39 protein-coding genes (2 of these 39 cut by a window edge) are annotated in these 57,671 nt (G+C 60.8%); 19 read left to right on the top strand and 20 right to left on the bottom strand.

What is annotated here, in order from left to right:
• The 4 genes from ACR0LW_RS11530 to cuyA all read right to left on the bottom strand — a co-directional run.
• On the bottom strand, positions 1-657 hold the 5' portion of the coding sequence (locus tag ACR0LW_RS11530; protein WP_170517472.1) for an ABC transporter permease subunit. 885 nt of this gene lie to the left of the window's left edge; 657 of the gene's 1,542 nt are visible here — the first part of the coding sequence; its start codon is at positions 655-657; its stop codon lies off the left edge, out of view.
• Positions 654-1,709 (bottom strand): quaternary amine ABC transporter ATP-binding protein, encoded by a 1,056-nt coding sequence (locus ACR0LW_RS11525; protein ID WP_480882726.1) that lies wholly within the window; start codon positions 1,707-1,709, stop codon positions 654-656. Before ACR0LW_RS11525 ends, ACR0LW_RS11530 begins: the two co-directional genes overlap by 4 nt.
• 71 nt (positions 1,710-1,780) lie before the next feature.
• Complete coding sequence (locus tag ACR0LW_RS11520) at positions 1,781-2,740, bottom strand: ABC transporter substrate-binding protein (RefSeq protein WP_480882725.1); 960 nt, start codon at positions 2,738-2,740, stop codon at positions 1,781-1,783.
• A 43-nt stretch (positions 2,741-2,783) separates the two neighbouring features.
• A complete protein-coding gene (cuyA, locus tag ACR0LW_RS11515; protein WP_480872216.1) occupies positions 2,784-3,797 on the bottom strand; it encodes a D-cysteate sulfo-lyase in 1,014 nt (337 codons plus the stop codon).
• Positions 3,798-3,993: 196 nt separating this feature from the next.
• Between cuyA and ACR0LW_RS11510 the strand changes: the two genes are divergently transcribed.
• The 7 genes from ACR0LW_RS11510 to ACR0LW_RS11480 all read left to right on the top strand — a co-directional run bounded on the left by ACR0LW_RS11510 (position 3,994) and on the right by ACR0LW_RS11480 (position 12,129).
• Positions 3,994-4,902: a LysR family transcriptional regulator gene (locus ACR0LW_RS11510; protein ID WP_170451788.1), complete on the top strand. Its 909-nt coding sequence runs from the start codon at positions 3,994-3,996 to the stop codon at positions 4,900-4,902.
• A 201-nt stretch (positions 4,903-5,103) separates the two neighbouring features.
• Positions 5,104-6,843 carry a peroxidase family protein gene (locus ACR0LW_RS11505; RefSeq protein WP_480882724.1) on the top strand — a complete coding sequence of 580 codons (1,740 nt, stop codon included), beginning with the start codon at positions 5,104-5,106 and terminating at the stop codon, positions 6,841-6,843.
• A 3-nt stretch (positions 6,844-6,846) separates the two neighbouring features.
• Entirely contained in the window at positions 6,847-7,719 is an 873-nt protein-coding gene (locus tag ACR0LW_RS11500; protein ID WP_480882723.1) for a hypothetical protein, read from the top strand.
• A complete protein-coding gene (locus ACR0LW_RS11495) occupies positions 7,716-9,068 on the top strand; it encodes an NADH:flavin oxidoreductase (RefSeq protein WP_170734422.1) in 1,353 nt (450 codons plus the stop codon). The genes ACR0LW_RS11500 and ACR0LW_RS11495 overlap by 4 nt, the downstream gene beginning before the upstream one ends.
• Positions 9,065-10,600 carry a c-type cytochrome gene (locus ACR0LW_RS11490; RefSeq protein ID WP_480882722.1) on the top strand — a complete coding sequence of 512 codons (1,536 nt, stop codon included), beginning with the start codon at positions 9,065-9,067 and terminating at the stop codon, positions 10,598-10,600. Before ACR0LW_RS11495 ends, ACR0LW_RS11490 begins: the two co-directional genes overlap by 4 nt.
• Positions 10,601-10,617: 17 nt before the next feature.
• A complete protein-coding gene (locus tag ACR0LW_RS11485; RefSeq protein WP_170451779.1) occupies positions 10,618-11,040 on the top strand; it encodes a hypothetical protein in 423 nt (140 codons plus the stop codon).
• A gap of 18 nt (positions 11,041-11,058) precedes the next feature.
• Complete coding sequence (locus ACR0LW_RS11480; RefSeq protein ID WP_480882721.1) at positions 11,059-12,129, top strand: hypothetical protein; 1,071 nt, start codon at positions 11,059-11,061, stop codon at positions 12,127-12,129.
• Between the two features lie 78 nt (positions 12,130-12,207).
• On the opposite strand, the gene ACR0LW_RS11475 is transcribed toward ACR0LW_RS11480, so the two are convergent.
• The 10 genes from ACR0LW_RS11475 to ACR0LW_RS11430 all read right to left on the bottom strand — a co-directional run bounded on the left by ACR0LW_RS11475 (position 12,208) and on the right by ACR0LW_RS11430 (position 37,103).
• Entirely contained in the window at positions 12,208-15,669 is a 3,462-nt protein-coding gene (locus ACR0LW_RS11475; protein WP_480882720.1) for an RHS repeat domain-containing protein, read from the bottom strand.
• Positions 15,669-19,511 carry a hypothetical protein gene (locus ACR0LW_RS11470; protein WP_480882719.1) on the bottom strand — a complete coding sequence of 1,281 codons (3,843 nt, stop codon included), beginning with the start codon at positions 19,509-19,511 and terminating at the stop codon, positions 15,669-15,671. Before ACR0LW_RS11470 ends, ACR0LW_RS11475 begins: the two co-directional genes overlap by 1 nt.
• 3 nt (positions 19,512-19,514) lie before the next feature.
• Complete coding sequence (locus ACR0LW_RS11465; RefSeq protein WP_170517500.1) at positions 19,515-20,561, bottom strand: hypothetical protein; 1,047 nt, start codon at positions 20,559-20,561, stop codon at positions 19,515-19,517.
• Complete coding sequence (locus tag ACR0LW_RS11460) at positions 20,558-22,660, bottom strand: hypothetical protein (protein ID WP_480882718.1); 2,103 nt, start codon at positions 22,658-22,660, stop codon at positions 20,558-20,560. The genes ACR0LW_RS11465 and ACR0LW_RS11460 overlap by 4 nt, the downstream gene beginning before the upstream one ends.
• A 2-nt stretch (positions 22,661-22,662) precedes the next feature.
• A complete protein-coding gene (locus tag ACR0LW_RS11455) occupies positions 22,663-32,433 on the bottom strand; it encodes a DUF6603 domain-containing protein (RefSeq protein WP_480882717.1) in 9,771 nt (3,256 codons plus the stop codon).
• Positions 32,430-33,575, bottom strand: a complete 1,146-nt coding sequence (locus tag ACR0LW_RS11450) for a hypothetical protein (RefSeq protein WP_480882716.1) — start codon at positions 33,573-33,575, stop codon at positions 32,430-32,432. The genes ACR0LW_RS11455 and ACR0LW_RS11450 overlap by 4 nt, the downstream gene beginning before the upstream one ends.
• 92 nt (positions 33,576-33,667) lie before the next feature.
• Positions 33,668-33,862, bottom strand: a complete 195-nt coding sequence (locus tag ACR0LW_RS11445) for a hypothetical protein (RefSeq protein ID WP_170451767.1) — start codon at positions 33,860-33,862, stop codon at positions 33,668-33,670.
• 238 nt (positions 33,863-34,100) lie between these two features.
• The gene (locus tag ACR0LW_RS11440) at positions 34,101-35,138 is read right to left on the bottom strand and encodes a TRAP transporter substrate-binding protein (protein WP_480581870.1); all 1,038 of its coding nucleotides are present in this window, start codon (positions 35,136-35,138) and stop codon (positions 34,101-34,103) included.
• Positions 35,139-35,205: 67 nt separating this feature from the next.
• Positions 35,206-36,534 carry a TRAP transporter large permease gene (locus ACR0LW_RS11435; protein ID WP_480882715.1) on the bottom strand — a complete coding sequence of 443 codons (1,329 nt, stop codon included), beginning with the start codon at positions 36,532-36,534 and terminating at the stop codon, positions 35,206-35,208.
• Positions 36,531-37,103, bottom strand: a complete 573-nt coding sequence (locus ACR0LW_RS11430; RefSeq protein ID WP_480882714.1) for a TRAP transporter small permease subunit — start codon at positions 37,101-37,103, stop codon at positions 36,531-36,533. The genes ACR0LW_RS11435 and ACR0LW_RS11430 overlap by 4 nt, the downstream gene beginning before the upstream one ends.
• Before the next feature lie 358 nt (positions 37,104-37,461).
• Between ACR0LW_RS11430 and ACR0LW_RS11425 the strand changes: the two genes are divergently transcribed.
• From ACR0LW_RS11425 to ACR0LW_RS11410, 4 genes are read left to right on the top strand one after another with little or no spacing between them, the layout of a single operon-like run.
• Complete coding sequence (locus ACR0LW_RS11425) at positions 37,462-38,715, top strand: MFS transporter (protein ID WP_170451763.1); 1,254 nt, start codon at positions 37,462-37,464, stop codon at positions 38,713-38,715.
• 30 nt (positions 38,716-38,745) lie between these two features.
• Positions 38,746-39,372, top strand: coding sequence for an HD domain-containing protein (locus ACR0LW_RS11420; protein ID WP_480882713.1), 627 nt, complete (start codon positions 38,746-38,748; stop codon positions 39,370-39,372).
• A gap of 23 nt (positions 39,373-39,395) precedes the next feature.
• Positions 39,396-40,538, top strand: a complete 1,143-nt coding sequence (locus ACR0LW_RS11415; RefSeq protein WP_480882712.1) for an aromatic ring-hydroxylating oxygenase subunit alpha — start codon at positions 39,396-39,398, stop codon at positions 40,536-40,538.
• Entirely contained in the window at positions 40,535-43,018 is a 2,484-nt protein-coding gene (locus ACR0LW_RS11410; RefSeq protein WP_480882711.1) for a CoA transferase, read from the top strand. Before ACR0LW_RS11415 ends, ACR0LW_RS11410 begins: the two co-directional genes overlap by 4 nt.
• 82 nt (positions 43,019-43,100) lie before the next feature.
• On the opposite strand, the gene ACR0LW_RS11405 is transcribed toward ACR0LW_RS11410, so the two are convergent.
• The 3 genes from ACR0LW_RS11405 to ACR0LW_RS11395 form a co-directional block, all read right to left on the bottom strand.
• The gene (locus tag ACR0LW_RS11405; protein WP_480882710.1) at positions 43,101-43,922 is read right to left on the bottom strand and encodes an enoyl-CoA hydratase/isomerase family protein; all 822 of its coding nucleotides are present in this window, start codon (positions 43,920-43,922) and stop codon (positions 43,101-43,103) included.
• Positions 43,923-43,925: 3 nt separating this feature from the next.
• A complete protein-coding gene (locus ACR0LW_RS11400; RefSeq protein WP_480882709.1) occupies positions 43,926-45,980 on the bottom strand; it encodes an acetate--CoA ligase family protein in 2,055 nt (684 codons plus the stop codon).
• Positions 45,981-46,074: 94 nt separating this feature from the next.
• Positions 46,075-47,250, bottom strand: a complete 1,176-nt coding sequence (locus tag ACR0LW_RS11395) for a TauD/TfdA family dioxygenase (RefSeq protein ID WP_480882708.1) — start codon at positions 47,248-47,250, stop codon at positions 46,075-46,077.
• A 103-nt stretch (positions 47,251-47,353) separates the two neighbouring features.
• Between ACR0LW_RS11395 and ACR0LW_RS11390 the strand changes: the two genes are divergently transcribed.
• From ACR0LW_RS11390 to ACR0LW_RS11365, 6 genes are all read left to right on the top strand, one after another.
• A complete protein-coding gene (locus ACR0LW_RS11390) occupies positions 47,354-48,307 on the top strand; it encodes a GlxA family transcriptional regulator (RefSeq protein WP_480882707.1) in 954 nt (317 codons plus the stop codon).
• A 196-nt stretch (positions 48,308-48,503) separates the two neighbouring features.
• Positions 48,504-48,761, top strand: a complete 258-nt coding sequence (locus ACR0LW_RS11385) for a YjhX family toxin (protein ID WP_170517540.1) — start codon at positions 48,504-48,506, stop codon at positions 48,759-48,761.
• Between the two features lie 9 nt (positions 48,762-48,770).
• On the top strand, positions 48,771-49,292 hold the full coding sequence (locus ACR0LW_RS11380; protein WP_480882706.1) for a GNAT family N-acetyltransferase: 522 nt from the start codon (positions 48,771-48,773) through the stop codon (positions 49,290-49,292).
• Positions 49,293-49,350: 58 nt separating this feature from the next.
• Positions 49,351-49,815, top strand: a complete 465-nt coding sequence (locus tag ACR0LW_RS11375) for a GNAT family N-acetyltransferase (RefSeq protein WP_170451743.1) — start codon at positions 49,351-49,353, stop codon at positions 49,813-49,815.
• A gap of 177 nt (positions 49,816-49,992) precedes the next feature.
• Positions 49,993-50,910, top strand: a complete 918-nt coding sequence (locus ACR0LW_RS11370) for a DMT family transporter (RefSeq protein WP_480582227.1) — start codon at positions 49,993-49,995, stop codon at positions 50,908-50,910.
• Between the two features lie 11 nt (positions 50,911-50,921).
• The gene (locus tag ACR0LW_RS11365) at positions 50,922-52,058 is read left to right on the top strand and encodes an aromatic ring-hydroxylating oxygenase subunit alpha (protein WP_480882705.1); all 1,137 of its coding nucleotides are present in this window, start codon (positions 50,922-50,924) and stop codon (positions 52,056-52,058) included.
• Between the two features lie 30 nt (positions 52,059-52,088).
• On the opposite strand, the gene ACR0LW_RS11360 is transcribed toward ACR0LW_RS11365, so the two are convergent.
• Together ACR0LW_RS11360 and ACR0LW_RS11355 are read right to left on the bottom strand one after the other, a co-directional pair.
• A complete protein-coding gene (locus ACR0LW_RS11360; RefSeq protein ID WP_480882704.1) occupies positions 52,089-53,363 on the bottom strand; it encodes a Tm-1-like ATP-binding domain-containing protein in 1,275 nt (424 codons plus the stop codon).
• Positions 53,364-53,381: 18 nt separating this feature from the next.
• Complete coding sequence (locus ACR0LW_RS11355) at positions 53,382-54,866, bottom strand: aldehyde dehydrogenase (protein ID WP_480882703.1); 1,485 nt, start codon at positions 54,864-54,866, stop codon at positions 53,382-53,384.
• A gap of 160 nt (positions 54,867-55,026) precedes the next feature.
• Between ACR0LW_RS11355 and ACR0LW_RS11350 the strand changes: the two genes are divergently transcribed.
• Positions 55,027-55,839 (top strand): IclR family transcriptional regulator, encoded by an 813-nt coding sequence (locus ACR0LW_RS11350; RefSeq protein ID WP_480882702.1) that lies wholly within the window; start codon positions 55,027-55,029, stop codon positions 55,837-55,839.
• On the top strand, positions 55,839-57,191 hold the full coding sequence (locus ACR0LW_RS11345; protein ID WP_480882701.1) for an aminotransferase class III-fold pyridoxal phosphate-dependent enzyme: 1,353 nt from the start codon (positions 55,839-55,841) through the stop codon (positions 57,189-57,191). Before ACR0LW_RS11350 ends, ACR0LW_RS11345 begins: the two co-directional genes overlap by 1 nt.
• A gap of 12 nt (positions 57,192-57,203) precedes the next feature.
• Here ACR0LW_RS11345 and hpaR read toward each other — a convergent pair whose 3' ends face one another.
• A protein-coding gene (hpaR, locus tag ACR0LW_RS11340; RefSeq protein ID WP_480581826.1) for a homoprotocatechuate degradation operon regulator HpaR crosses the window boundary here: on the bottom strand, positions 57,204-57,671 show its 3' portion. It continues 9 nt past the right edge of the window; the window shows 468 of its 477 coding nt (coding positions 10-477); its start codon lies off the right edge, out of view; its stop codon occupies positions 57,204-57,206.

The following is a 57,671-nucleotide window of genomic DNA, read 5'->3' as shown; positions in this document are numbered from 1 at the left end:
CACGATCAGAACCATGAACACCGCGCTGAACACGATCTGGGATACAGGCATCCCGGATCGGATCGACCGGTCCGACAGCCATTCGGAAAACCGAGCTTCGAGCGCCCAGTTGGCCATCACCGACTGCGCCGCCTTGGCGATGATCAGGATGACAAGGCCGGTCAGGGCGATGGTTGGGCCTTGCTCTGCCAGCGCCTCGGCCTCGGCGCGAATGCCGCCGATGTTCGCCTCTAGCCCATCCACCGCGCGCTGGAACGCGTCCACCCGGTCCGAGCCCGCCTCGATTGCCGCCGCAAGCTGTTGTTTGCGTAACTCTAAGGTGCCCTCGATAGACGCGATACGGGCCATCGCGTCCGAGGCGAGATCTCCGAACAGGCCACGGGCGATCTGGACAAAGCCTATCGCCTCGATGATCAGAAAGCACAGCGCCCAGGACCACAAGCCGCGCGCACCAAACCAGATCGGCCCGAAGAGGCCCGCGAAAAAGTTGAAGGTCGGCGTAAACCGTGCCGAGGCACCGACCTTGTCGAAATTGGCGATGTAATAGTCGGGATGCGTGCGAACAAAGGTGCGAATGTTCTCTTTGCGCTCTTCCGCATAGGCCAGCGCGGCCTCGCTTTCGGTGTCTTCCAGCGGATTGATATTTTCGTCCCTCATGACACCTCGGTCCCTTCGATAACGGTACGCAGCAGGTCGGCGCGGGTGATGACGCCAACGTCGGCACCCGCGTCGGCCACGACGATGGGATTGTCATCATCAATGGCCAGATTGATCAGATTGCTAAGCGTCTCATCACTGCTGACGCGGTGCAGATCTGCGGGCAGGGGGCCGTTCCGGGACGTCCAGTCTTCAATCGGGCGCATGACGACCTTGGCATGCACCACTTTCAGGCGCGATATCCCGGCGACAAAGTCGGCGACGTAATCATCTTCGGGGTGCATGACGATATCTTCGGCCGTGCCCATCTGCACAACCTTGCCGTCGCGCATGATGGCGATACGATCCCCGATCCGAACGGCTTCGTCCAGATCATGCGTGATGAAAACCGTTGTCTTTTTGAGGATTTTCGACAGTCGGATGAATTCATCCTGCAATTGCCGCCGGATCAGCGGGTCAAGGGCCGAAAACGGTTCGTCCATCAGCAAAACATCCGGATTGGCCGCCAGCGCCCGTGCAAGGCCGACACGTTGCTGCATCCCGCCGGACAGTTCATGGGCGAATTTGGACCCCCAGGCACCCAGCTCGACGATGTCCAGTATCGCCGCCGCCTGACGCATCCGTTCATTCTTGGCGACCTGCCTGATCTCCAGCGGCATCGCCACGTTGTCCAGAACCGAGCGGTGCGGCATCAGCGCGAAGTTCTGGAACACCATGCCGATCTTCTGGTTGCGAAAGTGCTGCAGGTCTTTCGTGCCCAACGCCATCACATCGGTGCCTTCGATCTCGATCTTGCCCGCGGTGGGTTCCAGCAAACGGTTGAAATGGCGCACAAGGGTCGACTTGCCGCTGCCCGACAGGCCCATGATGCAAAAGATTTCACCCCGGTTCACCGACAGGCTGACATCCGCAACACCGACAACGCAGTTATACTCGGCCAGTACCTCGGCCTTGCTCAGGTTGCGCTCGCGAACAGCTTGCAGTGCGGCCTGTGGTTTGGCCCCGAAAATCTTCCAAACATTCGAAATCTCGATGACGGTTTCTGCGTTCATTTTTGCGCCACTGTTTGAAGAGATCAGGTCCGGGACCGGCCGAAACCGGTACCGGCAGTTCAGTTGGGCGGTTACAGCCCCAGCATAGTGTCGACGCGGTCTGAGTTCTCATTGACCCAGTCCTTCGCAACATCAGCCGGTTCGCGACCATTGGCGCTGATTTCAAAGGCCAGACCGCTGACATCATCGGCGGTCAAGGCAAAGTTGGCAAAAAACTCGGCAATGGCGGGCGAGCGGTCCGCCAGCGAGTTCGACCATGCAATCTGAACCTGCTTCAGGGCGTCTTTCGTTGCCACATTGGATTTTTCGTACCAGTCGGCATCGTCGGACGGTTGGATCATCACGTATTTAGCAGGGTCATAGGTGGGTTCCGTCAGCATCTCGACATCAAACATGAACCACACCGCATGCGGTTTGTAGCAATAGAACGCATATCCTTCGCCCTTGGCGATCGAGTCCTTGATGCGTGCGGTCTTGACGCTTTCTTCGGCCCGGATCGGTTCGATGAAGTCCAATAGGCCATAGTCGCGCACCTTGACCTCGTTGACATTTGCCGACGCCCAGCCGGGCGCGCCAATCCACATCTCGCCCTTGCCATTGCCATCACTGTCCATCAGCGCGGCCACATCCGGGCGACCCAGATCTGCGATGTCGGTAATGTTGTTGGCCTGACCGAAATCCTTGGACACGCAGAACCCCTGGTTCCCTTCGTATGGATTTGATGACAGCGTCACTGTGCCTGCCTCATCCACATATTTCTTGGTAAAGCTCTCCTGGTTCGGCAGCCAGACGTCCGGATGAACATCGATGTCACCCTTGCCCTGATCCATCGCCTGAAAGATCGTGGCGTTATTGCCGGGAACATATTCGACCGTCCCGCCAATGCGGGTGGCGACGATCTCGCCCAGCACATAGGCGATGGCCTGAGCACCAGTCCAGGACGGCACGCCGATCTTGACGTCTTCGGCATAAGCGGTCGCCCCAAACGTGGTCAGCAGCGCCGCGCCGATGAGGGTTTTTTTCAGTGACATAGTGATCTCTCCTTGTTGGTCGCTTTTTGTTTTGTTCTTGTTTTTATGGTGTGTAACCGGGCAGTCCGAAGGCATCGGAATACCCAAACAGGGCCGCGCTTCCACCAGTGTGCAGAAACACGACATTGCTCATGCCGTCGAAATAACCCTTGCGGATCTGATCGATCAGCCCGTCGAGGCCCTTGCCTGAATACACCGGATCGAACAGCAGCCCTTCGGTGTGGGCCAACAGCTTGACCGCCCGGATCATCCCGTCGGTCGGCAGCCCATAGCCGGGGCCCACATAATCGCAATTCGCGCGCACTTCTGAGCGGGCGATCTGCGCGTCCAGTTCCAGATGCGCTGCGGTTTTGGTCGCCAGTTCAAACACCATCTGTTCCTGCTTGTCCTGCGGAGCCCGAACGCCAATGCCCAGAAGATGCGTGGTGCTTTTGATTGCCGCCAGCCCGGCCACAAGCCCGGCCTGGGTCCCGGAACTGCCGGTCGCATGAACCAGCGCATCAATCGACAATCCCATTCTGGCGGCCTGTTCGGTCAATTCACGGGCGCAATTGACATAGCCAAGCGCGCCGATGGCGTTCGAGCCCCCTCCGGGAATGATGTAAGGCTTCTTGCCCTCGCTCCGCAGGTGATCGGCCAACCTGTCCATTTCGGAATTCATGTCTGCACCGCCGTCGCGTTTGGACACCGAGGCCCCGTGCAGGCGGTCCAGCAGCACGTTTCCGTTCATGATGTAGTTCTGATCCTCGGACCCGGTGCGATCTTCCAGCAGTATGTGACATTCCAACCCCAGTTTGGCCGCCGCAGCAGCAGTCTGGCGGGCGTGATTGGATTGCGTAGCGCCCTGGGTAATGATCGTGTCCGCGCCCTTTTCAACGGCGTCCGCCATCAAAAATTCAAGCTTCCGGGTCTTGTTTCCGCCGGTCGACAGGCCGGTACAATCGTCCCGTTTGACCCAAAGGCGCGGGCCGCCCAGCACCTCGCTAAGCCTGTCCATCGGTTCCAGAGGTGTCGGAAGATGCCCGAAGGAAATCCGTGGAAACCGGGCCAGACTGATCGACAGCTCCTTGCACAGGCTAAAGGTTAGGTCTGCGGTTTCGCCCGCAGTATTCTCCGAGATTTCTGCCGACTCTGCCATGCTCTGAGGTCCTTACCATTGGGATTTCTCAAAGCGTTTCCTATCAAATCGAAGAAAAACAGTGCTTTTTTGTACGGCTACTCATACTTTTGCTTTGGCTAGGGGTGCGCTTTTTATGGATACACAATGGTTAGAGGACATTCTTGTTCTGCTGGAAGAGGGCAATCTAAGCCGGGCTGCCGCGCGCCGACATATCACCCAGCCCGCGTTTTCCAGGCGTATCCGGTCCTTCGAAGACTGGCTGGGCGTCACCATACTGGACCGCAAAACCAACCGGGTCGAGATCAGCGCCGCGCTGATTTCAAACGAACCCGAGATACGTGCGCTTCTGGTCCAGCTTCGCGAGCTACGCACAAAAATTGCCCATCATGACCCCAAGGCGACCACCGTCAGGATCGCGGCACAACATGCGCAGGTGTTTTCCCGGTTCCCGGACATGGCGCTGAAGGCCCGGTCGCACCTGCCGGGCGTCAGGTTCCGTCTGCATGCCGCTAACCTAAGCGACTGCGTCAGCATGTTCCTGCGCAAGGATGCCAGCATGCTGCTGTGCTACGAGTCCGATCTGGCCGAGCCGTTGGAGTTCGGGTCGGGCGTATTGCGCGGAATATGGGGGCGGGATTATCTGATCCCTGTAGTGGGCGGGGCCCTTCGGTTTGCGGTGAAAGACGTGGGCGACATTTCCGACACTGCGCCGGCAATCGTCTATCCGGACAACAGCTATTTCGGGCAGGTTCTGCGCCGAAAGGAACGCCGGTTCGGGACGGCTGGGTACAGCACCAACCCGATTTGTGAGACGGCGTTTTCGACCGGTATTCTCGAGATGGTCCGCAAGGGCCTTGGGGTCGGTTGGCTGCCCTTCAGCATGGTGCACAGCGAATTGCAAAGCGGCGAGGTGATCTCGCTGGCGAATGCGTTGGGGCGTGAGCCCATGGACATCGCGATCTACGCGGACCGCACGGAATCAGCGGCCGCCGAATTGTTCGGGGTCTGGAGCAACCAGGGGTCGAAGGCGCGACACCGCTGACCGCCAATCAAAGTGCGGAATCCCCCAACTGTCAAAGTCACGGATTTTGTGATATGCACAAACAATAGTTTGATTATTGTTATCCCACTGTCTTTAAGGACATTTTCGATGTTCGAAAGAATTCTGGACTCTCTGCTCGGCAGATTTGCCTCTATTTCTCAAAGATTTAGAGTTTGGCACGCTTGGCCGTTTTTGCCTGCGTTGGCGATTATTCTGGGCCACCGTGTCAACCTGCGGCACAACAACCTGATCGATACCGAAACCGCGCCGTTGGATGGCGAACGGCCCGAGGGTTTCGACATTATCGGATGGCGTACCGCGGACGGGCAGTTTAATGACCTGGCGCAGCCGCGCATGGGGGCGACGGGCACCCGGTTCGGGCGCAATGTCGCGCTCAAGGACACCTATCCGCCCAGCGACGCGGATCTGATGGATCCAAGCCCCAGACTGGTCAGCGAAAAGCTTCTCAAACGGCATGAATTTGTACCCGTTCCACATCTGAACGTGCTGGCGGCTGCCTGGATTCAGTTCATGGTGCATGACTGGCTCAGCCACGGCCCCAACGATCCGGATGCCGAGCCGTTGGACGTGCCGCTACCCGAAGGTGACGACTGGCCGGGCGGCAAGATGACCGTACGGCGCACGATGCCCGACAAACAGGTGACGGATGCTGATGCCAACCGTCCACCTACCTTCCGCAATGTCGAAACCAGCTGGTGGGATGGATCGCAAATCTATGGCTCGACCGAGGAACGTCTGCGTTACGTCCGCACCGCCAAACTGAAGGGCCGGCCCAAATCGGCCGAAATTGCTTTGGACGATGGTCTTTTACCCGTCGACAAAAAGGCCAAGCGTGAAGGTCAGGAACTGGCAGGTGTCAACGGCAACTGGTGGGCCGGGCTGTCGGTGCTGCACACTCTGTTCGCGCGCGAGCATAATTCCATCGTGGCGCGGTTGCGCATCGATCATCCGGATGAAAGCGAAGACTGGCTGTTTCACAAGGCGCGACTGGTGAATTCGGCGCTGATGGCCAAGATCCACACGGTTGAATGGACGCCCGCGCTGATGGACAGCCCCGAAGGCCGCATGGCGATGCGTGGCAACTACTGGGGCCTGATGGGCGAAACCGTGTTCAACGCGGTGGGCCGGGTCTCGGACAGCGAGGTGATGTCGGGCATTCCGGGCTCCCCGCAGGATCATCACGGCAGCCCCTATGCAATGACCGAGGAGTTCGGCTCGGTCTACCGGCTGCACTCTTTGATGCCGGACGCATATGAATTCCGCAGCCATTCCGACAACGCGCATCTGCACAGCGCCGGGCTGACCGAAGTATCAGGGCCGGGCGCGCGCAAGCTCTATGACAATCTGAGTTTCGACGACGTGCTGTATTCTCTGGCGACCGAAAATCCCGGCGCGTTGGTGTTGAACAACTTCCCCGAAACGCTGCGCCGTCTGGACAAGAAGGTTGAGGCGAATGTGTTCCTCGACCTCGCCGCCGTTGATGTCCTGCGTGACCGCGAGCGGGGCGTGCCGCGCTATGCCGATTTCCGGGCCGCCATCGGCGCGACGCGGCCTGAAACCTTTGAAGACATCACCGATGACCCCGATTGGCAGTCCGCTCTGCAAGAGGTCTATGGCACCGTCGAAAAGGTCGATCTGCTGGTCGGGACATTGGCCGAGGCGAAGTCGAAAAACCAGCCGCCGCGCTTTGGCTTTTCGGACACGGCGTTTCGTATTTTCATCCTCATGGCCTCGCGCAGGCTGAAAAGCGACCGCTTCTATACCGATGATTTTCGACCGGAAATCTATACCGAGGCCGGGTTTCGATGGGTGGCCGAAAACGGGTTTGCCGATGTGGTGCGTCGTCATTGCCCTGACCTTGCCGAAGCTCTGGTCGATGCCCGCAACCCGTTTTTCCCCTGGCGGATCGCGGGGGGCTGAGGCATGGCCCGTCACATTCGCATCCCGCTGCTTGCCGATCTGATCCTGACCGATGACGCGGATGAGATCGGACAGCTTGCCGACCACGCCGCGCTGGATCGCGGGTTTCGCCCGCGGGGGCCGCTGATCAACCGGATACTGGCACACCGCGTCAGATCGGCGTTGTCGCTTGGTGGCAATCCGCTGCCCAGCGCGATGATGCGGGACGAGCCAGAGAGGCGTCGGATGTCTCAGGACATCGCCGATAGGTTCGCGCCGGGCAATTGGGATACCGACACGCTTAATCAGATGGTGGGCTATGTAAGGGGCGATCTGAGCAGGCCCGTGGGTGAGCTTGCGCAGCAGATCACAGGGCGAGTGTTCGACCCGACCTATGCGGCAAGCGCCGAAACCTGGGATGCGGCCAAAGCGATCGAGACGCATCTGCAATCGTTTAACCCCATACGGCGCGTCCTTGCCTTTCTGTCCGGCGCATTGCGGGACGCTCAAGGTGTGTTGGGTCAGGCCGCGAAGGGCGACAAGGGCGCTGTCCACGGCACTGGAATCGCGGTGCATAATCTGGCGCTCAGCCTCGAACGGTTGCAAGCGGCATGGGCCGATCAGCGGCTGCGCGCCCACCTTACCCCGGAACAGGCGGCTTTGCGCGTGATTGCCGCGCCGCGCACTGTGATGCGGGCCGGAAAGCGCCATGGCGACACGATCGGCGGGCGCGTGCGGCCAGTCACCTTGGTCGCCATGAACACGCGCAGGGCGGCGGGCGCAGGCATGGATGCCGATCTGGCCTTTCTGGGATCAAGCTGGAGCCGCTGCCCGGCCCAGCACTGGGTCATGGCGTTGCTGGCAGAAATCTGGAAACAGGCGGGAGAAACCGGATGAGCGACGATATCATCTTCACTCCGCTCAAGTTCCGCAACCTTGAGGTCAAGAACCGGGTCTTCCGGTCGAATATCTCGGGCCGCTTCGACGCCGAAAACGGGGCGCTGACGCAGACGCGGATCAACTGGGAATGCAAATTCGCGCGCGGCGGGGTGGGGGCCGTGATCTCATCTTATGTGCCCGTGCGCATGGATGGCCGCATCATCGCCGGGTACGCCACCATTCACACGGATGAGTTCATTCCCCTGTGGCAGAAATTAGGTGAGGCGGTCCGCGCCAACGGATCGAAATACATCCTTCAGCTGTCGCATTCCGGTCGCCAGATGGATTTGCCCGGCATCCACAATCAGCACCGCCCGACCCCAAGCCCCACCAACGCGTACGAAACCCTGCACGGCTTCCCAACCCGCGCCATGAGCACGCATGAAGTGGGCGAAATGGTCGAAGATTTCGCCCAGGCCGCATGGCGCGCGCGTGAGGCCGGGCTGGACGGGATCGAATTGCACGCCGCCAACGGCTATCTGTTCACCCAGTTCCTGAGTTCCGCGATCAACGACCGCACGGACCATTACGGCGGCTCCCTGCGCAACCGCGCGCGGTTCCTGCTTGAGGTGATCGACGCCATTCGCGCCAAGGTTGGGCGCGAGTTCCACTTGCAAGTCAAACTCTCTGCCGTGGACCACAACAACGTCCTGCCGTGGGAAGGCAAGGGCAACACCCTGTCCGACACGGTGCAGGTCGCGCAATGGTGCGAGGCTGCGGGGGTGGATGCCCTACACGTCTCGACCGGCTCGCTGTTTCCGCATCCAATGAACCCACCGGGGGACCTGCCGCTTGAGGTTCTGGCCGTTACTTACGACGCGATGATTGCATCGGGCGTCAACGGGTTCAGAAACTACCTGTTCTTCCGCTTCCCCCTGCTGCGCCCGCTATTCCTGCGGCTTTGGTTCCGGCTGAAAAAAGGCCGCGAGGATGAAGGCATCAGCCTGGAAGAATGCCGCGCCATCAAGCAGGCGGTGACCATTCCTGTGATCAACACCGGCGGCTATCAGAACGCGCGGGTTGTGCGTGATGCCATCACCTCGGGCGGCTGCGACGGGGTGTCCATCGCGCGGGCTCTGGTTGCCAATAATGATCTGGTCAAGCATTGGGCCGCAGGTGAAGATGAGCCGCCAAAGCCCTGCACACGCTGCAATAAATGCCTGTGCAATGCGCCGAAACATCCGATGGGTTGTTATGAGGAGGACAGGTTCGAAAGCCGTGATGCGATGATCGAAGAACTGATGTCGATCTATGAAACCAAGCCGATCCTTCAAATCCCGACCCCTGACAGGGAGGCGGCAGAATGAGGAACCAGCCTGTCACCTTTGTTGAAGAGGCTCTGGTAAAACGCCGCCGCCGACGGTTGCCGCTGACCATTCTTGTGGGCCTGATGGCTTTGGTCGGGTTGCTTGCTTTGGTCGTCGCGCTTTGGTTGCTGTTGGCCTTGCTGCGCGGCGGGCCCGAGCATTTCAAGACTGATGAGCAGCATTTCCTGCACGGCTCTATCGGTTCGGAAACCTCCAGCGGATTGCCGTATGAGGTCTGGCAGGCGCTGCCCTATCTCTTCCCCGAAGCCTTTGAGGGCAAGACGACCTACGAGGCGTTTGGGTTCCTGTATCAGGAGGATGAGAAAGGTCGCACTGACTTGCCAATTGGCATTTCCCGCCGCGATCAGTTGGGCATCACCTTGGTCTGGTTCAACTGCGCCGTCTGTCACGCTGGCACCTATCGTGAAACGGCTGAGGCCGAGGCGGTGATTGTGCCCGGAATGCCCTCGAACAACCTGCAATTTCATGCGTTTATCGAGTTCCTGCTGGACGCCTCGACCAGTCCGAAACTGGCCGCCGAACCGCTGTTCGACGCCATCGAACAAAGCGGCAATGGCCTTGGACCCGTCAAGCGGCTGTTCTGGCGAATTGCAGTTGTCCCCCGCATTCGCGAGGAATTGCTGGCGACCCGCGCCGCTTTGCAACCCCTGCTGGCGCGCCAACCGGATTGGGGCACTGGGCGCGTGGACACGTTCAACCCCTACAAGGTGCTGGAATTCGACATGAACGGGGATGCGCTGACCCCGCAAGAGGTTATTGGCGCATCTGATTTTCCCTCCATCTTTCTGCAAGGCCCGCGCGAAGGCATGCAACTGCACTGGGATGGCAACAACCCCTCGCTGGCCGAACGCAACCTGTCGGCGGCGCTTGGGGCCGGGGTGACAGCGGAAACCGCGGATCATGGCGGGATCGAGCGCGTTGCAGCATGGCTCAGCGATCTGCCGCCGCCTGCGAACCCGATACAGGTGGATGCCGAGGCCGCCGAACGGGGGGGCAACCTTTATGCGACCTTCTGTCTGGAGTGCCACGGGCGTTGGGCCGGGACAGAGTATGAGTTCTCGGGCGACAAGCTGGGAACCGTTCAGCCAATCGCGTCCATTGGGACGGATCGCGCGCGGCTGGATAGCTACACAAACGAGTTCCAGCAGCGTCAGGTAGCAGAACTGTTTGCGGATACGCCCTACGCGTTTCGGCAGTTCCGCAAAACCGACGGCTACGCAAATATGCCGCTGGATGGGCTTTGGGTGCGCGGCCCGTATCTGCATAACGGATCGGTGCCGACGTTGGCGGACTTACTCAGCGCCCCTGAAGATCGCCCCAAAAAATTCCAGCGCAATTCGGATGTGGTCGACCCGGTGAATGGCGGGTTCCTGTCACCCCCGTGCGAGGATGAAGGTGTCTACTGCTTCGACACATCCCAGCCGGGCAATTCCAACGCAGGCCACGTCTACGGCACGCATCTAAGCCCGAACCAAAAAGCCGATTTGCTTGAATACCTGAAAACCTTCTGAACAAGGAGATGAGTAACATGACCGATACGTTATCCATCGGCTGGACCCGCGCCCAGGCCGACAACCGGATCAAATCTCATCGCCGTCTGTTCGGATTTGTGCTGGCGCTTCAGATCGTCATAGGCGGGCTTTTCCTGTTTTGCCCGGCGTTTTCGCTGGGTGTTGTGGGCCTGCCTGCGGGGGCCGAGAACCCCTGGCCCTCGGTCTGGGGGGCGACGCTGATCTTTGTGACCGTCATGCAAATCCCCGGCGCGTTGGACCCGGTGCGTCAGCGTTATCCCAATGTCATTGCCGTGTTGGGGCGGGCTCTGATGGTGGCAACCTTCGTTGCGCATGGGGGGCCGTTCCTGTGGTTCGCTGCCTTTGACGCCGTATTTGGCGTGCTTATTTTCCTTAGTTTTCGCCGATTGGTGATTGCCGAACTGATGACCAGACCGTGACCGTTTTCTTTCCCGACGGTGGGCGATTGGGTAAATCTTGTGTTTGAGTGGTTTCATACCCTGCCGCCTGCCGGTCAGGCGACGGTCGTATCCGCCCTTGTCAGCGCGCTGGTCGCTGTCTTTGTCGCCTTTCTTAGCCCATTTACCGCGCGCCGGTTGGAAGGGGTGAAGGCCGAATTAAATGCCGATCTGGAACAGCTCAAGGCCACGCTGGCTCAGGACGCGGCGCTTAATGACGCGCGAACCTCCTATGAGTTCGATGCGCGCAAAAGGTTGTATGATGTGGTTGAACCTCTGTTCTTCCATCTGTTCGAGGCCGCCGAAGGCGGGTACTACCGAGTCGCCAGCTTGGTACTTACGCAGCGGCAGGGCCATCTGGGCGAAGCAGAAGGAAGCTGGCTGGCAAAAGAGAGTTATTACCTTCGCTCAACGATCTATCATCTCTTCTTGCCGCTTGCTATATTCAAACCGGTACAGAGGTCTACGACTTTCGTCGACTTCGAACTGGATCAAAATATCCGTGCTCGATACTTCTTGTTGAAGATTTCTTACACTGCGTTCCTTGACGATTTCAACCTTGCCCAGCTTGAGCCTTCTTTAACGTATTCTCCAAACGCGCCGGATTGGAAAGACAAAATCCTAGAGAATCCGGCGCGGTACAAGCGGCAGGGACTGGTCCTCGGACAATTGGATCGTTTGATAGACAAAATGATTGTGGATGAGGATGAGTCGCCACGGCCTATCGATTATCGGGAGTTTGAAGATCTTTGCCAGAACGACTCGGATTTCAGGAGTTTGATGGCCGAAGTCGAGGAACTTTTTTGCGATTTTGACTTTTTGAACCGACCTGTTCTGGCAAGAGTCCTGCTGATGCATGCTTACTCTATGCGCCTCTTGCTATACACATATTCGCGGGGATCAAATTGCGCTGATCTGGGTGCCGTGTTGCAAACTTTCCTTTATTCGCGTGAGGAGTCTGGCGTCTTAGACTGGGGATCATCTGACTTTGGTGAAGTTTCATCTTCGGTGGCCAGCTATTTCATAGATCATTTGTCAAGGATATCTCCAGATGAATACGATATAAGTTAATCATGCGCGGGAATGCCCGCTGCGTGTCACTACCCGTTCCTTTAGCGGTCGGATCACTTATGCCTCGTCGGCTGAACCTCAGGGGCTTGGGTCGAACCGATTGAAGGCGCGGGCGGCCAGATAGGCCGAACGGCGCATCACCTGATCCAGCGTCACAGTAGTTTCCCCCGAGCGGGGCGAGATTTCGGCAACGTCAAAGGGCCGGTTTGCAGGATCAAGTACGGCGATAAGGGCAACCCTGTCCTGTGCTGCCTCGCCAGCGGCGCGTGTTAGATCGACCGTGTCGAAATGGGCTATACCGGTCTTGCGGCTGAACAGTGGGTCTTCGGGGTTCGCCCTGCGCAGGAAGCGAAGGTGAAGACCGGGATCTGGTATCGCAAAATCGCGCTGGGCGTTCGTTCCGGTCACGCCCGCAGAAATTGCGTTGCGTAGATTGTCGCTGACCTCAATATCGTCAAGCCCAAGGCCGCGCGCGAAACTCAGGTAGAACAAGTTTACCTGAATATCTGCTGCGGGTAAGGGGGTTACGTGCCGATGATGTACCTGCACAAAAGCGCTGAAGCTATTTGATGCGGTTGCCAGGTTAAGGCTGCGCGCGGCTGCGAAATTGACTTCGTTTGCGTTCAGAAGCACCTCGATCGGCGGGGTGTCGACGAACAGAATATCCGGGCTGTTGTGCGTGACCAGTGGGCGGTTGCTGGGATTGGACGGGTCCGTTCGCGGGGCCCAGGCCGGGTCTGGCAGATCGCCGCGCCCGGTGTCGAACTCAAAGGTCCGGATATAGCTGCGCCCGACCGAGTGCGGGGTGTCTGACACGTCGCGCTCCCAAACGCCCAAAGACACAAGCGCGGCGCGCAGATACCGCCGGTCGCCGGACCGGAACAGAGACAGGTCTTCGACCAGCGTCTGGGGCAAGCCGTCCATGATAGGCCGCCAGGTCCAGCTCGGATGCGCCCCGGACTGGTCGATCTGTCCTTCGAAAACACCAACCCGCGTGCCGACCCAGACCACATCCGGGTTGTCTGGGTCCACAAGCACCGCATGGGCCGAGGCAGGGGTGCCGCTGGTGCCGGTTGCCACGTCCGGCTCGGTTAAATGCAGCCCGGTTGGATACCATCGCCCGTCGCCGTTATACCACCACAGCGTATCGAAGTTCGGATCCGTGATCAGTTCGCCATCCCCGTCGCGGCGCGTCCGACCCGAGGTTGTGACATACAGCGTTGTATCTGTGTGTCTTGCGATGGCAGTCCATGAGGTTCCGGAAAAGTAGGGAAGGTAGTCCAGAAACGGATCAGGCTCATCGCCTTCGGCCTTTTTGTTGCTGGGCCGGTTGCCGCTGATGATGGCGGCCCTGCGTCCGGTCCAGCTGGGGTTGTTTCCCTCGAACGTGAATATCCGAACCGTGCGTTCGCACAGCACCGCGATGCTGGTGCCTTCAAAATCGGGCGGTTCGCCCTCGACCAGTGCATCCAATGCGACGACCTTGTCGCTTAGGGTTTCAAAACGGAGCTGGTCGCGAAAGACGCGGTTCCGCGAATCCCGGCCTGGCTCGGTGGTGCTGCGGGCCGAATGGGGATCGGTGGCAGATGGAAGTGTCACCCAACTCATCCAATCCGTTCTCAGGCGATGCCCGTACCAGTCGTTGGTCATCCAGATCCGGTCGGTCCCTATGAACACCCGTGCTGTGTCGTCTGTTTCCCCCGGCAGGACCAGCGGGTTGGAGTAGAAACTTGCCCGGCCGTTTTCTGCCTTTTCGGAATCCCATTTTCGATTCCATGCATGCCGGACAGCGGGTCCGCGTGGTTGGCGGGCGGGGATGAAATCCCAGTCTGCATTGAAGGTCTGCTTGACCACCATATGCGGTCGCGTTGGGTGATAGGCGCATCCACCCCCGTCGCTGCCATAAATCTGGTCCCAGAAACTGCCGCCAATGCGTTCAATAAACCCATTGTCCTGCAAGCCCGCGATCAGGTGGCCGTCAAGCGTTGGGTGGGATTGTATGTAGCCCGGTTCCAACGTCGGCAGACCGACATTGCGCGACGTCCCCGAGCCGCCCGCCGTGAGTGGCCGGGTAAAGACGCCGCCATCGCATGAAACCCAAAGCGTGTTATTCGCCGGACGCAGGGCGTGAACATCTGCGTGGATGCCACGGCCGGCAAAGGTCGGGTCGGTATCGGCTGTCGTCTGGTTGGCGGCGGTGAACCCGGCGGACAGATCGTTTGCCGCAGCGGTGCCCGTGATTGGCAGACGGAAAATCAGCGCATTGCTGTTCATTCCCTGACCGCCGATAAAGACGACATCGTCGCCCGAACCATTGTCCACAACCGTGATGCACTGGTCATAATGCGATTGGTCACTTTCGATCACATAATCGGTCCCGTCCTGAGTGACCGAGGACGTATAGACACCCACGGGCCAGTCATCGATCGACACCGCTGCGACGGGCGTTCCGGACACTCCGGCAGGGGTGTGTGACAGATCGATCAGCCACCCCTGGCCAAGGCCTCTCTTGTCTGTGACGTTGGATTCTTTCAGCCCGGCAACATAGATGCGCCTTGCTTCATTAGGGGAGGCCGCAAGGCTAAGGCGTGTGCCGGTGTCGTGGTCCGGCAGCGCGATGCGTTGGAACGTGCCGGTCGGCCCTCCGGTCGAAAGCCAGATGCCATCCAGATCCTCGTCAGCGCCCATCAGCGCGACAAACAGGCCCTGATCGGTCCAAAGCAGATCGGTGCAGGCCCCATCGTCATCTTCGGTGAACTCACCATCCGTGAAGTCGACAAATGTCCAGCTTTGGTCTTCGACAAAACGGCCTTGCCGCATGAACAGACCACGGGACGTTGCGGCCAGAAGGGTCGCCTCATCTGCCGGGTCGGGGGTGAGAGGGGTTCCGGGTTCGCGGGCCAGACGATAGATTCCTGCGCCGATAAGCTCCTCGCCGCCTTCGCGTTGCCACGGGTTGACCCCGACCAGCGAAATCGCCTGATCGACCGTTCCATTCAGACGCAGTACCCCGATCCCCGCATGTTTGCCCCCGGGACCGAGTGAGAAATATGGGTTAAGCTCGCCGGTTCCCACATAGACCGCGTCCAAGGCGGGGTCGTCGGCACCTCCGCCGTCTTCTCCCCACTCGACCAGCAATGCGCCGACGGTCAGTACAAGATCGTCCCGGCTTGTGGCCGCGGCCAGGGCCCAACTGCCCAGCGGTGCCCAGCTTTCCCCGGCATCGTCGGTGTACCAGACACCGCCATTGGCCGCCCCGGCATAGGCACGCTGGCCGTTTGGATGCACCTGAATATCGCGAATGCGCCCTGCAACCACTGGGTCGCCGTCCGCCTGACCGTTGCGCAGAATGAAGGGGCCCAGCGGCATCCATTGGCGTTCTTCGTCAAAGGCCCCCTCGATCACTTCGCCCAAGGCTGCAAGGTTGCCCAGATTCCCTCCGATAGCCGTTCCATTGGCGCGCGCTGCGTTGGCCTCGGCCCGGCCAGCGAGGGTTTCGGGCGGTTTCCTCAGATCGCGTGGCCAGTCATAGCGTGCCATCAGGTGCCTCCTTCCTCGCTATCGTCGCTGGCCCCAATCCGTATCCAGCCTTCTTCAACCGAAACCGGGCCGTCCGGCAGGATGGCAGCCTGCGTTGCCGCCAGAATGGGATCATCGCGCCAGGTGATCGGGCTGTTGCGGCGGGTCCACCGCTGGTCTTTGCCAAAGGCCGCAATCTTCGGCAGGCGCACCTTGTCGGGATCGATCAGAACCGGGCCGATCCGCGCTGACGGGGCAATCTTTTCAAGCCCCGGAGCCACCCAATCACGCAGCAATTCCAAAGACTTTCTCGGCAATATCCCGGATGTCGCATGCACCCGCGCGGCGGGGTTCATCAACAACGTCAACTGCACTTTCTGCCCCGAATGGGTAAAGATACGCCCGCCCGGCTCGATGTAGGGCGAGGTCAGCGGCGACGGTTCCGCCAGTGTGGCCGAGCCCAGAATGGCGCGGAAGCCAAACCCCAACCCGGTAGCCGGTGCAGCCTTGCTGACGGACTTTTCGATCAGGCGGAAGCGGCGGAAATCGTCGCCGACGAAATAGCCGTAAAGCCCGTCATAGCCCTTGGCAACTTCACCCAGCGCGATCTCGAAGGCGCGCGCTTTGACCGCTTCGAATACGCCTTCGTCGTCAAGCAGTTGGGACAATCCTTCGGCTGTTTCGCCAAAGGCATCAATCTGCGAAAGGTCGGTTGGGATATCCAGCCACAGCGTTGCTCGCACCACGGCGACCGGGCGTCCGACCAGTCCTGCAATTGTGGCTCCGGCCTGTACCTGCGCCTCGTCCACACCCCACATCGTTGTGTCAACCGCGCGCAGGAAGGCCGACAGCGCGCTTTCGTCTTCTGCGGTCTCAGGGTCCTGTGTCCGCAGCGCGTCCGCGTCGATCATCCCACGCGCGATCCGGCCCAGCACCTGCGCCGCCGGGGGCAGGCCCACCTCGGGGTCGTTAACAGCCGGTCCGGGGCGGCCAACCGCGCCTTCCCAGACCAGACCACCTGCTACGGGGTCCTGCAGAACCTCGCCCAGCGGGTTGCCTTGCGCATCGAACATCTCAAGCGACTCGTCGATGAAATCCGGCAGGATGTAACCGGCGATGGGGCTGATGCCCTGAGACGGGTTCGCCTGGTTCAGGCGGGCTTCGGCAGGTTCATCAGATGTGTCTGCCGGATCGACAAAGCGGAACATGAGCCGACCAGGCAGCGACAAGCGTGGCGGCAGTTCAAGGGCCGGACGATCCTCGGCATCCGTGCTGGACAGCGCATGTGGGCGCACCAACCGCTGCGTGTTGAGGTCCCGGAACCGTCCGAAACAATCGACGATCCGCGCCCGGACAAGGCTCAGGCGGCCACTTGCGATCAGACGGGGAAGCCCAACCGCCCGAATGTTATCGGCGACTGCTTCGGGCACGTCACGCTCTTGCCCGTCGGGTTGGGGTTCGAGGCCAAGCCACAGGTCACCGACCTGATCCAGCGTGACCGACCCCAGATCCGCAAGGTCCAGATAAGTCCTGAGCTGCGCAAGGCGCGCCTCATGCGCCTCGGAAATCTCGCCAACCTCATCCTCGTCGCGCTGGTTTTCGGCGTCCAGATAGTCGGAAATCAGGCTGGTCCACGCATCGTGCAGACCATCGGTAATGGGCGAACGGCCGAGGATGTTAAGGGATTGCCCGCCAACGTCAGAGGCCCCTTCGAATTCAATCCGGCCCAGTTTCCAGCCGTCAAAATCCTGGCCGGTTTCCAGACGCGCCTCCCATTCTAGCCAGACCGGCACCCAGGGTTGGGACCACATGGTTATTCCAACCGGGCTGGGCTCGCGCCCTTCGGCAAGCGAGAACCTAAGCAACTCGTCGCTCAGCGTCGCCCGCGCCATCGGTGTGGTATTCGCGGCCAGTGGCGGCGTGCCGTCATAGCTGCCCTCGGGCGAGAACCGCAGCGCCATTTCGGCCCGCACGCGGGTTTGCACCGCCGGGGCCTCTGCCGGTTCCGAAGTTTGCTCGATGGCTTGCAGCATCCAGGCCAGCATGTAGATGTCGAACAGGAAGCTGTGTTCCAATATCCGGCGGGTCTGGCCCGGCAAGTTGGACAGGTTGGGCAGCGCGGGTACATAATCGCGCGCTTCAAATCGGCGACCGAAGGCGATTGGCAACTCACGCGCCCAGTGGCAGCGCAAACGTCTGTCTTCGGTGAAACGCCAGTCGTCAAACCGGTTCGAGCGTCCAAAGTCGCGCAACCCAACAACCGGAGGCACCGCGCGATGATAGCGGGGCGCGGGGCGGCGAATGCGCCGGACGGTTGGGCCTTCGTCGTCGGGCTGGGTGCGGAACCGCTTGTCGGTTTCCAGCTTTGCCGTGCGGCGCAGTTCGTTCAGATCGGCCTTTTTGGACCCGGATTTGGTGCCAAGCCACATTACGTCCGCCTTTGGCGGCGGCTTTGAGGCAAGCGTGGCGATCTTCGTGCGCACGGGCCGCCCGGCCTTGATGTCGGTCTGCCGCCGCTCGACAATCACGTCCTCATAGACTTCGCGACCACGGAAGGATTCAAACCCGTCCCCGTGTTCAGCTTCGTCCAGCGCGATGATGCCGTCCTGCTCTCCCAACCGGCGAATGGCCCCATTGGCAACGGCGGTCAGCAGGCTTTCGGTGTATTCCCGTTCCTCGCCGTCGGTCAGGCCGAAGCTGTCGGCCACTTGCGCGGCGATCAATCGCTCAAGGGTCGGCCCAAGCGCAATTCCAATGGCAGGCGGGCGGGGGGCCAAATCGCGCCCGACCGGCCCGGTGATCCGAACCCCCATGACCCGTCCATGCAGAACGGTATCGTAGTGCATGGTCACCAGCGACATTGCCACCGCGTCGAAGACAAGCGGTTCGTACCCGCTGGCCAATGCGGCCTGCGCGCTGGACAGTGACAATGCGGTGCGCGTGTCGGTGACCCGCAGGCCACGGGCCGAGACGGCCTCGACCGGTGTGTCGAAACTGTCGGTCACCGTAGATGAGGATGCGCGGAACTGGGTCTGCGCAAAGCCAGCCAAACCGGATTGAACCGGTTGTGAGATTGCACCTTCATACGGGGCCGGGGACGCGGTCCACCCAAGCTCGTCCAGCGTGCGCGAGACGGCAAATGGCCAGAAGCTTTTCGCCAGCGGGTCCGAGGCCCGTTCGGACCACCAGCCAATGATCACATATGAGGCAAGGCGAGTGGTGATCTGGTTTGGGTTCAGGTCCGTCAGCGGGTCGTGGAACCCGAACCGATTGCGGGTCGAGTCATACCCCGCCGTCCAGCTTGGTGAGCCGCCCACGACGCCGTCCAACTCGCCGGGTTCCAACTGATCGCCGTCGCCTGTGTTGTCGCCATCGGGGTAATCTTCCAGATCATAGACCCGGCCCGTCTCTGACGCGACGACCCAGGCGCGCAGATCAACGGTGCGTGTGTTTTCGGGGCCGGTCATCCGCACCACCAGCCAACGGTTCGGCAGTGGACGCAGGGATAGCGGGCTATCCTCGTCGTCCTCAAGATCACCGCGCAACAACCCATCGGGCAGCGCCCAGTGAATGTGAATGCCGGGGTCCCGGGGTTGCGGATCCGAGAAGGGCGGGGCGGGTTCATCCGTATCGCTGGCCGGTCCGCCAAGCTCCATCGGAAGCCTTACATAGTCCTCGTCATGATTGACCGGCACGTAAAGCGCGCGGACATCCACCGGAACGACCAGTGCAGGCGGCGGCGGTGGCGGCGTTGCGAACCGGTCGAGGCGGGACACCGCCGTGTCGCCCAGTTCAACGGCCATCGACCAGCCCGGACGGGCGAGGATGGCTTGCATCAGCTGCGGATCAATCGGGTTGGCCATGGCTCAGCTCTCGTCCAGGCGGTGGCGAAGGATTTCGGCGTAATCGGGCGTGACGGCCAGGTTCGGCGTGAATGCCGCATCCTGAATGACAACGGTCGTGGTGGTCTGCGCAAAGACCTGACGGTAGGGGAAGCGGATCATCTGCATCGCAAACTCGGCCCCGTCGATTTCCGTGCCGGGATTGGGGTCTGTCATACCGGTGCCCTCGGCATCGGCAAAGGCGCGGGCGGTGTTCGACAGATCAAGCACCCCGGCGGACCCGGGGCGAAAGCGGACCGGGATTTGGGCTGCCAGTGCCGACAGGGCGGTGGGGTCGTCGTCATCCGGTTCAACTGCAACGCCATCATCATCCACATATCCGGCGGTCCGCACGTCCCGTGCGGGCACAAAGGCCCGCCAACGCCCGCCGGATTGTTCATCCAGCCGGACGCCAAACTGAAGACCCTGCCGGGGTTCTTCGATATGGATGACATTGGGAATGCCGTCGAACAGCGCCAACAGCACCGACGGGGCCAGCCGTTCGAGCCTCAGCAGCTTGATCCGGTCTGGATGAGACTCCGGCACGATGTCTTCATCATTGTCCACCGGTTCCGCGTCATAGGCGCGGATGTGCATCCCCGGCCAGCCCGCCACGGCGGCCGAGCGCATCAGGAACCCGGTCACGATCCCGGCGGATCCGGTCAGGTTCGGCTCGGACCCGGGTGAGCGGACACGGCGCTCCGCCTCGTCTATTTCTTCCTCGATCTGCGGATACAGCCGTTCCAATTGCGCACGTTCCAGCGAGTTGGCGGTACCGACGCTCAGCGCGCCCTGCACCAGCGCGTCCGTCCAGGCCCTGTCGAGATAGAAGAACCGTATCGATTCGACCGGCAGAAGATCGGAATCCGGCACCAGAGTGTTAAAGGGCACGCCTTCCAGCATGCGCAGCCGCGCCAGAAAGGTCAGCACACTATCCGTCGCCACGGTTTCTCCATCCGGGGCCGCAAGGAACAGGTCGAGGTTCAGGGCCGCGTGCAGTTGTTCATACCCAAGCTTGTCTGACAGCTTCATCTGCGGGTCCTTTCGATACGGTCGGCGAGAAAATCGCCAAGATTGTCAAAGTCCTGGACTTGATCCAGATCGCCTGCCTCAAGCGCGTCGGGACCAACGGCAAACTGTGCAAGCTGCCGCACGCCGGAATCCAGCGTATCGACAAGCCGCGCCGCTATCTCCGCATCCGGCTGAACGGTGGCCCCTGCAACCGTTGGCGATTGCTCCATAAGTTGGGCCAGCGCGCCCTCGTCATCGGGTTGCCGCAGCAAGGCGCCGACGACGGCCCGGTCCAGTTGCAGACCTTCGGCCAGAATGCGGGTGGGGTCGTCGTCCAACTCGGGCACAGGGTTGCCGACGTCGACACGCGGGCGCAGGGCGGCGACGCTGGTTTCGGGGTTGATGCTGACGGTTTGGATCAGGCTGGCCTCAAGCTCTCGGGCAAAGCGGGCTTTCAGCAGCGTGTCGAAGACGTTTGGATTTGGCACAGCAACCGCGGCAAGCCCCAGCTGGTCATTGATCGCGAAATCGATCCCAGCCTTGGCCCGTGCCGCACCAAACCGTTCCGCCCGCCACCGTTTGAGCGCGGCGATGAACGACGGCTGCGACAGGGCCAGAAGACGCCCCGTTTCAAAGGCCACGGCAAGCGAGACATCCTCTTCACCCCCCGGAGTCATCGTTCGCAGATGGTCGCTGACATGTGCCAGTGTTCGACCCGACGTGCCGGGCAAATCGCGTTGCAGCCGAACGGGTGAGAACGGCCCCCGGTACCACGCGCTTTCACCATCGCCGACGCGGGTTCTGTAGGGCAGGGACAGATGCCCGCTTTCCGCCACCTCCAGCGGCAAACGGGATGCCGGGGCGGGGCCAGAGCTGTCGCCGCCGGTGTCCGGCGTACAATCGGCCAGCGGGCGGGCGAACCCGCTGCCGGTGCGGCGACCCAGCAACCCCACATCGAGATTTTTCATCAACTGTTCGAAACTGCCCGCACCGCTGCAGGTGAACCGCCACGAGGTCAAAACCGGAAAGCGCAAGATCTGGTCCTGAAACACCTTGTCGACCGGGATTGAAAACCCGTCAAACACGCCTTGCAGTTTGAAGGTTGTGCTTTGGTTGGAGGACAGGGTTGCAAAGTCTCCGTCCAGTAACGCAGCGCCGGAGATCGGCCCAAGATTGGCCAGGCCACCATTGGTTGTCCCCGCCCGGTCGATCATGGTTCCGTCATGAAACACCACCTCACCCCGACGGATGGCTTCGGCCATCGCGTTGCCGTCCGTGGTGTCGAGATCCCTGATCTCACCATCGATCTGAGGCGTGATCGCCGCCCCGGTCTCGATGGCGTTGTTGACCACCGCAAGTTCGTCGCTGAACACCAGATCGGAGATATCGAAAAACGGTCTGGGCGGCAGCGGGGCGGGCAGGGCACCCAGTTGCCCCTCAAGGTTCACCAGACAGGCGGTATAGGCCTTGGGTCGGCAATTCACCCGATCGAACTGCGGTATCCTGTTGGCAATGACCACCGCAAGGAAGCCGTCATCATCGCCCATCGCGGCCTCGGTGTCGTCTATATTCACCTCTCGCACATGGGTCAGCAGCGGCAGATCTTCGACGGTTGGGAACACGCGCCTGACCACGGATGCGGCAACCGAAAGCCGGGTGGCGGTCGGCACATCCTTGTCACCGGGCAGATCGACCCCTTCGGTCACGCAGTCTTGCCATGGAATGTCATGTTCGATCTGGCCTTCGCCCTCGGCGATGATGACAAGGGCGAGCCATGGCGTACGCTCAGTCACCTCCTGATCGCCGAACATGGTGCCATCCTGCGCCGCCTTTCGATCCCATGGCAGGGTTTTCTTTTTCAGGACGATCTGCGGCAGGCGGGATTCATAGGCGCCTTCGGAATTCGCAGGCGGAAACGTCATAAGCGCTTGATCCGGCGGCAGTTTCAGCCGTGGCGCGGTGACGTTGATATGGGTCTCCAACGGGCGTACCCCGAGGTTCGAGGCCGCATCGCCATCTTCCGTCGCCTCGATGTCCAGATCGCCGCGCAGCCTGTACCGTCCCGCTTCAAGGGCGGGAACGATGCTGTCGTAGAGGAAGAAACGACCACGTGCGACCATTGCTAGAACTCCTGGTATTCGTCCTGCCGCGGCGTGACATCTGCCGGGGGACTCCATTTGAACGTGAGCCGCGCACCCTTGCCGCGCAGTAGACCGACCGAAAGCGAGACGCTTTCGTTCAGTAGGCGGGTAACAAGACGATCTGGCTGCAACTGCGCCGCGATAACCCCATCCAGACGACCGGGGACCAGCCCGGCGACCCGAACCGCAAAGCCTGCGTCGTCCTGCGGTTTCAGCGCGTACACGACCAGGGTTTTGCCATCGAACGGGGCGAGGATGGGCTTGTCGTCCAGCACCTCGGCCCCGCGCACGGAAACTGCGAGGGATTCCAGATCCTCTGCGACAACCTCACCTTCCAGCAACAGGGCGACGGATGTGGCGGGCCGGTCAAAGCGGGTTTCGACCAAGGCAGACTGATCCGTCAGGTACGATGCCCGGAACCAGCCGGTGCCACCAGCCCGTCCGCCGCGCACGCGGCTTGCACCTTCGGCATAGAGGAAGCCGCCCCGACACAGGGCCAGTGACCGCGCGAAATAGGCAACCGACTCGGATTCGGTCCACCCGGCGAATTCCGGGGCGGCGGCCCCGTCGTCACCGGACACGACGGCATAGGCGGCTGTTCCCTTGGGCAGTTTGACCCGCCGCGCGTCACCGGCGCTGTCCGACAGGACGCGCCCGTCCAGACCGATGGCGACAATACGGGCAGGACCGTTCAGCGCGACCACACCGCTTGTTTCAAACCGGGGCGAGCGGGCAGCGCCCGGCAGATCGAAAACAGCGATTTCTCCGGGGGCCAGCCCTGTGGGTTTGATGTTGTCCGTATGCGCCCCCCGTGGCGGTTTCGCGCCAGCCATAAGTGCGGTAGCTGCCAGCCGGTCTCGGGTCGGGCCAGAGGCGCGCGTCGCGCTTGAGGACGCCTGAACACCAGCCGCCAATGTCAGCGGAACGCGCTGTTCAGCGACAACCGTGCGTCCGACCTGCGCACCGGCCGACGCGGCGCGCAGCAGCAGGGCAGGTGCCCGATCCTGACGTGCCGCCAGAACCTCATCCAGCACAGGTGGGCGAACACGTTTCGCACGGCGCGCCCGGTCGGCCGGAACGCGGGTGACACGCGCGGCCAGTGCGCCACCAGCCTCGCCCAGTGACACGTTGGGCAGCGCCAGTTGTCCCCGCAGCCGGGGCGTGCCAAAGCGGATGGGGCGGCGTTCGGGCGGCGTCCGCAGCACTTCGCGCTTGGCACCGGGGGCCGCGTCACTGACGATGCGTTCGGTCAGCAGACCAACCCGCATCGGTGTCCGGCGGCTGCGGTCAAAGGCACGGGCACCGGTTGCGCCGACGCGAAGGCGTTGATCCTGCTGGAACTCCGCTGACAACTGCGCCATCTGAAGGTCGTTGATTGAACTCAGCAAAGTGCGATGTTCGGTGGCCAGTATCGCCACCGCGACGAAGAACTGCCCCACATCGCGCAATGGCAGAGGTTTGCGCAGATCGGATTCGACCTGATTGAACGCCACACCGCCGGTTGAGGCATCCGGGCGGCGGTTGAAGAACTCGGGCACAAAACGCAGGTCCACGCCTTCGGTCGCGCCGATCACCTTGCCTTTTGGCACTTTCTTGTCATCCAACCCCTGTGGCGGTCCCCAGACACCGACCGGGAATGCGCCGGTGTTGCGGGTGGTCATCTTGATCTTGTCCAGATCATCCAGCCGTTCGTCATTCGGGCGGTCAAGGCGGCGCAGTTGCAGCGACAAAGTGATTTCGGAAACGATCAGGTTGACCGGGGCCACCCCCAGCGTGGACGTGGGATCACGCTCGATCGGAGCGCGCCCCGGCCGAATGATGCGGGTCAGCGGAATGGTACTGGTCAGCGATAGCTCAAACTCGCTCATGACGTCGAACGGATTGGCCTCGGACCCGTCGGCGGTACCGGGCGGTTCGCCGTCATTGCTGGCGGGCGGCAGTGCACCGCGCCCGGCGATGCCGGACAGTGCCTCGGCCAGATTGCCATTTGCCAGTTCCAGATACTTGGCCGAGAAGTCCACCCACGAGATGTACTGGATCGGCGGATCGCCCTGTTTGCCGAATTTGACCGTGACGTCGATGGGCCCGATCTTGATCCGTGCCTTGCCATGGAACTCCGGCCCGGCGACCTGAATTTCAGCGCTGAGCGTGAAGGACAGTTTGATCGTTCCGAACCACGTCTTGATCCGGATACCCGCCGAAATCCGTGCATAGGCGTCGGCCTCGTAGCGGAAGGGATCGAAGTAGACGATGGCGTTGCCGCCCCAGCCCAGAGACGCGAACACCGGCCCGAACTTGGCGGACGCTTCGAACAATCCGCCGCCCATGATCGCCTCGGAGGTCAGAGCAAAGTAGTTCTCGGCCTTGATGACGATGTTCGAGGAAACCGACCAGTTATACCCAAGCCGAGGAACAACCGGATAGCCTTCGGCGTCAAAATTCGGGTGATACCCGCCCAGCGTCAGGACAAACTGCCCCCGGTTCGGCCCCTTGAACCAACTGACATAGGCAAAGCCGCCGGTCAGGCGCGCGCTGGGGTGCAGCAGCCAGGAATTGTCGGTCAGCTGCGCCTGAATCCAGATAACACCCTCTTCGGTCGAGAACCGCGCCAGCAGGCCGAGCTCGATAGAAACAAGCGCGAATTGCGGTCTGGGAAGGGCCATCCGGGCCAGGCCAAAGATCGACAACTCGAACCCGTTGCCGAATTCGACGGCCACAACGGCGATCCCGTCGACCAGCGCAAAAGAGGTAAAGCTGATCCCCGCAGCGAACCAGAACTTGCCGCGAATGGCGGGGAAGGTGTTGCGCACTTCCTCAAGGTAGGCAATGACGTCCGTGGGTAGGTCTGCCGCAGGGTCAAGTGCCTGAATCAGAACGAAATCTCCGAAATCGCCCAGATCCGTGGGTGGGACCAGATCGCGGTTGATGCCAAAGCCGCCGCCAATCCCGGTCAGGAAGAAGGCCGGGGCCCCGCCGATTGGACCAAGGAAAGACCCGACCGCGAAGAAGGCGGTATACCGCCCCTGATCGTCCGAGGTGGAGGCGTAGCCGCCATAGATCGACAGGCCGTAAACCGCGAACCGTGCAGCGATCATGCCGACATATTCGATATCCGGCGTTTCACCGAATTTGCGCAATCCACCGGCAAGGCTGATCCCGGACAGATCGGCTGAGATACCCAGCCCGGCCAGATCGACGCCCCAGGATGCGCTGTCCAGCAGGCCACCCCGATCCGTTCTGTAAATCAGTTCCAGATCATCAACACTGGCCGCCAGCCCCGCAATCGTGACCGAACCATCAAACAGCAGCGAAATGGATTGCAGTCCCTCGGTCTCATCCGATTGCGCACCCAGACCGATCTGATCGACATAAAGCGGGCCAAAGCCTTTGCGGATCGGCAGCCACCACGGCCCCGATCCTTCGCCTGCGCGGAACCCGAACCGGAAACCGCCGCCGGACAAGGTTTGGACCGACAGCGCCGGGCTGAACGCAGGGGCAAGAGCAGCGTCGCCGTCATTGGTTTCGCTCAGCAGGCCAGAGGCCACCGCGTTGTCGCCGGACCCGCCGCCGACGGCCGCGCCCACTTCGGCAAGTTCGACCTGAGCACCGCCCAGAACCTCGCCAGTCTCAACGCGTGCAAAGGCGTGTATCGCAATTGATCCCAGCGCGATGGGGGATTTCACAAGCGGAGCGTTGCTGCGCCCGATCCTGATCCCGATGCCGTTGACGGCCAGCGTCGGGGCGAAATCCAGTCCACCGCTTGTGCTGAGCAATCCGATCTGAAGGCCGGGATCCACATCCCCGTTGATCCAGCGGCTGTCATTCTCCAGCCAGATCGCAATGTCCCCGCCGACAATCTCGAACCTGTTGGCGATGCCAAGTGACAGGCCGATGGAGTTTCCGACGCGGGCAATGCCGATATCCACCTCGCCACCGACGCGCACGCTGGGCCCGGCATCGGCGATGTTTTCGATGAGTGTCAGCAGCCGGTCCAGCTTGGTCAGCAGCAGCGCTTCGATGTCTTCGCCGTCACCCGGCAGAACGCGGAAGAAGTCCGCGTCCAACGCACCGCCGGGCGTCAGGATAACACCGCCCAAAATGCCGCGCACATCGCTTGATCCGACAGGCAGATCGAGCAACGCGTCAACCTCTTCAAGGCCAAGGACAAACCCACCGACAAGTTCCACCGCCAGATGCATCAGCGCGGCGGCGATTTCGGCCGGGGTGTCCGCGCCCACGCCCAGTCGGAATTGTTGCGTCTGGAAGTCGTAGGTCAGACGCAGCACCTGATTTGCAGCCGGATCGAAGGACAGGCCTGTGCTGATCTCGGGGGTCGCGACGCTGCTTCCGACGTCCATTTCAACAATCGGGCGCAGGACAAATCCATCGGCGACCGGAATTGCGGCGGGGCCTATGGTGGTATTCAGACGGGCCAGACCGCCAGCATCGACGCGGACAAGCACGTCGATGTCTTCTACGAAAGGAATGGCCGTCAGGTCGGCGGCAAACTCGACCGCCAAAGGTGCCGTGAACAGTTCCACCGATACCGATGAACCGGGTGTGCCTGCATTGGCGACGGTCACGCGCAGCCCGCTTGCTGTGCCAGCAACCGAAACCCCGGTTGGCAGAACCGGACCCAGTTGTGCCAACCCGCTGGACAAAAGCGTCGGCCATCGGGCGGCCAGACTGCCTTGCGGATCAGCGGCCCAGTCAGCCAGCTCACCCGCGTCAAAGCTGCCCGCGACGCGCAGCGCGAGGGCGTCGCCAATATCGGCCACCACATCCCCGACATCGGTGCCGGTATCCACAATGGCGTCCAAAGCCTGCGGCAATGCCGCGACCAGGGCCGTTGTCAGCAGGCTGGTCAGGTCGGGTGGGCCGGGATAAATTTCGATGTCGGCACCGGTATCGGGTCGCAGCAGCAAGCGCACAACGTCGCCAGAGACCGACAGGTGGACCGCGCGTGTACCGGGGGTTCCGCCTGGCAAACCGGCAAAGAACGATACCTCTGGCCGCGTCTGCCCGCCTGAGGTTGGAAAGCGCAGACCAAAGGCTCCGCCAAAGGCAATGTCGCCGTCGGGAAGGAAGGCGCTGGGATCGATCTGGAATTCCAGCACCAGGCCGCCGGCGTCTCGTGCAACCAGATCGACGCCCTGCGACAGCGTCCAGATGCCGGATCCGCCGCCCACGCCAATCAATGGCCGCAGCGCATCCATGACGGCAATTACCCGCGCCGCGCGTACGCCACCACCCGGGCCGCCCAGCACATCCGCCTGGCTAAGCCAAACGCCGGGATTGGTGAACAGGATCGGAGGCACCCGAACCGGCTCGGTGTTCAGGCCAAAGGCTGCAAGCCCTGCATCCACAATAGGCGTCACGGCGGGATCGAAACTGCGCAAGCCTTCCAGCAGCCGGGAAAGCGCAAGTGCGGACAGGATCGGAGGCACAGCCCGCAGATGGGTCACGAAGTTCGGATCGGGCCACAACGGCATTGATGCGGGAATGTCAGGTAGCCCGCCGGGCAGGGTGACCTGCGCCGAGAAGGGCGCGAAGCCCACCTGTAGGCCAAGGCCATCGGGAACCCCAAACTCCAACGCACCTGACAAAAGGCCGGACGCGCCAAGGCTGGCCTCAAGCGACCACTGACCAAAGATCAGGTCATCGGCGCTGCCGCTGAGCGAGACGTTTAGCCGGTTCTGAGCGCTGTCGAATGAAATTCCGCTGCCGGTGCCTGCCACGAAGGACTGCACCAACGCCAACAGGTCCGCGCCAAGGCTGGGGTCGCCCAACGCGACCTGAAGCTGCGCGGTTGGGTCGTCGATCCAATGCGACAGGGACAGCGGATCAAAGGCATCGTCTGCGCCAAGAATGCCGGTCGCTCGTAGCAGGTCGAGCAGTTCGGCCATGCCTGCCGCAGGTGTGATCGAGGCTTCGGCAACGATTTCAGCCAGCAACTCGCGTATGCCGGGGGCTGTCGGGGCCGCGCTGGCGAGGCCCGGATCGCTGAGGCTGTCGGGGGTGATCGCCAGCCGGGCGTGGCTTTCGCCCAGTATCCGAACACCGTGGAAGATAAGTTCTATGCCATCCGTTTCGGGCTCGGATGTGCCGCCCGTACCGACGCAGGCCGATACTTCGATGGACCGAAGCGCGAGGGGGGCAACGGCATCGTCGCTGTCCGGACCGCCGATCAACCAGCCATTTCCTCGGGTGATCCGGCCCGAAACCACAACCTTGCTGGCAAGGCGGGCGGTGATTAGCGGCACCGAGAGGCCATCGCGGTCAAGACCGGTCGACAACAGCTCGGCCATGGCACGACCTTCGAAGCCGATGGTGCCGTTTGCCGGGGCTTCACCAACGGGCAGGTAGACGCCAAGCCCTGCCGCCTCGATACGTTTGGCGCTGGATCGTGCGGCACGGCTCACCGCGTAAGTGCTGAGCCCGGCGGCCGTGACGGCCGTCATCGCGCGCTGGATCACATCGCGCTGGATCACGCCGTGCAAAAGATGGATTTCAAGGCCCGCACGCACCGCGCCGGTCCAACCGGCGGGCGGCGCGAGTTCGGACAGGGGGCGGCCATTGCGCCGTTGACCGATCAATTGTCGGCCCAGTGCCAGATCAGGATCGTCAGGCTCTGCCGGATCGATGGGGGGCAACAGCTCGTCCAAACGGCTCAGCGCCTCGGATGCTTCGGACGAAAGGGGATCGATACTCGCCCCCGCAAGACCGGCAATCAGCAACCGGTCCGGCCCAGCCGCCATACCGTTCAGCGCAAGCCACGCCGCGTGACCCGCCGCCCGGTCCGCCAAGACGGCGGCATCGGCAATATTCGATGCCGGTGCCAGAGCATTTGCAAGGCGCGCGGCTTGCCCGGCTGCCCCGCCTTCCGGTGTGTCCGGGCGCGGAGCCAGCAATATCGTCCAGGTGCCGCTGGCATCCGCCGGAACCTGCGGAAAGGCCGTTGGTTCGCGGTCGCTGATGCGCAGATCGATGCGCCGAGCAGCCGTTGTATCCGCAGGTGGCGGGGCATTCTCGGACAGCGTTCTGACGACGAAGAGAACGGGCGGTGCGGCACCCAGATAGGGCTCGGCATCGGCAAGCGAGATCAGGCTGTCCGCGTCCGCGTTTTCAATGATGTGCAGAACCGTCCCGGTGGGGGCGTTGGCCGGCGGCCGCACCATGCCATCACTTAGGGTCCATTCGGTCGTCAGGGCGTCCAGCCCGACCTGAAATTCTGCGGTGCCAAACCCGTTCAGCGCGGCGGGAAATTCACTTTGCAAGGCCAAAGCCAGCGCGCCTGCCTCAAGCCCTGTGTTACCCGGACGCCATCTGCGCAGGGGCAGGGAATCAAACCGGTCCGGCGCAGGTTCCGAGCGTTCGGGCATCCGCCATGCGGCCAGGCCGGGGCCGTTTTCAATTCCGGGCAGCTCAATGCGCCACGGATCCCCAAGCGTTCCGGCACCGGACACGCGCCCGCTGGGTGTTTCCAGTGTGGCGGCGAAAACCTCCAATCTGGGGGCGATGCGCGAAATCGGGTCGGACAGCAACTTGCCCAGCCAGTCCCGCAGCGCGTCAGCGGGTTCCGAGACAAGGGCGGCAAGCTGCAGGCGGTTGGGATCGGGTTCGCCGAAAACCCGCCGTTCGCGACGCCAGCCGAGGCAGTCGATAATGGCCAGCAGGAATGCGTTTCCGCTGCGCTCTGCCAGCAGGCCAAGCAGCCGTTCGATGCCATCCCATTGCTCGGGCGTGATCAGATCGACGTCGATGTCGCTGGTCAGATCGGGCAGGTCCAGCGGGATCTCGATTCCTTCGACTGAAATCGTGGGGTTGGGTGCGTCAAACCTGAATGAAAGCCCCGGCTGAGCGGCCCATGATGCCACAAAGCCAAGGTGATCGACCTCGGCCGACAGCCCGCCAGCCCCGGTTTGCATCCGGCCACCACCGCGCGGACGCCCGGTCGCGGCAATATCGATAGACGGCACAAAGGCCGTCGCGCCCGAGGACAGGTTGATCGACACCAAAGCCAGACGCCCGCGCATCTCGAGCACGGTGCAGCGGTCGCCCAGATCGTCCACTCGCGTCATCCAGCCCAGACCAAGCGCCAGCGCACCGGTGTCTGTCCGCCAGATGGCCACATAGATGCCGGGCCGGATCGACAGCCGCCATGGATCGACCTCGGTGCCCGTGCCGGTGACGTCGGCCGCTCCGGTCAACAGCGTCCGCAGGCTTTGCAGCACCGCCGTGACGTCGCTTGTGTGGTCTTCCAGGATTGTCAGCCAGTGGTCGCGCAGGCGGGCGATTGGATCGCCCAGGAAGGTGATCGGATCCAGCGTCGGGAACCCGGCCCCTGCGCCAGTGGGGGCCCGCCAGCCCAATGCAACGCCGATGAGTTCCGCGCCGGGGCCAAGATTGGACAACAGCTCGGTCAGGATGTCGGTCACGGCCTGTGCTGCCGCCGCCGCCAAAGCATCCGGGTTGGTCAGATCCAAGCGGGGGTGCGTGGTTTGGGAAATCACGGCGTTTTCGACCGCGACCACAACATCGGGACGCCGGTCTTCGTTCAGCGTCAGGCCAAGAATCAGGCGTTCAATCGATACGTCGGGCATGGCCAGACCCGACAGATCGAAGCGCAGCGATGCTTCAAGCGCGGGCACGGCGATCGCGTCTGCGGTGCCCAGATCCAATTGCAGGATGTCGGCGGCAAAACGCGCCTCGGCGGTGCCGCTGGTCAAGCCGAAGGCGAGTGAGACCGTGACCTTGGGCCGCGCCGTGGCTCCGGGCTCGGCCATGAAGCCGATGCGAACGGTTCCGCCGCCCAGCGGAAGGTCAATGCCGGTTTGGTCCGCCGCGGCCCCGGACCCCAGAATATCGGCCAAAGCCTCAAGCCAGCGGGCGCGCGATGGCGCATTGCCCAGGACGTCAGCGATCCAGTCCGCAACCGCGTCCAGACCCCGGTCCAGCAAATCCGAGGCCGGAAAAGCCGGGATCTCGGGCGCGCCGCCAAGGCCCAGTGCCGTTGCAAGGGCGCGAACCTCGTCCCCTCCGCCGCCTCGCAGTTGCGCTTCGAGAAGCGACAGGATCAGCTCCGTGGCCGTATCCTGCAACGCGTCGGGATCGGTAAGCGACAGAACCAGATCCCGCGGGGCCTGTTCGCCGGGCAGTTGCAGACCACCCAAGGACAGGGCCACATCCGGCGCGCCATCACCCGCCGCTGTTGGCAAGGCGATCCGGACACCAACACGTGCCAGCCCGGCCTCGCCCGGTTGTGGTGGCGGCCCGACAGTAATCTCGGACGACAGCGCAATATGGCCGCCTTCCTGACCGGCCAGAAACGCGTCGGCAGGGGCAGGTCCGTTGGTTTTGGCCGCGCGAAACAGCGGGAACATCAGCGATGACGTGCTGTCCGCCAGCGCGCCGCCGGTGATCATGCGGACGCCAAGGAACAGGTTGACCTGACCCGCCGGCTGGTCATCGACGACTACGAAAAACGCTACATCCAATCCGGCCTGAACCTGTTCCGAGAACAGCTCGATCCATTGCCGCCCATCTGCGTCCGTCTCAATCTCGCCTTCGCGAACCGTTGCGACAAATTCCAGCAGGGCGGCGCGCTGATCATCGTCGGCAAGGATGCTGGCCAGATAATCCTCGGGCCCGGTGATCCAGTCGGCGTTGAACTCACCTTCGGCGTTCGACAGACCCAACGCCTGAAGCAGAGAGGACAGTTCGCCAAAATCACCGGGTGAGAACGCGTTCACGGCTTATCCCTCCGATAACGGAATGCGGCTTGCGACTGCACGACCAAGGCACCATCCCGAACTGCCAAACCTTGCGCGATAAGCCGGTCATTAAAGACGTCTCGACCCGACGCGCCCGCGATGTTGTCAGCGACCTCCAGCAAGGCCTTGTAGGCAAAGGCGATCAGCGCCTCGCCCCAGATTTCGGCGATCAGGGGATCGCCCAAAGGGCGGTCGGGTGCCGCCGCAATCAGCCCTGTCACGCGCTTTTCGCTGCCCACGGCGAAGGGCACGACCATCTTGGCGCTGCCCGCATCGGTTTCGACAGGCACCGTGACCCGCACGATGCCATCGTCCAGTTCGGTTTCGACCTTGTCGGGATAGACCAACAACTCATTTGTACCGTCATCCCAGATCACAGGCTCCGAAGCCGTATCCGGGTCGGGTTCAGATGTCGGATCGGCAAAGTTCTGTGCCGCAGCCAGCCGAACCAGATTTCCCAGCGCAGGCGCGGCCAGTGGCAGCGTGGCTCCGGGGCGGCCGACCTTTAGTGGCCGATTTGGCAGCAGGTTGGGCGAGGTGTCGCGGATATTGGCCAGCGCGCCGTCAATTACGGAACTTAGTCCCTGCCTACGGGTTTCTGGCCGGTAAAGCTCGGCCTCGACGAACTTGTCCAGAACGCCGACATCGATCTTCAGGTCTCCGGTGGGAATATCAACCTTTCCGCCGCCGGGTGGACGGATATCGTCTATGTCGAGAATGAAATCGCCGATGGTGCGGCCATCACCCAAATCGATCTGGGCGATTTGATCGGTTGCGTTCCTCAGGCGATCACGGTCCAGATCGGACAGCACGGTATCCCCCAAAGCGCGCCCGATGGCCCGCTGCAAACGCGCTGACTGAACGGCGCTTACATCGCTTTGCTTTTCTTCATCGGTGTCATTGTCCACATCATCGCGCGACAGGATCAGATCGCCCAGATTTCGACCGCCCAACTCTACGCGTTCCAGATCTTGCAGCGCGTTGGTGACACGTTTGCGGATCTGGTCGGGAACCGACCGTTCGGTGACAAGCCGTTCGATGCGGCGGCGCAGCCCGCCCGAGCGGCCATTGTCATTGTCGTCGTCGAACGGGTCCCTGCCGGACCCCCTTGGCGGTCTCATGGCCGTACCTTCAAGGCGCAGCGATCACGCACGTGAGAGCGATGCACCGGAATTGAGTTCGCAAAAATCCCGCAAAGCGGGGCGAACCGGATTTATCTTTTGAGTTTTCTCAGGAGGGGAACGACGATGAGGCCGAGCACAAACCAAAGTGCGAGAAAACCAAGAAGCTCCAGACCGAAGCTTCCCCATTTGAAGAACACCTGCGCGATAACCAGGGACACTGAGAACGGTATTAATTCCTGCTCGAGAACGGTGCGCAGGCCGTTGGCATTGAAAAGAGAAAACATGAAATGACTGCCCCAAATTTGAATTCAGGATGCCTTGATTTTTACATCGAAGTTGACGTTGGGTCAATGATTCCGGGTGGCGGGAAACAGCCGATGGCGGCGAAACAGGTCCGTCGTTTGCGTCGCTGACCGAGAAGCATTCAACCCACCAGTTTCACGCCGTACGCCCTGTGGGCCGACGTCAAAACGCGATGAAAAAAGTCCAAGTGGCCCCGGTCCGAGGCCACTTGGAAACGTCTTATTCGAAGTTATACGGTGCACCCGCCTGATTGATCACACTGTTGTATTCGCGGAAGATTCCCACGATCTTCTCGTGAACTTCGCCTTCCTGTGCGATCTCATCCCAAAACTCTTTGGCGGCGTTTTCGACCTCGGCCCATTCAGAGGCTGGTACTGACCGCAGTTCCAGCTTGTCGCCGTTGGCCCGCAGCGCGGCCTCGCCACCCCAATACCATTGGTTGCGGTAGGTGTGGCCCGCTTCGATGCCCGCCATCACGATGGATTTGAGGTGGTCGGGAAGCTCGTTCCAGCGTTCCTGGTTGGCAAACCACGATCCGATCCACGCGCCCGAGATGTTGTTGGTCAGGAAGTAATCGGTCACATCGGCCCAACCCACGGTGTAATCCTCGGTGATGCCGGACCAGGCCATGCCGTCCAACTCGCCGGTCTGAACCGCCACCTCGGCATCTTCGTAAGGAATGTTCACCGGCACGACGCCGAACTTGGCCAGGAAGCGGCCAGCGGTCGGGAAGGTGTAAAGCTTCAGCCCATCCAGATCAGCAACCGAGGTGATTTCCTTTTTAGTGTTGAAGTTGCACGGGTCCTGACCGGCGGCAGACAGCCACTGCACCCCAACCTTGGCGTATTCGTCGCGCCAGATATCCGCCAGACCGTATTGGTTGAACAATACCGGCACGTCGAGAATGTGCTTGGTGGCAAAGGGGAAGTACCCGCCGAACACGCGCAGCGGCGTGGGTGACGCCATCGAGTCATCGTCCGAATGCACCCCGTCAATCGTGCCGCGTTGCAGGGCCTGGAACAGCTCACCCGTGGGGACGATCTGATCTGCGAAGAACAGCTCGATCTCCAGCTCGCCATTGGCGTTGGCGTTGATGTAGTCGATTGCAGGCTTGGTCACATGCTCGCCCAACGCGCCCCCGGCATAGGTCTGAAACCGCCACTTGATCGGGGCCTGCGCCTTGACGATGGCCGGTGCGGCAAGCGTTGCGGGCCCGGCCAGGGCGGCGGTCCGTAAAAATCTGCGTCTTGTAGTCATGGTCGTCCTCTCCTGTGCTTTTCATTGAACTTGATCCGGTTGACCCGGTTTCTCGTTCTTTACGTGCTCAGTTTCCGTAGACGATGCCCGGAAGCCACAATGCGATCTCTGGGACGGCCATCACCAATCCCAAAGCCAAGGCCATCACCGCGACAAACGGTATGATGGACCTGTAAATATCTCCAATCGTTACCTCTGGCGGGGCCATGGCCCGCATGAGGAACAGGTTGTACCCAAAAGGCGGGGTCATATAGGCGATCTGACAGGTGATGGTATAAAGGACCCCGTACCAGATCAGATCGAACCCCAGCGCGCCGACCAACGGCACGTATAGCGGGGCGACGATGACCAGCATGGCTGTGTCATCCAGAAACGTGCCCATCACCAGAAAGCTAAGCTGCATCAGGATCAGGATGATCCAGGGGTTCAGACCCAGCTGCACGGTGAACAGGTTCTCAATCGCCTTGACCGCACCCAAGCCGTCAAACACCGCGCCAAAAGCAAGCGCCGCCAGGATAATCCACATGAACATGCAGGTGATCCCAAGCGTCTGCTTGATCGAGGTTTCAAAGACTTGCCACGTCATGCGGCGTTTCAGAACCGCAGCCAAGAATGCAGCGATTGCCCCTAGGGCCGAGCTTTCGACCAGCGAAGTCCAGCCGTTCACAAAAGGCACCATCATCACCGCAAAGATGCCTATGGGCAGCAGACCGGCCCCCAAGAGGCGCAGTTTCTCGCCCCATGTGACTTGCGCACGTTCTTCTGCGCTCATCACTGGGCCGAGTGAGGGGTTCAGATGGCAGCGGATCGCAATGTAGATGATGAAGAGGGTCGCCATCATCAAACCGGGAACGACGCCTGCCAGCCAAAGTTGCCCCACCGGTTGCCGTGCGATCATGGCATAAAGAACCAGCACGACCGATGGTGGCACAAGAATACCCAGAGATGACCCGGCCTGTATGACCCCCGTCACCATGCGTTTGTCATAGTTTCGGCGCAGCAACTCGGGCAGGGCGATGGTCGCCCCGATCGCCATACCTGCCACCGACAACCCATTCATGGCCGAGATCAGAACCATCAGGCCAATCGTGCCGATGGCCAGCCCGCCGGACAGGCCGCCCATCCAGACATGGAACATGCGGTAGAGGTCATCGGCGATCCGGGATTCGGACAGGATGTAGCCCATGAAGATGAACATCGGCAGCGTCAGCAGGGGATACCAGCGCATCACCTTGATCGCGGCCGCAAAGCCCAGATCATATCCGCCCCGGTCGCCCCACAGGAAAAACGCGGCGATCACCGCGACGAACCCGATGGCGCCAAAGACCCGCTGGCCGGTCAGCAGCATCAGCATCATGGTCGAGAACATGAGCGCGGCGATCAGTTCGTAACTCACCCGCGGTGTCCTCCTTCAAGGTCCTCGGGGGCCATGTGCACGGGCTCGTCATCCTTTGGGCCCATGTCATGGCCTTTTAGCCGCAAGATGTCTTTGAACAGTTCCGAGATCGCCTGAAGCAGCATCAGAAAGATGCCAATCACCATGATGGTCTTGATGGGCCAGATATAAGGGCGCCACGCGGACGAGGACCGCTCGCCTCCGTATTGGAACGAGTACATCAGACTGTCCCAGCCGCCCCACAGCAGAAAGGCCAGGTAGACGATCAGAAACAGCACCGTCATCACATCGATCCGACTTTTGCGCCGGTCCGACCACTCTCCGTACAGCAGGTCCATGCGGACATTCGCGCCCATCTGCATCGCGTATGGCCCGCCAAGGATGTAATAGGCCACCATCGCGAACTGCGCCATTTCAAGCGTCCACAGCGACGGGACAAAGAAGGTTTTGGACACGGACGAATACAGCAGGATCGCCATCATGACGAAGATGCCATACATGATGATCCGACCAAGCATACGGTTGGCGCGGTCCACTTGCCGGACATAAGCCTTCATCACACCCGTCACGAAGCCGCCTTTGCAAGTTCTGAGTTGTCAGGCAAATGGGACACGCGTTCCTCGGGGCAGGTTCGACCTAACAGCCCGCATGCGCATGAAAAAACGCCGTTAATGTCGCGCATGATCAGCTTTGCCCCCAATTCTCTCCGTCTTTATCAGAGCGGCATGTTGGTAAGCTGTCAAGTTGACACTAGCGCATCAACAGATGCGGCACCTTTTCGGGACCGAGTTTGAGGACAGAAGACGTATGCACCTTGACGTACTTCTAAAAAAGTCGCCGTACCGCGCCGGACTTTTTCTATCCCGCGACATCGCAATGTCGCGGGTTTGGTATACTCGGGGCAGCAAGCCGATTTAGCCGTAGCCTATGCTACGTGCTTTGAACGAAAACTGGGCCCTGTTCCTTGGCATGCTGATGCTGATGGTCGCAAACGGTCTTTTGGCGACATTGCTGACCATTCGGGGGGCCAGCCTGGGGTTCAGCGATTTCACGATCTCGATCATGCAGGCCAGCTATCCGCTTGGCGCGCTGGCGGGCACGGCGCTGGCCCCAAGGCTGGTCGAAAACGTGGGACACATCCGGGCGTTTTCCGCGCTTGCGTCGCTGGTCTCAATCGCTGCGATTGTTCACCTTCTGACCAGCGATGCGGTCAGTTGGAGTGTGATGCGCTTTCTGGGCGGGTTCTGCTATCCCGGTCTTTACGTGATCACCGAAAGCTGGCTGAACGCAAAGTCCGACAACAGCATACGCGCGCAAGTCCTGTCGCTGTATTTCATCATTCAGCTTGCTGGACCCGCGTTGGGAACGGCGCTGGTCGGATTTCCCGACCCGACCGGGAACCTGCTGTTCGGAGTCGTCTCGATCCTGATCTCACTGTCAATCGTGCCGCTTTTGTTGTCCGGCAACAAAGCGCCGGATTACACCGCGCCCGAGCGTATGCCTGTGACCCGGCTTTACAAGGTCTCACCCGTTGCAGTGATCGGAATTGTTATCGTCAGCATCGGGGTCTCTGCCTCGTATATCACGCTGCCCCTTTACGCATTGCAGCAAGGGTTCACGGCTGCGCAGGCGTCGGGCGCGTTGGTGGCGGCGTTGATTGCCGGGGCCGTCGTGCAATACCCGGTTGGCTGGATTTCCGATCATACCGACAGGCGCTATGTGATCATCGGCCTGGGCGTTGTCGCTGCGTTGGCCAGTCTGTGGATGGCCATCGATACGTCACCGTCGAATATTGTCATCGGCTTTGTTCTGGTCGCAATCGGGCTCTATCCCGCATATTCGATCCTGACTGCGCATGCGAATGACCAGTTGAAACTGTCTCAGATCGTGCCCGCCAGCGGCACCATGGTGCTGTTGCTGAACATCGGCTTGTTGGTCGGAACGATATTGGGGCCAAACTCGATCACCTTGCTGGGGGGCAGGGGGTTGCAGTTCCTGCTTGCAGCTATCGGCATTTCCGTGGCCGTGGTCGCGCTGATCCGGCGCTATCAGGTCGAGGCCCCGGCAGAAACCGGCGAAGTGCAGGTTGTCGGCGTGATCGGCACCGGCCAGCCGGGCGTTCTGCAGGCCGAAAGCTGGGTTCAGGAGGAGGATGCAAATCAACAAGAAAACGCGTCCTAAACCGCAATTCACTTAACAGGGAAGGCGAGGATGAAAAAAGTCAGTTTCACCCAGATGAAAGACGGCAGCAAAGAAGAATATGAGTTCCTGACCGCGCAGGCCGTGGATGATGCCCGTCACACCGCCGGACGGCTGGTCAGGGCGCTGGTCGAACTTGATGATGAGATGGCCGGTTATCAGATCACGCGATTGGGGCATTCGGTGCAATCCGCCACACGGGCCTGGCGCGACGGGGCTGATATCGATTGGGTCGTCTCGGCGCTGTTGCATGATATCGGGGACATTTTCGCGCCCTACAATCACGACGAATACGCCGCCACGATCCTGCGCCCGTTCGTGCGGGAACAATGCGCCTGGGTGGTGCAGACCCATGGCGATTTCCAGATGCTCTACTACGGTCACCATCTGGACGGGTTGGATCAGCACAAGCGCGAGCGCCATCGCGGGCATCCCTACTTTGATGACAATGCCGAATTCTGCGAACGGTGGGATCAGGCCAGCTTTGATCCCGACTATGACACCCTGCCGTTAGAGTTCTTTGCCCCCATGGTTGAAGAGGTTTTCGCTCGTACCCCCTATGCCGAGGACGTCGTACGCGCAGGCGAACGTGAACCCCTTGTCGTGCCAAAGATCGCCAAAGAACGCGCCGCCGCCTGAGTGCAGATCCTGAGGAGGATAAGATGACCCGACCCGATGAAAACCTGCGCGCCCTGGCCGCCGACTACTACATCAGCCCCGAGGTTTTTGCCGAAGAGCGTGAGAAGCTGTTTTTCAGATCCTGGCAATATGCCTGCCACATCAGCGAGCTGGCCGAGCCCGGCGATTACGTCGCCACCAGTATTCAAGGCCAGAACGTGTTTGTCGTGCGCGATCAGGACCACGAAATCCGCGCCTTCAACAATATCTGCCCCCATCGCGGCCACAAGCTGGTGGAAGGGTCCGGGCAGACCCGCGCCATCGTTTGCCCTTATCACCATTGGAGCTTTTCTCTGGACGGGTCGCTGCGGCACATGCGCAAGCGGGACACAAGTTCGGTGCCCGAGCAGAAAGAGGTTTGCCTGAACCCGGTACGGGTGGATCGCCTGCTGGATTTCATCTTCGTCAATCTCGACCCCGACGCCCTGCCGATTGCCGAGTTCTGGCCCGGTGTCGAGGCGCAGGTGCGCGAGAAATGTCCCAAGGTGGACAACTACGTCTTAGGCGAAACCGCCGCCGCCATTCACGAGGTCGACGTGGCCGCCAATTGGAAGATTCAGATCGACAACTATCTGGAATGCCAGCATTGCCGCCACGGGCACATCTCGTTTTCGGACATGCTGGACATCAACAATCAGACCTATGAGCTGACCAGAAACGCGGCCTACAACTTCATTCCCGGCAACAAGAAGGCGGACAATCTGGCCTATCCGCTGGATCTGGACCATGACGAAACCGATCTGCATTTCTGGTTTCTGTTCCCCAATATCGGCATCTCGCAATTTGCCGGTCCGGGCAATTTGACCCTGTTCCAATGGAACCCGATCGGCACCGATCGCGGACTGCGGTGGAGCATCAATCTGGAACCGCCCGAACCCACTGATCCGGGTATGCGTGAACGTCAGGAAAAGCGGGCAATCTGGGGCCGGGACGTGTTGCAGCCCGAAGATATCTCGTTCCTGCTGTCGGTGCAGGAAGGCATGAGCCAGCGGTGCTTTGATCAGGGTTGGTACATCGTTGATTGGGAAAACATCGAGTATTCAGAGGCCATGATGCGCCATTTCCACAATACCTATCTGGAACATATGGGGCGCACATCCCCAGCCACCGCGCAGGCCGCGGAATGAGCGGGGCAAGACCGCTGGCCGGGGTGCGGGTTCTGGATTTCGGGCAGTATCTGGCCGGGCCGCTGGTCGGCATGATGCTGGCCGATATGGGCGCGGATGTGCTGCGCATCGATCCGCCCGGCGGGCCGCGTTGGACCGATCCGGCGTTTGATATGCTGTCGCGTGGCAAGCACGTTTTGGAGCTCGATCTGAAATCGGATGCCGGACGGGCGCAGGCGATTGAATTGGCCAAACGCTCGGATATCGTGATCGAGAATTTTCGGCCCGGCGTCATGGATCGCCTGGGCGTTGGCGCGGAGGTTCTGCGAAAAGTCAATCCGGGGCTGATCTACCTGACCATGCCCGGCTTTGCCTCGACCGATCCGGAACTGGCCGATCTGGCCGCGTGGGAGGCGATTGTTGCCGCCCGCACCGGGCAATTCACCGATATGGGGCTGAACCGGCGTCTGATGGGGATCAAGGCGTCGTTTTCTCCGCTCAACCTCGCATCGGCTTATGCGGCCAGTTACGGGGCAATGTCGGTTCTGTTTGCCCTGCAATCGCGGGCCAAAACCGGTGGAGACTATATCGAAGTGCCGCTGGCCTCATCCCTGTTCGAAGGTCTGGCCTATAACCACGAACAGATCGAAGGCTATCCCGACCGCTACAAATCCCCGCGCGAACTGGAACTGGATCGCCGCGCAAAAACGGGCGAGCCTTGCGATCTGGACTTTGCTGAATTGTCCGAATTTCTCGATCCGTTTTATCGCACCTATACCTGTCAGGATGGGCGCGGGTTTTATGTGGTGGCAGGCAGTGTTGCCACCCATCCGGCCCGCGTTCTGAGGACGCTTGGTCTGGGCGATCTGCTGGATGATCTTCCGTTGTTCGACCCTTATCTGGACACACAGGATTGGCCGGATGAATGGACGCTCAGCAACTACCCGGTCGGTGCGCGGGATCGCGCGCGGGTGTCCTCGGCCATGAAGGCCGCGTTTCTGACAAAGCCCGCGCATGAATGGGACGTCCTGTTTGGTGCGGCCAAGGCGCCGGCAACGGCGCAGCGTACAACCCAAGAGTGGCTGCACGATCCGCACGCCACCGCGTCAGGCCTGATCCTGAGCGTGGATGATCCGAAACATGGCGCGATGCAGCAGATGGGCAACGTGGCGTGGCTGGCCGGGGATCATGCGGTGGTCGAGAAAAAACCGGCTGTAACCGGGGAAACAGCCAGAAAACACGTGGCGAAAATACTGGCCGAACCCACCCGTCCGCATGTTGAACCCACGCAACAGTCGGGCTGGCTGGACGGGGTCAGGGTGCTGGACCTGACCAATGTAATCGCCGGACCGACCATCGCCTCGACTCTGGCACGGTTTGGGGCCGAGGTGACCCATGTCCAACCCGTTACACCTTCGGTCGATCCGTGGAATACGGTGGTGTTCGGCTTACAGGCCAATCGCGGCAAGGAAAGCGTTCTGCTGAACCTGCGTGATGAGGCCGGGCGTGATGCGCTGAACCGATTGATCCGGCAAGCGGATGTGATCACCCTCAACGCCACAAACGAACAGCGCGACGGGCTGGGCCTTTCGTCAGAGGAAATCTCTCACATCAACCCCGATGCCATTCTGGTGCAACTGGATGCCTTTGGCGGGCCGATGCGTGGGCCGAAATCGGATCATCTTGGCTATGATGATCTGGCGCAGGCCGCCACGGGGATCATGATCCGCTTTGGCGGCGGTATGGACACACCTGAAGAACACGCCCATGCAGGTACGATTGACGTTCTGGCCGGGCTTACGGCCTGCGTGTCGCTGGGCGGTGCGCTGCTCTGGAAACAGGCCACCGGCAAGGCTGACATCGCGCGGTCGTCTCTGGCCGCGGCGGGGGGCATGATACAGGCGCAATTCATGTATGACTTTGCCGGGCGCGCACCTTTTGATGAGCCTTCGGGTCGCGATGCGCTGGGGCAGGGGCCGTTTTATCACTGCTACGAAGCGTCTGACGGGTGGTTCTTTTGGGCTGCGCCGACCGATGGTCGCGACGTGCTTGGCAAGGTGGCAGAGCTTTCCGATCTGGTTTCGCTACCCGACAACACAGTGCAGAAAGAGCTAATCGCGCGTTTCAAATCCCGCCCCCTTGCTCATTGGTCTCAATGCTTGACGCAGGGCACGAGCGCTGTTGTTCCTTTGGCATCCATGCTTGAAACGCGGGATCAGGCGCTGCAGGTTGAAAGCGGCGGTCTGGTGGACATTCGCATAGCCACCTATCGCGCGGTGCGTCACGATACGCACCCAATGGGCCGTTGGTGCGATCTGGCCGCCCCGAATGCGGTACGTGCCTTGAATGCAAGCATCACCATCCCCGGTCCGGCGCCCAAATTTGGCGACAGCACACTGCAAATCCTTGGAAGGCTTGGGTACTCGGATGACGAGGTGCAAGAGATGCTGGCGCGGCAATCTGCTGCAACAAGCTGGGCGGCGCGTTACCTGCCCGAGTAAGACAGGCGGATCCAAGCGGGGCCTTCAATGGCCCCGCAAAAGTGTCTGAGAAGGCAAGTGTCCCGTTTGCCTGAAAAAGGGGTCAATCCAGCCCCTCATATCGGGCATTGGCATCGGCCAGCGTTGCCTTCAGGCCCTTTTCAAGGGTCGATTTTGAAAACGCCTCATATTCCGGAACCGGTTGTGCGCCCATGATCGCGACCTGTTCCAGATAATAATCCGTTGCGGTACGCAGGCCCTGCATCTCGTAGACCCGGTTCAGGTACATCTTGTGCATCCGCTGCATTTCACGCGGCATGCGTGCCATCAGCAGGGCCTGTTTGTGGGTTGCCTCTTTCAGCCTTTCCAGCGGCACAACCTCGGTAATCAGGCCCATTTCCTTTGCCTCTGTCGCCGTCAACTCACGCCCGGTCAGCAGCAGGTCCTTGGCGGTTTTCATGTTGACCAGCCAGGGCAGGAACATGCAGTGGCCCGAGATACCATAGCGCACCTCGTTATACCCGATGCGGGTATCATCGCTGGCGATGGTGATGTCGCAGAAAAGGGACAGTTCGAACCCCTTGCCGATGGCGATGGAGTTGACCGATGCGATCACCGGCTTGGTGATCCGCCAGGGGGTCGTAAACTCATCGAACTGTTTGAAATAATGCGCGCGGTATTCGTAGATCGAGGTCCGATCTTCCTCGGCATCCTCATCCAGATCGTGCCCGGCGCAAAACCCGCGACCCGCACCCTGAATGACGATCACGTTCACATCATCATCCGCGTCTGCGCGTTCCAGCCCCGCCTGTAGCTCGGCGATCAGTTTCAGGTTCATCGCGTTCAGCTTTTCGGGTCGATTCAGTGTCAGCCAGCAGATGTGGTCGGCGTCCACGTCGTAGATCAGATGAGTGTATTCGGTCATGTCTCAGCCTTTCAGGGTCAGAACCGCATCGGCAACCACCGCGCGGGTTTGGGTCAGCAGCAGAGGGTTCACTTCCATCTCTGCGATGCCGGGGGTGGCGGTGGCAAAGGCGCACAGCGCCTCGATAGCGTTCAGCGTGACGGTCATGTCTGTCGCCGGACGACCGCGATAGCCAAGGATCAGCGGGGCCAGTTTCAACCCCTTTAGCGCGGCCTCGATGTCGCGGCGCGGTGCGGGCAGGATCACGGTGGCGGTGTCTTGCATCAGTTCCACCGCAACACCGCCGATGGCCAGCGTCAGAACCACGCCGATCTCTGGCACGCGGCGGATGCCGACCAGTAACTCGCCAACCGGGTTTTGGATCATCTCTTCGATCAGGTACGCGTTAGCCTTCAGGCCGTGTTCCGCAAGGCGATCTGACATGGCGCGGATCGCAGTCGGAAGATCCGGCGGCGCGAGATTTAGCGTCACAGCGCCCATTTCCGTCTTGTGCAGCAATCCCGGAACAACGGCCTTCAGCGCGCAGATGCAGCGGATGTCCGGCAGGTCATGCGCGCCCGAAACGACCCATTGGTGGGGAATGTCCAAACCGTGCGCTTGCAGTTTCAGTTTTGCTTCGGCTTCGCTGAGGGTTCGGTCCGCTGTCACCAACTCACCACTGTCGGTGTTCAAAACCATTGCGTCGGCATCAAGGCCGTTTCGGCTCGCGCCGTATCGCGCCGCGTGGGCGGCCGCGCGCAGGCCGTCTTCGAGCCCTTGCAACGGGGCCATTCCGTTGGAGATCATTCGGTCCCGCGCCTCTTTCGGCAGGGACTCGGCCAGAGTGTTGACAAAGGCCGCCGGACGATCCCCCTTGGCCTGTGCCAGCGCCCCGGTGGTTGCGTCCCATGTCGTCATGTCCCAACCGCCTTCGGGCGGGTAGCACATGACTTGCGCAAAAAGATCATACTCATCCCGCGCGAAGGCTTGGTAAATTGGCAGTTGATCCGCCTGCGGCCAACCATGCGCGTCCGAGATGTCCAGCGGATTGGCAGGGCCGACATAAGGCGGCAGCGCGGCATCAATGGCAGGCGCGGCGTCGGTTGAAGGTGGTTCCATCCGAAGGCCCGCTTTTTCGGCAATGTCGCCTCCTATCACCGCGTAGGATCCAGAGGACGTGATGAAGCCGGTTTTCAAGCCTTTTGGGACAGGCGTGAAGCTTAACATCTTGACGGTTTCAATAGCCTCGGACGGTGTTGTCACTTCGATCCAGCCGAAGCGGCGGAACAGGGCTGAGGCGACGGCCGCATCCCCCGACAACGACGCCGTGTGTGACTGTGCGGCTCGGGTGCCTGCCTGACTGCGACCGCCTTTGATGGCCACAACAGGGATGCCCTTGCGGGCGGCCTTGGCGGCGGCTCGGCTTAGCTTTGCCGCATCGGTAATGCCTTCGAAATAAATATTCGCCGCCGTCACACGTGGGTCGTCCAATACTACATCCAGCATGTCGGCAACCGTGACCATCGCCTGATTGCCCAACCCGATCAAATAGGCGATGGGTTGCGAGCGGTCGGCACAGCCAAGGTCGCTGAGGTATGCGCCACCGTTTGAGATCACCGCTACGCCCTTGCCGGGTGCATGAGTGCCGAAGTGATCCATCATAAAGGCATTGCCATCCAGGAAATTGGCGATACCGGGACAGTTGGGGCCGATCACCGGCATGTCACCGGCGGCGTCGATCAGATCCGCCTGCCGGGCTGCGCCATTGACGCTTTCGGAAAAGCCCGAAGTAATGCAGACAACGCCACCACATCCTTGCGCCGACAGCGCGCGCACGGTTTCGATCACCGCGTCCTTGGGGATCACCAGAATTGCGACATCCGGCACCCATGGCAGTTCAGAAACCGACGCAACACAGGGAACGCCCGCGATCGTGGCCCGTTTCGGGTTCACGGCTACGGCATCACCGGAAAATCCGCCCGCCTGCATGTACTCAATCGCGGGCGCAATACCCCCGCCGCCAATCCACGCGACGCGCGCGGGCGACAGCATTCGTTTCAGACGATCCGCTTTTGTCACAGGCTGTACTCCGTGACCTGATTGCCAAAATTTGAGGTGCTGATGACTTTCCGGGTCCGCTCGGTCAGTTGTATCGCAGCCATTCGTTTGAAGATCATGACTGCGCCTCAGCCCGGAACTGGCGTTGCAGCGTGCGGATGCAGGAAAGCAGTTCGTCGCGGTCGGAATAGATACCTTCGATGAACCGTGTGCCGCCTTTGGCCTCGTACCCGGCGCGGCCATGCAGGGCGCGACGGTTGTCAAAGGCCAGCAGATCGCCCGGCTCGTACCGGAAAACCATCATATGGCGCGGGTCCTGGGCCCGTTCGCAGAACGCCCGGTACGCCTGATAGGCGCGGCGCTGGATATGGACCGGAGCCCGCAGTGGCGCGCGCAGGAAGGTGTTGTACCGAACGCCGGTGATGCCTCCGGTCTCATCGGTCTCAACCACAGGCCCCCAACCGCGATAATCCGAGCCGCGCGCCCGGTTGCTGTATTCCCAGGTATCCGTGGTCAGCGAGTGGAAATGCGCGGGCTCGTCGACCCGCAGGTCTTCGGCAATGCGGTATGCATCGACGTAAATCCCTTCGCCACCCGTCGTCGTGTTGTCGCGGGTATAGAGAAACTGAAGGCCAAACGGCGTTTCCCGCGTTGGCAGGTCGATATGCTGCAACAGCATGTCCGAGGTGAAGGCCTGACTGTCAGGATCATCCTTGATCTCTAACGTATACTGCCGCCCGAAATTGCTTTCGCGGATCGGACCGATGCGGGTGACGATCTGTTCCAGCAGGCCGTCCTGCTGGGGCAATCCGCGCAGGCGGGCCACGCCGTAGTCGCGCAGGGCCTCTAGCCATTGCAGAAACACCCGCGGATTGCTCAGCGCCTCGGTGCCGTCAAAGCTGGGCGGTTCTGGCTGATCCTCGCCTCGCCAAAGGATGGGTTGCGGCGTGTCATCCGCGCCGAACCACGCGATCCCGCGCAGCCAGCCGGGATGGAACCGGCTGGTTTTGCTGTCTGTAAACTCGATGGCGACCGCGCCGCCCGCTTCGACCCGTGCACTTCGTATGCCCAGATCGCCATCTATCGCGCTGGGCGACACGCACATCTCGCGCGCCTTGGGATGGATTGTCTCGGGGTCGGGGCTGTTTTCCCGCAAAAGCAGCGCGTGGTACTGGCTGGTGGCCCCGTCCGACCAGGTGATGCTGAGAACGTCCTTGTTATGCGTCACAGCCATCACGGTATGGAGAATGGGCCAGGTGTCGAAATCCGGTGTCCAGGGCAATTCGGTCATGGGGTGTCCTCCGTTACTCAAACGGTACTGCCTGTCCCGCAATTCCTCTTGATCTGAATTGGCAATTTCTTGATGATTTCTTGCAAATTGAGAAGGCCCAGCCTTGCCCAGTGTAGACATCGTACTGACCGAGAACTTTCCGATCCTGTCGTTGACACTGGTGACGGAACCCCTGCGCGTGGCAAACCGGGAAAGCACCGAGCCTTTGTGGCGTTGGCGCTTCTTGTCCATCGAAGGGGGCATGATGCTCAGTTCCAGCGGGATGCAGGTGAACACCGAGCCGTTGGACGACAAGGTCGCCGACGTTGTTCTGCTGCTGTCCTCATATCACCCCGAGGCGTCGCTGGTGCCGAGGCTGCTGACTTGGTTGAAACGCCGCGCCCGGGCCGGAGCGGTGATGGGCTGCGTCGATACAGGCGCCCTGATTTTTGCCGAAGCCGGACTGTTGTCACGCGCGCCGGCAGCGGTGCATTTTGAAGCCCTGCGCGGGTATCGCGAACAGTTTGCCGATGAGATGTTTGTGGACCGGCTGTTCACCATCACCGGCAATCGCTGTTCCAGCGCGGGCGGGGTGGCGACGTTCGATATGACGCTGGGACTGATCGAGCGGTTCAACGGACAGGGTCTGGCAAAACGAGTGGCGGAGATTCTGACCTATCGCCCGACAGTGCATGAGGGGCCGCAGCAGAAACTGCTGACGGATACTTCGCTTGCCCGACTTGACCGAACCCTTGCGCGGGCGGTGGATCTGATGCTGGCGACCTTGGATCAACCCTTGCCGATCTCGGAAATTGCCGACCGGGTTGGAGTGCCGATCTGGACCCTTGGACGGTTGTTCAAGCACTATCTGAAATGCTCGCCCGCCTCCTATTATCGTGGTTTGCGCCTTGTTGAGGCCCGCAATCTTATTCGCAATTCCAGTTTGCGTGTCAGTGACATCTCGGCCTTATGCGGCTTTGAAAACCCAGAAAGCTTTGCCCGAGCCTACAGGCGACAATTCGGTCTGACCGCATCCGAAGACAGGGCAGGGCTAGTACATAATGCCGATGCGTCTTGACTCATCGAGGATTGATGAATACTTCCGATCACGCCTGAGGCAGTCAGCCTCGTGCAACGGAGATTTTATGAAAGAGACCCGGGCCTAACGCCCGTTCCTGGCGACCCAAATTCAGGAACACCAACATTGATAGGCACACTCACGCGCGATGCTGAGTGAACCTGTTTCTGTGCTTTCGTAAAATCGAGACATCCCAATGAATATCTCAAAGCACGAACAACGTGTTTTGCACGAACTCGCCCTTGGCGGGTCGATCCATCATCAACGTCTGGAGAACGGTAAAATCCATGACGTCACCTGTTACACGCGCGACGGGTTCATTCTGACCGACTGCACCATGGGCGTCTTCAAACGCCTGCTGAAACGTCGTTTCATACGGTCAAAGAATGGCAGTCCCTACCGCGCCTCTGCGTTGGGCATCAAATCCGTGCGCGCGCAAATGAACCAAAGATAGGAAAGAACAATGAACCATACGGATATCGAAGCCATAACACGCGTTCACCTTGACGCGTTCGGCAAAGACGAAGGCCCTGAGGTTGCACAGCTTGCCAGGGGCTTTCTGGCGCTTGCAGACACAATTTCGATCAGCGTGACACGCGATGGAAAGATCGCGGGGAATGTGCTGTTCACTCCGTTCCTGTTCCAGGATCACCCACGGGCCAAGTGTTTCCTCTTGGCCCCTTGCGGTGTGGTGCCCGACTATCAGGGGCAGGGTGTCGGCAAGGAATTGATGGAGACGAGCATCGCGCATCTTACCTCGGTCAGTGCTGATGCTGTGTATGTCTTGGGCGTGCCCAGCTTCTATCCGAAATACGGATTTGTTCCGACGGATAAGCAAACGCCCTATCCGGACCTTTTGACCATGCCGGAATCCTGGATGGAGCTTGAGCTGAAACGCGGGTTCGCCAAGGCGCTGGGCGGCAAAACCACTGCGGTCGCGCCGATCATGCGGCCCGAGTATTGGGACACGTCTGCATATGGCTGAAATCACACGCGCCCCGCAAGAACCTGTCCTGAAACCCGACACTGAATGAGAATACCCGATGAAAACACCAATAGTTAAACAAACCACCAAGGGTGATATTCCAGCCTTGCAAACCGTGCTGGATCAAACGCAATTGTTTCCCAGTGAAATGCTGCCCGAGATGCTGCAACCCGCGCTGGATCATAAGGCCGAGGCGATCTGGCTGACCTGCCATCTGGACGGCGCAGCCGTCGGGCTGTGTTATTCTGTCCCCGAGGAACTGGCGCAGGGCACGTGGAATATGCTTGCGCTTGCCGTACGACCTGATCTTCAGGGGCAGAAACTGGGAACCGCTCTGGTCGAAGCTGCGGAGCAACGTCTGAAAGCCAAGGGTCAGCGGTTGCTGATCGTTGATACATCCGGGACCGAAGACTTTGCACTGACGCGCAGGTTTTATGCGCGCAACGGCTATGAGGAAGAAGCGCGAATTCGCGATTTCTGGGCAGCCGGGGATGACAAGGTGATCTTCCGGAAGGCTCTCTAACCGACCTTTGCCCTTCGCCAGTGACTTGGCGAGGGGCGCACTTGTTGATGGGAAAAGCCGGACCTGTGCGCGGACCAAATCCGCGCGTTGTGCCGTGAAACGTCAGCCTTGTCGCAAACGGGCCTGCGGGCCTGTTGTCGCGCACCTACACTGTCCCGAGATTTGAAGGACAGCGCCATCACGACGACAGCCAACATACCCAGTTCACAAGACGCCCACAGATACGGCGTTTTCTTTGTATTTGCGGCTGGCGTTCTGTGGTCAACGGTCGGGCTTGGCATCCGGCTGATAGAAGAGGCGGGCGTTTGGCAAATACTGCTGTACCGGTCGGTTGCGATGTCGCTTTTTCTGTACGCGGTCATACGAATTCGGTCGCGGGAAAACCCGTTTGTACAGCTACGCCGGTCCGGATTTCCCGCCGTTGTCGCCGCGCTGTCGCTGTTGGCGGCGTATTCCGGTGCGATCTACGCGATCCAGAACACCTCGGTCGCGAATGCCATGCTGCTGTTTGCGACGGCTCCGTTTTTGACCGCTGTTCTGGGTTGGGTCGTCCTGCGCGAGCCTGTGCGCCGGGCCACCTGGGTTGCCATCGGGATCGCCCTGATCGGCATTGCCGTCATGGTTGCGGACAAGTCCGGGGGCGTGGCGCTGAAGGGCAGTCTGGCCGCGCTTGGATCGGCATTGGGGTTTGCGGTCTTTACCGTCGCGCTGCGGTGGGGGCGCACGTCCGAGATGTTGCCATCGGTCTTTCTGTCCGGGCTGTTTGGCGTCGCGATCACGTTTTCGATCTGTCAGCTACAGGGCCTCTCACTGGTCCTCAGCCTGAATGACGGTGGTGTGGCGATGGGCATGGGTGTCTTTCAGGTGGGGGCCGGGTTGATCCTTTATACAATCGGATCAAGAAGCCTGCCCGCCGCCGAATTGACGTTGCTTTCACTGGCCGAGGTTCTGCTTGGCCCGGTCTGGGTATGGCTGTTTCTGGGTGAAACAGCGACCGTCAATACTCTGATCGGCGGGGCGATTCTGCTTGCCGCAATTGCCGGAAATGCCCTGACCGGGCAGCGTCGAAAGCCACCGCCGATTACCGCCCCGTAAGGAGTACAGCGATGAACTCAGCCTATGACCCCGCTCTGGCCGATTGCGCCCATCCAGTCGAGGCGGCCTTTTCCATTCCGCCGGTCTGTTACACCTCGGACGATCACGCCCTGGCCGAAATGGACCTGGTGTTCCGCCAAGGTTGGATCGGTGTTGGTCGGGCCGATGTCGTTGCCAATCCGGGTGATTTCATCACGATGGATGTGGCCGGGCAGAACATCATTCTGCTGCGCGATAAGGCGGGTCAGTTGCGCGCATACGCAAACACCTGCCGTCATCGCGGCGCCCGCTTGGTAGACGGGCAGGGCAGGTGCAAGGGACTGCGCTGTCCGTTTCATTCGTGGTTCTACGGACTGGACGGCAAGCTTGTCGCCGCACCGCATATGGAGCGGGCGCAGGGCTTCGACAAGGCGGACTATGGCCTTGTGTCCTATCAGGTGGCCGAGCGGTTGGGCTTTGCCTTTCTCTGTCTGTCTCCTGATGCGCCCGATATTGATGCCTATCTGGGGGATCTTGCCGAACTCCATAGCCCTTGGCCCATGGACCGCCTTGTGTCGGTCCGCAGGCAAGAGGTCGAAGTGAATTGTAACTGGAAGATCTTCCTCGAAGTGTTCAACGAATACTACCATCTGCCGTTTGTGCATGCGGATTCGATCGACAGTGTCTATGACAGACCGGATGCAGCCGACGCCGTAAAGGGCGCCTTTGCCAGCCAATTCGGCGCGACCGAGGGGACCGGAGGGCTGCTGGAAGGCGATCAGGACAAATCTCTTCCCGAAATCCCCGGCCTGACCGGCAAGGCCCGCGAGGGTGCGCGTTATACCTGGATCTTCCCGAATATGACCTTCGCCGCGAACCGCGACGCGCTTTGGTGTTACGAGGCTTATCCGCTTGGTGCATCCAGATGTCGGGTGGTTCAAACCTCGGGCTTTCCGTCAGAGACTATCGCCTTGCCGGATTTCGCCGAAAAATCGCAGGCGTATCTCCGCCGCATGGATGCGGCACTGGATGAGGATATCGAGGCGCTGGAAAATCAACAACGCGGGCTGGCTTGTCCGGATGCACGGCCCGGCCGGTTTCAACCGGATCTGGAACCCAACGTGGCCGCCTTTGCGCGATGGTACAGCAGCAAGTGGACGGAATTGTAAGGCTGGCCTAGTGGCTGGGCCAGTTGTGCCTTAGTTCCGGTCAGTGTGGCGGATGTCCTCATTTATGGTGTGTGAGGCAGATACCGTTCCATCCTGAACCCAGGCATCAAACTGTGCCAAAACCGCGTCGCAAAAAGCGGCGTCGTTTATATGGGCGTCCAACTCGGTCATCGGGATGCGACCGGACATGGTGGTGCGCGCTTCGTCCACCATTTCGGCCAACGCTTCGGGGTCGTATGCTTCTTCGCCTTCCTTGTCCCAGGCCTCGACCCCCTGAACAGGAAGGAAAAAGTGAACCGGTCCGGTTGCAGCTTCCAGCCGGTTGGCAAGCTCTCGCACCCAGGCGCGGCGTTCTTCACCCGTGAAGACCGAACTTTTGATGAGGCGGTTGTGTTCATGAAACGGGCGGTCCGCGTATTGGTCCGGAATGTCCTGCCAGCCTGCAAAGTCCAGCAGGTCCAACGCGCCGGGGGCCACCATCTGCGGGGTGCCCGCGCGGCCTGTATTGGTCACGCGATCCTCCCCGCTGGAGACCACTGAGCCCGCCATCAGGTTCCCGAACTCCTGCATGCAGAAATCCATCACGCATACAAATGCGCCTTCGCCTGCCAGCTTCTCGAACGCCATGCCGCCCATACCGGTCGAGTGGAACACGGCCACTTCGAAGCCACGGCTTTCCAGCGCAGGTTTCAGCGTTTTCATATAGCGCAGACAGGATGAGCCGAGGCTGGTCATCCCGATCAAGGGCTTGCTGCGATCAACCTCGATGGCCGCGTTGGTTGCCCCAACCACCGCCCCCGCAGCCTGGCTAAGCGAGGACCGACAGATCGAGTTCATGCCATACAGACCGCCCGCCCACAGGATCATCTGAATATCCGGGGCCAGCCGGTGCGGCGGGATCAGGGGTGAAAAGCTGACGGTTGAAACGATGTATTTCGGAACGCCCATCGGCAACGCCTGTGCGCAGTCCAGCGCAAGATCAGTGCCCATCGTGCCGCCGATTGCGAGCATCCCGTGAAAGCGCCCCCTGGCATGTGCTTCGGCGACGACGTTTGCGGCCCCCGCAGACATCACGCGGAAGGCCTTGTTTTCGTCGCCTTGCGCGATGACCTGATCAATGGTCATGCCCCCGGCGGCTGCAACCTCGTGCTTGCTGATATCGGTCGCGTTCTCCGGGTCGCCCAGCACCGAGACATCCATGGTTAGCACGTCGGCCCCCTGCGCCCGGACCACGCCTTCGATAAAGCGCATCTCGGGCTCTTTTGTGTCGTATGTGCCAATCAACAGGATCGTTTTTCGGGTCATTGGCATCCTCCTGTCCGTTCAGAGCTTGATCCACGCGGTTTTCAGGTCAAGGTATTTGTCGAACGCATGCAGTGACTTGTCATGCCCGTTTCCGGATTGTTTTACGCCACCCAAGGGCACAGTGATGTCGGCCCCGCCATATGTGTTGACATGCACGACTCCGGCCTGAATTTTCGCGATCATCCGATGCGCGCGCGATAGGTCCGCAGTCCATACACCGGCTGCCAGTCCGAATTCGGTGGCGTTTGCAAGGGCGATGGCTTCTTCTTCGGTGTCAAAGGCCTGAACGGTCAGAACCGGGCCAAACACTTCTTCACAGACAACGCGGTCGTTGGGTTGCACGCTGGTAATGATGGTCGGTGCCATATAGGTGCCGCCCGTGTCCTGCAGTATCCGGGTGCCCCCGATGACGATGGTACGCCCGGCGGCGCGGGCCTCGTCCACAAAGGCAAGGTTCTGCGCCAGTTGTCGTTCCGAATTCACCGCACCGGCATCGGTATCAGGGTCCAGCGGGTCGCCGACACGCATGGCTTCGGCGTTTTTGACCAGCATTGCGACGAAGTCGTCATGGATTTTGCGTTGTACCAGCAGTCGCGATCCGGCAACGCAAACCTGACCCGAGTTTCGGAAAATCCCCGCGGCCGAGACTTTGGCGGCCTCTGCCAGATTGGGGGCGTCTATAAACACGATATTTGGGGATTTGCCACCAAGTTCCAGATAGACACGTTTGAGATTGGACCGCGCCGATGCCTCCATCAGCCGACGCCCCGTTGCCCCAGATCCGGTGAATACCAGTACGTCCACGTCGTGAGACTCGGCAATCTCAGCGCCGACAACCGCGCCTTCGCCGGTCACGACGTTGAAAACGCCGGGGGGAAGACCGGCCTCCAGCGCCAACTCAGCAAGGCGGATCAGGGTTAGTGAGGCGGTCTCGGCCGGTTTCAGAACCACGGTGCAACCGGCGGCAAGGGCCGGGCCCAGTTTCCAACTGCCGATCATCAGGGGGAAGTTCCACGGCACGATCGCGCCCACAATGCCCACCGGCTGTTTATGCACCAGCCCCAGAGCGCCGGGGGCGGTTGGGGCGATCTCGCCATATATCTTGTCGATGGCTTCGGCAAAGTACCGGATCGTCCCGGCAGCGCTGAGCGGTTCGGCCTTGTAGGCCATTCCGATCTCGGTTCCGTTGTTTCGCACGCCCAATACGGCAAGTTCTGCCGCCTGCGCTTCGATAAGGTCCGCCCATTTCAGCATGATTTTCTTGCGTGCAGCAGGGGCGAGGCCAGACCATCGCCCGTCGTCAAAAGCCGCGCGCGCTGAACGGATTGCCAATTGGGCATCATCCCGCGTGCCTTTTGGCATGGTCGTCAGGGTCGATCCGTCGATGGGTGACACAACATCAAGCGTGCCGCCGTCCGAGGCATCACACCGCGCGCCGTCGATCACATGGCGGGCGGGTGGTACGCTTTGGGACCGGAGTTGTTCAATTATCGCTCTGTCCAAATCACGCCTCGTCGGTTTAAATAGTGAACCATTGGTATCAAAAAAGTGTCTGATCAAATACCGACACTTGTCAATATTGATTTTCTATTGACTGACGTGGAAACCAGGTCGAATATCTGATACCATTGGTTCAAATATTAAACCGATCAAAAGGCAGCAGATGGGAACAATCACAAAAGCTTTGGACTTACTTTCCCTGTACGCGCGCGACCGCGCGGAAATCGGGCTGGGAGAGTTTGTGCGCCTTACCGGGCGCGACAAGGCGACGGTTCATCGCCACCTGACCGAGCTTGCGGAAAACGGCTATCTGGAGCAACACCCTGACACGCGCGCCTATCGGCTTGGTCCGGCGCTGTTGCGCCTGTCGGCCTTGCGTGAGGCGGCGTTCCCGGTGCGAAAGCTGTTGCAGCCCATCGTGTCCGAATTGTCCGAAGCTGTTGGCGAACTGGCCCATGCCAGTCTGCTGCAAGGCGAGGCGCTGTCGCCGGTCGCCCACGCGGATCCTGCCCTGCACGGCATTCAGGTGAACTTTGACATTGCCGAGATGTTGCCCCTGCACGCGACATCGTCCGGCATCGCGGCCCTGGCTTTTTGCCCCGAGGATTGGCAAGCCCGCGTCATGGCACGGCCCTTGTCGAAATATACCGACCAAACGATCTCGGACCCGGCGGACCTGAAAGGCATGATCGACCGCGTCCGGCGGTTCGGCGTGGCGTCAGTCACCGGTGGGTTTGATGAAGGGGTCACGTCGGTCGGCTGCCCCGTCTTCGGCGAAGGCGGGCGGGTTCTGGGCGCTTTGGCCGTTGCCGTCCCAAGCGTGCGGGTCAGGCCAGAGAAACTGCGCGACATTGCGCATTTGCTTCTGAGAGAGGCCGCCCGCGCCTCGACTGCGCTGGGAGGTGCGTTTCCACAAGGGTTCGAAGCCCTGCCGCCGGACTGGGGCGATGAAACCAAGACACAACAGGTGATGTGATGAAGGACAGCAATTTCCTGAAAGAAAACAACGCGCGCCACCTGTGGCACCCGATGGCGCATCCGGCGGACAGTCTTGCAAACCCGCCTGACATTATCGTCGGTGGCGATGGTGTTCGCATCACGGATGTGGATGGGAATACGGTTGTTGATGGGGTCGGGGGGCTATGGAACGTAAACCTCGGGTATTCTTGCCAGCCGGTGAAGGATGCAATTTCCCAACAGTTGGACAGGCTGCCTTATTATTCGATTTTCCGGGGCACTACCAATGATCTGGTCATAGAACTCAGCTGGATGCTGCGCGAATTCTTTGCCCCTGATGGGCTGTCGCGCGCTTTCTTTACTTCCGGCGGGTCGGATGGCGTTGAAATCGCGCTGCGCCTTGCACGGCAATATCATAAGGTGCGCGGCGAGGCCGGGCGCGTCAAATTTCTGAGCCTCAAGAAAGGTTATCACGGCACCCATACGCTGGGCGCATCGGTGAACGGTAACCCGAATTTCCGAACGCAGTACGAGCCGTTGATGTCCGGCTGCCATCACATTCCGTCGCCTTACACCTATCGCAATCCGTTTGGCGAAACCGATCCGGAAAAGCTGGCGCAACTGTGCCTTGCGGCGCTTGAGGATGAGATCAGGTTTCAGGACCCTTCGACCATAGCCGCAATGATCATGGAGCCGGTTCTTGGGGCGGGCGGTGTGATCCCGCCGCATGAAACCTTTATGCCCGGCGTGCGCGAGATCTGCTCGAAATACGGTATCCTGCTGATCGCGGATGAAGTGATCACAGCCTATGGCCGGACGGGGGCGTGGAGCGGATCGCGCCGCTTTGGCGTCAAGCCCGACATGGCGGTCACGGCGAAGGCCATAACCAATGGGTATTTCCCGTTCGGTGCCGTGATGATTAGCGATGCGGTGGCTGATGTGTTCGAAGGTGACCGCTCGGGCAAGGCGGCAATCGGGTCGGGGTATACCTATTCCGGCCATCCCGTGGGTGCGGCTGCCGCGATTGCGTGCCTGAAGGAAACCGAACGTCTGAACGTCAAGGACAACGCCGCGCAGCGTGGGGCGCAATTGCATGCGGGCCTTCAGGCGCTGGGCGAGACATACGACCTGATCGGCGATGTGCGCGGGGGGTATGGCCTGATGTGCGCGTTAGAGCTGGTTTCGGACAGAACCACCAAAACGCCCATCGACAAGGCCACGATCGGCAAGGTGCAAAAAACGGCCTATGAGGCCGGGGCCATGGTGCGTGTGTCGGGAAACAACATCATTCTGTCCCCGCCGCTGGTGCTGGGCGAAGAGGACGTGAACACTTTGATTTCGGCGTTGGGCAAAGGGCTGGGGGCAGTTTGATGCCCCGGCCTTTCAAGGGGTTGAATCCTGATCTTCAATCGCAACGGCAAGCTTTCGCAGCAGCGCCAACAGGGTGTCGTGATCGTTATCCCCAAGGATGCTTCGGTAATGGGAGGCGATGTCCGAGGCCTCGGCCATATGATCATCAATGATCGCTTGCCCTGCAGCCGTGATCGCAATGTGCTGGCGACGGCGGTCTGTCGCGTCGGCCTCACGGGATACGAGCCCGGCTTTCTCCATCGAATGCACAATCCGGCTGAGGCTTGGCGACATCAGCGCCGCGCGATTGGCCAACATGCCGGCGTCCATCTTTCCGCCCTCGCTGAGCACGCGCAGAACGCGCCATTGCTGTTCGGTGATGCCCGCCTTGGCCAACATCTTGCGGATCGGGGCCATTACGGCCTCACGCGCGCGGATCAGCGACACCGGAAGTGACTGCGCCGTCGGGGGCAGGGCGGTGGGTTTTTTGGTTCGCGATGT

This window comes from Ruegeria sp. N4, from assembly GCF_056531425.1.
Note: the sequence above shows the minus strand (reverse complement) of the source record. Positions and strands in the feature narration are given on the sequence as shown.

Excerpts from the sequence above, each read along its gene's own strand:
- ACR0LW_RS11525 (WP_480882726.1), bottom strand. The coding sequence starts at position 1,709 with ATGAACGCAGAAACCGTCATCGAGATTTCGAATGTTTGGAAGATTTTC.
- ACR0LW_RS11520 (WP_480882725.1), bottom strand. The coding sequence starts at position 2,740 with ATGTCACTGAAAAAAACCCTCATCGGCGCGGCGCTGCTGACCACGTTT.
- ACR0LW_RS11510 (WP_170451788.1), top strand. The coding sequence starts at position 3,994 with ATGGATACACAATGGTTAGAGGACATTCTTGTTCTGCTGGAAGAGGGC.
- ACR0LW_RS11500 (WP_480882723.1), top strand. The coding sequence starts at position 6,847 with ATGGCCCGTCACATTCGCATCCCGCTGCTTGCCGATCTGATCCTGACC.
- ACR0LW_RS11495 (WP_170734422.1), top strand. The coding sequence starts at position 7,716 with ATGAGCGACGATATCATCTTCACTCCGCTCAAGTTCCGCAACCTTGAG.
- ACR0LW_RS11490 (WP_480882722.1), top strand. The coding sequence starts at position 9,065 with ATGAGGAACCAGCCTGTCACCTTTGTTGAAGAGGCTCTGGTAAAACGC.
- ACR0LW_RS11485 (WP_170451779.1), top strand. The coding sequence starts at position 10,618 with ATGACCGATACGTTATCCATCGGCTGGACCCGCGCCCAGGCCGACAAC.
- ACR0LW_RS11475 (WP_480882720.1), bottom strand. The coding sequence starts at position 15,669 with ATGGCACGCTATGACTGGCCACGCGATCTGAGGAAACCGCCCGAAACC.
- ACR0LW_RS11470 (WP_480882719.1), bottom strand. The coding sequence starts at position 19,511 with ATGGCCAACCCGATTGATCCGCAGCTGATGCAAGCCATCCTCGCCCGT.
- ACR0LW_RS11465 (WP_170517500.1), bottom strand. The coding sequence starts at position 20,561 with ATGAAGCTGTCAGACAAGCTTGGGTATGAACAACTGCACGCGGCCCTG.
- ACR0LW_RS11460 (WP_480882718.1), bottom strand. The coding sequence starts at position 22,660 with ATGGTCGCACGTGGTCGTTTCTTCCTCTACGACAGCATCGTTCCCGCC.
- ACR0LW_RS11450 (WP_480882716.1), bottom strand. The coding sequence starts at position 33,575 with ATGAGACCGCCAAGGGGGTCCGGCAGGGACCCGTTCGACGACGACAAT.
- ACR0LW_RS11445 (WP_170451767.1), bottom strand. The coding sequence starts at position 33,862 with ATGTTTTCTCTTTTCAATGCCAACGGCCTGCGCACCGTTCTCGAGCAG.
- ACR0LW_RS11440 (WP_480581870.1), bottom strand. The coding sequence starts at position 35,138 with ATGACTACAAGACGCAGATTTTTACGGACCGCCGCCCTGGCCGGGCCC.
- ACR0LW_RS11425 (WP_170451763.1), top strand. The coding sequence starts at position 37,462 with ATGCTACGTGCTTTGAACGAAAACTGGGCCCTGTTCCTTGGCATGCTG.
- ACR0LW_RS11420 (WP_480882713.1), top strand. The coding sequence starts at position 38,746 with ATGAAAAAAGTCAGTTTCACCCAGATGAAAGACGGCAGCAAAGAAGAA.
- ACR0LW_RS11415 (WP_480882712.1), top strand. The coding sequence starts at position 39,396 with ATGACCCGACCCGATGAAAACCTGCGCGCCCTGGCCGCCGACTACTAC.
- ACR0LW_RS11410 (WP_480882711.1), top strand. The coding sequence starts at position 40,535 with ATGAGCGGGGCAAGACCGCTGGCCGGGGTGCGGGTTCTGGATTTCGGG.
- ACR0LW_RS11405 (WP_480882710.1), bottom strand. The coding sequence starts at position 43,922 with ATGACCGAATACACTCATCTGATCTACGACGTGGACGCCGACCACATC.
- ACR0LW_RS11395 (WP_480882708.1), bottom strand. The coding sequence starts at position 47,250 with ATGACCGAATTGCCCTGGACACCGGATTTCGACACCTGGCCCATTCTC.
- ACR0LW_RS11385 (WP_170517540.1), top strand. The coding sequence starts at position 48,504 with ATGAATATCTCAAAGCACGAACAACGTGTTTTGCACGAACTCGCCCTT.
- ACR0LW_RS11380 (WP_480882706.1), top strand. The coding sequence starts at position 48,771 with ATGAACCATACGGATATCGAAGCCATAACACGCGTTCACCTTGACGCG.
- ACR0LW_RS11375 (WP_170451743.1), top strand. The coding sequence starts at position 49,351 with ATGAAAACACCAATAGTTAAACAAACCACCAAGGGTGATATTCCAGCC.
- ACR0LW_RS11365 (WP_480882705.1), top strand. The coding sequence starts at position 50,922 with ATGAACTCAGCCTATGACCCCGCTCTGGCCGATTGCGCCCATCCAGTC.
- ACR0LW_RS11360 (WP_480882704.1), bottom strand. The coding sequence starts at position 53,363 with ATGACCCGAAAAACGATCCTGTTGATTGGCACATACGACACAAAAGAG.
- ACR0LW_RS11350 (WP_480882702.1), top strand. The coding sequence starts at position 55,027 with ATGGGAACAATCACAAAAGCTTTGGACTTACTTTCCCTGTACGCGCGC.
- ACR0LW_RS11345 (WP_480882701.1), top strand. The coding sequence starts at position 55,839 with ATGAAGGACAGCAATTTCCTGAAAGAAAACAACGCGCGCCACCTGTGG.